Source organism: Kitasatospora sp. NPDC087315 (assembly GCF_044744345.1).
In the GTDB taxonomy this organism is placed as follows: domain Bacteria; phylum Actinomycetota; class Actinomycetes; order Streptomycetales; family Streptomycetaceae; genus Kitasatospora.
The window spans coordinates 1-55,080 of sequence record NZ_JBIUYD010000043.1 but is presented as its reverse complement, the minus strand read 5'-3'; the positions used below and the strand labels follow the sequence as shown (position 1 = coordinate 55,080).

Here is a 55,080-nt window from a genome sequence, read left to right as displayed (position 1 = left end):
CGAGGTTCTCCTCGCTCGATCCGGGTGCGGCCTGGAGCGCTGCTGTGGTGCTCTGTACGTGACGGTCAGGTGCGACGAGGAGCACGTCGTCTGGGCAGGCTGGCGCGACCCGGCCAATCAGGACCTCGGCCTGCCGGAACTCCGGTTCACCGCGGGCCAGTACGAGGCCGCGGTCCTGCGAGCCGAAGAGGACCGCAGCTGGGAGTGGCCGGCAGGAACGGTTGCGACGCTGCTTGAGGCGGGGCTGAGGGACCGCGAGGACTGGCTCGTCAGGTGGGACTGCGAGTTGGAAGCCGTCTGGACCTCCCGCGAGGAACCCGATCGAATCCACCTCGTTCTGAGGCACCCCCGTAACCGGGCCGATACGGATCTGCCCTGGATCCAGTTCGGGACGACCCTCCCGATCTCCGCGGACGACCCATCGGACCAGGCCGAGCACCTTGAAGCGTGGCTGACCGCAGGCGATCCCCGTGCCACCGCCGAGGTCTGGGGAGCTTCGCAGCCCGAGGAACTGGGCTACCCATGGCCGGCCGAGCCGCTGTTCATGGGAACGGCAGGGCGAGGCGAGGTCAGGCCCCTCCCGCCCTTGGGCACCCACTCGCAACCGCCATCCCCGTGAGGACCGTGACCGTGCGGGTGGGGAATCACGTAATGCTGATCATGTAGATCGTGGGGAAAGGCGTGACCACCGACACCGCAACCGCAAGAAGCTCGGTCCCGTGGCGGGCGCCCCCGCCCAGGCCGGGGGCCGTACAGTCCTGGCCATGACGACCGACACCACCGCCGCGTCGTGGCGCGAGATCGAACGCACCACCGTCTTCAGCAAGTTCGGCCGGTCCGTCGACCGCGTCGTCTTCGAACTGCCCGACGGCAGGACGGAGGAGTTCTACCTGAAGAGCGAGCGCCCGGCCGGCGCGGTGCTCGCCCTCACCACCGATCAACGCGTCATCCTCGCCCGCCAGTACCGGCCCGGCCCCAGCCGCGTCCTGTCCGAGCTGCCCGGCGGCTTCCTCGAACCCGGGGAGCAGGCGGCCGACGCCGTCGCCCGGGAACTGCTGGAGGAGACCGGCTACCAGGGCGAGATCCAGGTGGTCGGGCCGTACTGGCACGACGCGTACTCCGACACCCGCCGGTTCGCCTTCGTCGCCATCGGCTGCACCAAGGTCGCCGAGCCGACCCCCGAACGCACCGAGTTCATCGACGTCGTCACCGTCGGCCTGCAGGAGTTCCGCACCCGCGTGCTCCGCATGGGCGAGATGACCGACACCGCCGCGGCCTACCTCGCCCTGGACCACCTCCGGCTCCTGTAGCCCCTGGTGTCCGCGCGGCCGGGTGTCCGGCTGTCGAGTGGCACGGCCGCACAGGGTGGGTGCGTGCCGGATGGTGCCATCTCAACGGCTGTTCGCGGTGCGGAAGTTCTCGCTTCGAGGCGCGTCCTGGTGCGTCGGCGACAGACGATCTTCTGGTTGCTCTAGAGTCGGTGCGAGCTTCCCGGTGGCGCCCCCCGCTGCCGGGAGTTCGTGTTCTCTGGGCGGAGTTGGATCTTGCGAAACGTGCGTCTGCCGGACCGGGAAGCGCTGGGATCTGTCCCACGGATCGGCTGGGGGGCCCGCGTCCGGGGGGCAGGGGCGCCGCTGGCGATCAGGCTTTACCGGCTGCACTTCACCGCCCGTTTGCTGTCGTGGACCGGGTCGGCGGTCTCGCCGATCGGCCTGGCGTTCGCGGTGCTGCACATCGACGGGGGCGCCAGCGCGCTCGGGCTGGTGCTGGCGGCCGGCGTTGCGCCGCAGATCCTGCTGCTGCTGGTGGGTGGCGTCGTGGCGGACCGGCTCTCCCGGGCCCGGGTCATGGTGTGGTCCAACATCGTCTGCGCAGTGGCGGAAGCGCTGGCCGTCGTGCTGCTGTGGGCCGGGGCCGCCCGGGTGTGGCACCTGGTCGCGATGTCGGCGGCTTGCGGGGCCGCGTCGGCGTTTTTCAATCCGGCGGCCGGCGGCATCGTGGTGGAGGTCGTGCCCGCCGAGATGCGGCACGCGGCGAACGCGCTGCTCAAGATCGGGCAGAACACGGTGAAGGTGGCGGGACCCGCGCTGGGTGGTGTGATGGTCGCGGCCTTCGGGCCGAGCTGGGTGATCGGGTGGGACGCGCTCACCTTCGCAGCCTCGGCGGTGCTCTTCGCGCGGATCGACCTCAGCGCGGGTCCGGTGAAGCTGAAGGCCCGCTTCACCGCCGACCTGCGCGAGGGCTGGGACGACTTCCGTTCCCGGCGCTGGCTGTGGATGATGGTCAGCCAGTCCGCTCTGGTCGTGCCGGTGTGGTTGGCCGGCTATCAGCTGCTCGGCCCGGTCTACGGGGCCCGGTTCCTGGGCGGTGCGGCGCCCTGGGGCACAGTCGTGTCCGGGTTCACCGCCGGGCTGGTGGCCGGCGCCGCCGTCGCGCTGATGTGGAAGCCCCGTCTGGTCGGGCGGATGGTGTGCCTGGGCACCGGGACGATGGCGCTTCCGCTGGCCGCGATGGCGCTCGCCGCCCCGTTGCCGGTTCTTGTCCTGGCGACCGCGGTGGCCGGTACGGGGCTGGCGATCAGCATGACCGTGTGGGCCTCCCTGGTGCAGGAGCGCATCCCGGCGGACCGGCTGAGCCGGACCACGTCGTACTCGACGCTCGGCCAGATCCTGCCGGTTCCCCTCGGGTACCTCCTCGCGGGGCCGGCCTCCCACGCCTTCGGAGTCCGCTCCACCCTCGCCGCCGGCGCCCTGGTGATCGCGGCGGCCGCCGTCGTGCCGCTGGCGCTCCGTCAGGTGCGCCGGCTCTCGCTGGCCGCCGCCGACGAGGTGACGGCAGCGGGCGGTGAGCTCGTCCCCGCGGCCCGGGCGCCGAGGTAGAAGGCACGGGCGACCTCGATGGCGCCCGCGAAGTCGCGAAACGCCCGGTCGCGGGCCGCCGCGTCCAGCACCTCCCGCTCGGCGTCCGCCTCCAGGTTCCAGCGGGCCGCCAGGTGCCGGCCGATCCGGTCCGGGTCCAGGTGGGCGGTGCTGCGGCGGGCATCGCCGGCTTCGACGGCCGCGTTCAGCGCGAACGCGGCGGAGACCACCTCGGTGGTCGCCAGGCCCGCGTCGAGCAGTTCCCCGGCCTCGGCGCGGGTGGACGGCCACGCCGACCAGGCGCCGTCCAGGCGGGCCGAGCGGACCATGATCCTCAGCAGCGACTCGGCGGGGGCCAGGTCCCGGATCTCCTCGGGGGTGAGCCAGAACGCCAGCTGCTGCCGCGACATCCCCGCGGTGTCCACTCCCTCGGCGGCGGCGACCCGCAGCGCGGCGCTCTCCAGATCCGCCGCCCCGGTCGCGTTCCGCCGGGCGACGGCGGCCAGGACCCGCGCCCGCCACCGGCCCGCGAAGTGCGGGTCGTGCAGCTGCTGGTGCTGGAGCACCGCGAGGAACGGCGCCGTGCCGGTGTCCTTGCCGGGGCGGAAGGTCGCGGCCCAGTACCGCACGAAGCTGGTCCGCCACGGCTCCTCGGCCCACGCCCCGGCGCCGGTCACCGGCGGGAGGCCAGCCGCGACCAGGGCGAGCGCGCGCTCGGCGTCCTCCCGTTTGAGGTCGTACGGGTGGGTGCGGCGCCAGACCTCTACCCTCTCGAACGCCTTGGTGGCGCCAGCCGCGCGGGCACCGTGGCCCAGGGCCGGCCACGAGCGGCGGGTGTAGGGCAGGGCCCGGGCGAGGCCTTCGAGAGTGCGCGCGTCGTCCGTACTGATCAGACCGGCCTGCGAGCAGCGGGTGAACGCGGTCCGCAGGTTCACCAGCGCCTCGGCGAGCGGTCGGCCGTCGGGGGTGTGCAGGACGGCCACCTCGTCGTCGGCGTCCAGGACCCCGGCTCGCAGCTGGTCGAAAACGGTGCCGACGCCGGTCATGCCGTAGGGGGCAAGCTCGGCGGCGCGAAGAGCGCCCATGCTCGCGGCGCCGACCACGCGCACGCCCTCGGCCAGCAGCAGCAGGATCTCCTTGTGCCGCACGGGCGCGCTCTGGTGCCACAGCCCGTCGATGATCAGGACAATGTCGCCGTGGCCGGCGTCGAGCCGCAGCAGGTCGCCGTGCCGAACCGGCGGATGGCACGCCGCGCCCGGGACGAGTTCGCGGACGCGGGCGGCCGGCAGGGTGGGGCCGGCGAAGACGTGGACTCTCACGTGGCGACCTCCGAAGCCGGGCGGGGGATGATGTGCCGGGCGTCGTAGCGCAGGTGAGGCGCCAGGACCTTGACCACCGCGAACTCCTCGCGCTCGTGCGGGCCCCAGGTCAGGTCGATGACCAGGGGGTGAACGCCGGTGGTGTGGGCGACGAGCGTGGCCAGGTGTCCCGCCTCGCCGTCGTCGGTGGCGAAGCCGACGACGTAGCGGCAGGCGACCGTCGCCCAGTTGGTGACTGGTCCCGGGGTGGGGGTGGGGCCGCGGTGCCCGGTGGCGCGGTAGGCAGCCGGGTGGATGTCCTCGCGGCTGCCGGTGATCTGTGTGAGCCTCGACTGTGCGGCCTCCGTGATCGCCCGCGACAGGGCGACATGCGGGTCCAGATTGGCGCCGGATCCGGAGACCAGCAGCGCGGGCTGGTCCTCGCGCCACAGGTAGCAGGCCATGACCGGGACGCCGAACCGGTTGGGCAGATGCCACAGCTCCAGCCAGACCCGGGCCGCCCGCACCCGGGCGATCAGGTCCGCGCAGTGCGGGTCCTCGACGGTCGCCGGGTCGATCAGCTGAGCGGGCCACGGCCGGCCGGGGCTGGTGAGGTCGCTGATCGTGTCGCGCTCGATCACCTCGCACAGGCCGTGCACGACGGCCTCGGCGCGGGTGTTGCCGGAGGCCAGGCCGTTGGTCGAGGCGCTGGGCAGGTGCAGGCGCCACTGGTCGTGGACCTCGCGGCCCAGGCCCACGCACGCGGCCGGCACCGGCACGGGGGTGTCGTCGACGGCCGAGCGGGCGGTGATCCAGTCCAGGACGGTGCGGGATGTCAGCAGCGAGCCGGGGTGCGACTCCAGAGCGGTGACCGGGTAGGGCAGGCCCATCTCCCGGGCCGGCGCGCGCACCGACGGGGCGGGAACGGTGCGTTCGCCGTGCCATGCCTCGATCGCCTCCATCGCCCCGGACACCCGGGCCGCGTCCAGCGTGGCGCCCTTGCCCTGGGCGACCGAGAGGGTCCGGGCCAGGGGCCGCACCGCCATGGTCACCGGGATGGCGAGGTCGTCCAGGCCGGTCACGTCGGCGACGCGGGTGATCCCGTACGTCGTCAGCAGCGGGCGGATTCGGGTCCAGGTCTGTGCGGGGTGGCGGGTGCGGTGGGTGCCGTCGAAGAACGCCTTGCGCATGCTGCTGCCCTTCCTCCTCAGGATGGCGAAGCCCGGCCGCCGGACACCCAGGTCATGGGCGGTGCCCGGCGGCCGGGCGATCAGCTACTCAACTACCGGCTGCCGGCCGCCTCAGACGGTGGGCAGCTCGTAGGTGTGGGTGTCGGGGAAGGCGGAGTCGGGCACGGCCGGGTCGCCGCCGGAGTTCTGCGGCATGTTGCCCTCGGCGTGGAGCTCGGCCACGAAGTCCGCCGGGTCGACGACGACCCCGGGGGTGGTGATGTCGGGCATGTGCGTTCCTCCTTGAGCTGGACGGGCTGCTACACCGAGAGGTTGGTGAAGCAGATGGTGATCAGTACCTCGCGCGACGCGGTATCGAGCGGGGTACGCCAGTGGGGGATCCGACTGCCGTCGAATCCGGTCAGCACCCGTTGGCGGATCGGGAACAGCCCGCCGCCGTCTGGGTAGGGGGTGTCGGCGAGGCGGCCGGCGACCTGCTCGGTGGTCAGATACCGCAGGTTGGGTAGCCAACCCATCGCGCCAAGGCCCGGGGTGAGGCCGCAGCTGAAGGTGATCTCGCACTTCCCGTCGTCCCGGTGGACGTGCATGTAGTCGCCGGGCGCGTAGTACTTCAGGCCGAAGCGGATCGGAGTCATCCGCCGGTGACCGGTCGCCTCGCCGGCCACGTCCGCCAGCGCCTTCGACATCGCCAGCGAGCTGAGCGCGGCACCGCCGGTGTGGACCCTGCAGCGCTGCGGGGAGGTGATCGAGCCATCCCGCATCGCCAGCAGCCCGGGGCGTTGGTTGTGACGCACCACCGCGTACGGCTCGCACCGCTCGGCCTCGGCCGCGATCTCCTCCCACAGGCCCGCGTCCAGGATGTCGCTCGGCACCGGGGCCCGGCCTTCCGCCAGCCAGGTCTGACGCAGCGTCACCGACATCACAGGTCCATGAACGACATGGTGACCAGCAGGCCCATCGGCAGCGTGAGCCGCGGACGCCAGTGCGGGACGTGGTAGCCGGCGAACGCCCGCACGCTGCCGTTGCCGTGCGGGTGCGCGAGCGCCTGGAAGCCCTCCCCCTCGGGGAAGATGCCGTGCTCGGCGACGACCTCCCCCAGGAAGTCCGGGTGCGCGTTGCGCAGGTGCGGCGCCCAGCCCATTGCCGGCAGGTCCTCGGTGAGCGCGATCCCCACCGTCACCGTGGACTTCACCGAGTCGGTGTGGATGCCCTGGAAGTCGCCCTCCCGGTAGAGGACCACCGCGCCGCCGCGCGGCACCAGGCGCGCGATGCCGGTCGCCTCGCGCAGCCGGGCCAGCAGCACCTTGTCGTAGGCCAGGGCCTCCAGTACCGGCCCGGGCGGGACGAAGCCGCAGTGGACCGGCGAGGCGAACGAGCCGTCCCGGTGCGAGCTGGTGTGGTCGTGCACGTGCGGGGTGACCAGTTCTAGGCGCCCGCGCGACTCCTCGAACAGGGCCTGGAAGCGGTCCGGCGCCAGCACGCCGGGCAGCAGGGCCGTCCCGTTCTCCTCCCAGGCCGCGCGAGCCGGGAGCCGTTCCGCGAGCGCTTCGGTGTCCATCGTCCCCTCCGGATCTCTCGTCTCGGACAGCCGCCCGGTGCCTCGGCCAGGCAGGGGCCCGGCGATTCCCGATCGCCCCGTGCAGCTGACGATGAGTCAACAGCCGGTCACGACCCGCATCTACGGCTCGCGCGGGGGCTACGGTTGAAATCCTTGAATTCCGGGGGAAGGCGACTCATGTCCGACCGCGCCCGCAACACAGCCCTCCAGAACCTCATCCGTGAGACCGGCTGGAACAACGGCCAGTTCGCCCGCGCGGTCAACGCGGTGGGCACCGAGATGCACCTGGGGCTCAAGTACGACGACACCGCGGTCTGCCACTGGCTGACCGGCACCACCCCGCGGGCCAGAGTCCGGCCGGCGATCCTCGAAGCCCTCAGCCGCAAGCTCGACCGGACCATCACGAGCGCCGCCGCCGGCTTCGGCGCCACCGCCCCGGTGCCAGACCGGCCAGACACCGCGACCGCCCTCATCGAGCTCTGGAGAGCAGACATGGACCCCTCCCGCAGGACGGTGCTCGGCGCCGTCGGCCTCTACTCCGTCGCCCTGGCCGTCCCCGGCTGGCCAGACGTCATAGGCCGCGCCCAGCACGTCCGCCAGGCCGGGACCCGTATCGGGGCGAACGAGGTCGCCACCGTCACCGCCATGGCCGAGCGCCTCTCGCAGATGGACGACGAGTTCGGGGGCCGCTTGGCCCGCCCGCTCGCAGCCGCGTTCCTGGGCAGCACCGTCGCCCGCTATCTGCAGTGCGACGCCTCCGAGGCCACGAAGAAGGCGATGTGCTCGGCCGCCGCCGACCTCGCCTACCTCACCGGCTGGATGGCCGTCGACGAAGGCCAACACGGGCTCGCCCAGCAGTACTACACCCAGGCGCTGAACCTCGCCGGAGCCGCCGAGGACCACCTCACGTACTGCACGGCACTGCGCGGCATGAGCGTCCAGGCGGTCGGACTGGGACACGGCCGCAAAGCCCAGCAGTACGCCGACGCCGCAGCGGAGGCCGCCCCGGCGGCCGGCCCGAGAATGCGGGCCTTCCTCGTAGGCCAGCAGGCCCACGCCTCAGCCGCCGTCGGCGAGCGCCACACCGCCCTTCGCCAACTCGCAGAAGCCGAAGCCGCGCTCGACAAGGCGACGTCCGGATCGGCGCACGTCGCCGGCTACCACCCCGCAGCCCTGCACTACCACGCCAGCCACGTCCTGTTCGAGCTGCGCGACCTGGGCGGGTCCATCACCGCCATGCAGGAATCCAACCGCCACCGCCCGCCCACCGAACGCCGCGCACGAGCCCGCTCCACCGCCCTCCTCGCGGAACGCCAGTTTGCCTTCGGCCACCTCGAAGCCGCCTGCGCCACCTGGAACACCTTCCTCGACGACTACCAGCACGTCAGCTCCGCGCGCTGCGACGACGACTTCGCCTCCCTGCGGCGCTGTGCTGCCCAGCACCGCGGCAACAGGATCGCCCGCGCGCTGGGCGAGAGGGCACGAACGCTGGCACCCACCGCCGACCGCCGTCCCATCTGAGCGACCATGTCGATACCTTGGACCCGCCTGGTAGCCGCGGCAGGTGAAAGCCCACCTCACTGGGCGCCCCGGACGGGCATCCTGGGGTGATGAACCGACGATGACCCCGACACCGCTTCTGCGGTCTGCCACCGTTCGTTGCCGTTGCCGTTGCTGCGGATCGGAGACCTCTGCCTTCGGGCGTACACGGTCGTTGTATAGGATCCTGTGATGTTCAACCTTCGCGCGCGCACCGTGGTTTTCGATATCGACGGCACACTCTGCTTCGACGGACGGACGATCGATGACCGGATTCTCGCGGCGATCGACGGGTGCCGGCAGGCCGGCTATCACGCGGTTTTCGCGTCCGCCCGGCCGGTCCGGGATCTTCTGCCCGTGCTCGACGGGGCCTTCCCGTCCGCGACGCTGATCGGCGGGAACGGAAGCCTCGTCTCGGTCGACGGTCAGGTCCGGGCTCGGGCCGCGTTCGACCCCGCCACGCTCGGCGCGCTGATGGACGCGGTCGAGCGGTACGGAGCGACCTACCTCGCGGACGGGCCCTGGGACTACGCGTACACCGGACCGGCGGACCACCCGATCCGGGGCCGTGTCGATCAGGGAAACCTCGCGAACAGGGTGGACATCGCCGAGCTTCCCGAGGTCGTGAAGTTCCTCGTTGTCGGCACGGCGGACACGGCGGACACGGCGGACATGGCGGAACTCGCCGAGGCCGGCCGAGGGCTGGGGCTGACGGTCAACCATCACCTCGATGAGGGGATCATCGACTTCGCGCCGGGTTCGACGACGAAGTGGGAAGCCCTGAAGTGGATGGGGCTCAGCGAGTACGTCGCGTTCGGCAACGACATCAACGACTTCGATCTCCTGCGGAACGCGGAGCGGGCAGTGCGCGTCGGCTCGCACCCGGGTCTGGACGAGGTCGCGCAGGTCACCGTCGCGGCCGACCCGGAGGCGGTCGCGGCCGAGATCTCACTGCTGGCCGAGGCGGCCCGGACCAGCCTCCCGGCGACGGCACTCTGAAACCCCGCCCCGCCCCCGGTCACTAGGAGACCAAGGCCGCCCGCCAGGTCCACGAGGCCTTGCGCGGGCGGCCGTTCAGCTCTCCCCGCCCGGTGCACCAGAGCAGGACGTCGGCCGGTTCGCCCGGCGGCGCGTCGGGGAACAGCCGGGCCAGCACCGCGGCGCAGAGCCCGGCCGGCGGCTGCCAGGGCAGGCCGAGGCCGCGGGTGATGTCGTGGGTGTGCAGCAGGGTCTCGGCCACGCCCATCGCGGCGAAGCCGGGCGGGTCGCAGGGGCCGTGGTGCCAGGCCCGCAGCCCGGGCGGGGCCGCGTCCAGGGCGGTGGCCAGCAGGTGGGCGCAGGCCGTGACGACCGCCAGCACCTCGCCGGGGTCGGCCTGTTCGCGGACGGTGAGGTCGAACGGCAGATACCGGTCGGTGGGCCGCGCGGCGAGCTGGCCGGCGTAGGCGAGCAGGTCGTGCGCGACATGGGCGGCCGTCTCCCGGCAGCTCCACTCCAGCAGTCCGGCCGGGGCCTCCCAGCCCGGCCCGGCGGTGTGCGGGCCGAGGGCCCGCAGCAGTTCGGCCAGGGCCGCGCGTACATCGTCACCGTTCATCACATCGCTCCTCTGCCCAGGGCGGCCCGCATCATGCGGGCGATCCCGGTTCGGCGCTACCCCACGATCTCCCCGTCGCAGTCGGACCCGCAGCGCCCGAGGTGGTCGATGCACCTGTACCGCAGACAGCCGGTGCAGATCCTGAGGTTCTCCATCGACCAGCTCTCGCGGTGGCAGGAGCAGAGCGTCCTTTCGCGGAGCCAGGCGTCCCAACCGGAATCTCCGCCGATGGCCGCGTAGCACCAGGCCACGTACTCGGCGACGACCGCGTCCTGCAGATCGCTTCGCCGCTTGGCTCCCCGGTGCCGGTCCAGCGGGGTCAGGAACCAGCAGTAGAGCGCGAAGAAGACCTTCCCGTTGACCAGCCAGTCCGCACCCCGGCCGCTCTTCTCCCAGGCCCGGGCCAGCTGTCCGACGCGCTCCCCGAACGGGCGCGAGGTGTCCATGACGACCGGATTCCCGCTCTGTGGCGGGGGCTTCCTGATTCCGGAGAGCAGGCCGACCAGGGTCGACACCCCGTTGTCCCAGTCGGCGGAGAGGTCCAGCCACTGGAGGTCGCGGAGGGTTTCCCCGCCCCCGATCGTCCGGTCGGGGATGTCATGGGCGGAGAGCTTCAGCGGAATGAACCAGGCCCGGTCGGCCGGATACTTCCGCAACTCGTCGATCGCGAGCACCAGCTCTTCGTTCATGTACGACTTCGACCGCTCGGCACAGTGGGAGGAGAAACACGCCAGGAAGAACGCCCCCTGCTCGATGGCCGACCTGATCGAGCTGCGCCACCGAGCGCCGGGCCGGATGGAGTCACGGTCCAGCCACACCTCGACGCCGCTCTGCCGTACGGCGGCGACAAGCCTGTTCACCGTTGGTGAATCCTCGCTGACATACGAGACAAAAGCATGTCCAGCCATTTCCGAACTCTCTTCTTCCGCCCGGACGACGTGGGGACTCCGTCCGGGCGCACCGCGCGATGAGCCGGTCGCCTGCGGCGGTTGCCCCTACTGCTTATCGTCAGTCTGACACAAGGTGGCTGATTCCACATCAGTTCCGAAGGGGTGGAGGGGAGTCCGTGCACGACCGCCGCCCGCGTGTCCACTCCGTCCGGCCGCGCGCCGGGTGCTACTGCTGGTGGGTATCCCCGGAACCACCCGAGAAGGCAGGTATCCCATGGCCAGAATCGCCGTGATCGGCGCCAACGGCACCATCGGCAGCGCCATCGTCGCGGAGGCGGTCGCGCGCGGACACCAGGTGACGGCCGTCGTCCGCGACCCGGCCCGCTACCAGGGCACGGCGAGGGCGGTCGTCCAGGGCGACGTCCTGAAGCCCGAGGACGTGGCCCGGGTCGCGGCCGGCCAGGACGTCCTGGTGAGCGCCGTCGGCGGCGGCGACGGTCCGGGCCACGTGGCGCTGGTCGAGCCGGCCGCCCGGGCGCTGGTCGAGGGCCTGCGGGCGCTCGGCGGCGAGGCGCCCAGGCTGATCGCGGTCGGCGGCGCGGGCAGCCTGGAGACCGCGCCGGGCGTCAAGGTCTGGGACGCCCCCGGCCTGCCGGACTGGCTGCTGCAGATCATGCACGCCCACGGCGCGGCCCAGGAGTACTTCTCGGGCGTCTCGGACGTCCGCTGGACCACGCTCAGCCCGGCCGCCGAGATCGGGCCGGGCGAGCGGAGCGGCCGCTACCACACCGGCCTGGACCAGCTGCTCACCGACTCCGACGGCAAGAGCTGGATCTCGGTGCCGGACTACGCGGCCGCCCTGGTCGACGAGATCGAGCAGCCCGAGCACATCGGCGAGCGCTTCACCTGCTGTGCCGCGTGAGCGCCGCCGGCCACGGCTGAGCGCACGAAGCTGAACGCCCGCAGCTGAACGCCCGCTGCGTTGTCCGAACGCCGCCGCCCGCCCCCGGCCGGCCTCAGCCCAGCTGGACCGAGCGCTTCGCGAGCCCCATCCAGAACCCGTCGATCACGCTGCGCTGGCTGCCGAGGTCGGCCTCGCCGGCGCCTAGGGTGACGAACAGCGGCGCGAAGTGCTCGGTGCGGGGGTGGGCGAGCCGGCCGGCCGGGGCCTTCTGCTCGAAGTCGAGCAGCGCGTCCAGGTCCTGGGCCTCCAGGGCGCGCCGGCCCCAGTCGTCGAACTCGGCCATCACCGAGGTCACCCGGCCGTCGGAGCTGAGCGCCCGCAGGTTGTGGGTGAAGAAGCCGCTGCCGACGATCAGCACGCCCTCGTCGCGCAGCGGGGCGAGCAGGCGGCCGATCTCCATCAGCCGCTGCGGGTCCAGGGTGGGCAGGGAGACCTGGAGGGCGGGGACGTCCGCCTCCGGGAACATCTCCACCAGCGGGACGTACGCGCCGTGGTCCAGGCCGCGGTCCGGGATGTCCTGGACGGGCGTGCCGGGGGCGCGCAGCAGCTTGCGCACGCGTTCGGCGAGCTCCGGTGCGCCGGGGGCGGCGTACTGGACCCGGTAGTAGTGCTCGGGGAAGCCCCAGAAGTCGTAGACCAGCGGCACGGTGGTGACGGCGCCGAGCGAGAGCGGCGCCTCCTCCCAGTGCGCGGAGACCATCAGGATCGCCTTCGGGCGCGGCAGTTCGGCGGACCAGGCGGCCAGCTCGCCGGGCCAGATCGGGTCGTCGGCGAGCGGCGGCGCGCCGTGCGAGAGGTAGAGGGCGGGCATGCGCTCGGGGGCCGCGGTGCTCATGGGCGTCTTCCTCTGGTTCCTCAGGTTGGTCCTGGTGTCGACGGGTGGATCCCGTGAAGCGGGCAATCCCAAAGTAGTTCAATTTTGAACCTCGACACGTCGACCGTACACCTTCGTTCGAATTTGAACAACAGGAGTACGCTTCCTCCATGTCCTCCTTGAACGAACCCCGCTGGCTGGACCAGGACGAGATGGCCGCCTGGCGGGGCTTCGTCGCCGCGAGCAACCTCCTCAACCGCCGGCTGGAACGCCAGCTCAAGGAGGACTCCGGCCTCTCCCACACCCAGTACGAGATCCTGGTGCACCTGTCCGGCGCCCCGGCCGGCTCGCTGCGGATGACCGAGCTGGCGGAGAAGCTGATCACCTCCAAGAGCGGCCTGACCTACCAGGTCACCCAGCTGGAGCGGATGGGCCTGGTCGGCCGCCGGTCCTGTCCGAGCGACGTGCGCGGTGTCTTCGCCGAGCTGACCGACCAGGGCCGGGAGGCGCTGCGGCAGGCCGCGCCCGGGCATGTCGCCCTGGTCCGCGAACTGCTGATCGACGTGCTCAGCCGTGAGCAACTCGCCGTCCTGGCCGAGGGGCTGGGCGAGGTCAGCGCCCGTCTGCGGCTCGACGACCGGGCGTGACCGGGCCCGCGGCCGGGTGACGGCCGCCCCGAATTCCTCTCGGGAAGCTTCCGGCCCCTCTGTCGCCCGGCCACCCCGACCGTGATCGAATATCGCCGAACAGCGTGACGGCCTGGGGCCGGAGGGGTGGGGGAGTGTTCGGCGAGATTCTGCTTGACCTGGTGACGGCTCTGTTCGTTCCGGATCTGGGCGGCGGACGACGTAAGCGCGAGCGGGACAGGGTGGCCTTCCACAAGGGGGAGGCGGTGACCTTCGAGGGCCTTGTCATCGGTGAGCCGCCGTACTGCCGTCCGTCCTACGGCTTTCTGCACGCCTCCCGCACCTCGCTCTGCACCTCGCCCACCAAGGAGGTCGAGACGCTGCGCCGGCCCCTGCCGCTGGACCGGCTGGAGCTGGTCAGGGTGCGCAGTCGGCAGAAGTCGGATCCGCGCGGCATCCGGCCGTACTTCGAGGTCGCCGAGTGCCGGGACGGCGGGGCGGAGGTCCTGATCGTCTGCGCCCCGGAGCACATGGCGTACGTCCGAGAAGCCCTCGGAGGCGGGTTCGGCGGATTTCATTGATCTCGCACCTGCTGGCCGGACGGGCGATCTGCCATTGCGCATACTGCTGAAAGAGTGCCCTTGAGGCCGCATCTGCGAATGCTGCTGCTCGCCCTCGGGTAGTCACTCTCCCGGGTCGCACCGGCGCGGCCCGGGAGGAGCGCGCCGTATGAGCCGCCAGTCGAGCCCCCTGCCGAGGTCCCAGTCGAGCTCCCTGCCGAGCCCGCCGCCGGTCCCTGGTCGGGGCGGGCCGCCCGCCACCGTCCGGCTGCACGGTCACCTCGACCGGCCCGCCGATCTGACCGTCGACCAGCTGCGCGTCCTGCCCGCGTACCGGGTCGAGGTCGTTTTCGACTGCCTGACCGGGGGCGAGCAGCGCCACGGCTACGAAGGTCCCGCCCTCTGGGACGTCCTGCGCGCCGCCGGCCCCCGGATCGACTTCACCGGCCGCAAACAGCGGCTCCGCTACCTGCTGGCGGTCAGCGGCGCGGACGGCCACCGTGCCGTCGTCTCCTGGGCCGAGATCGACCCGGACTTCGGTGGCCAGCGCATCCTGCTGGCCACCAGCATGGACGGCACCCCACTGGACACCTCCGGCCCGCAGCTGGTCGTCCCGGCCGACCGCTGCGGCGCCCGCTACGTCAGCGGGGTCACCGCCGTCTGGCTCGGCCCGCTCGACCCGCTCGGCGAACCGGGCGTGATCGCCGGGCCCGCGTCCGGCTGACACGCGCCCCCGGGGCCCGCGCCGTGCGGGTCCTGTACGGCACCCCCCAACTGGGCTCTGCCGCCCGCCGCTTGTGCGCGACCCCGGCGTGGCGCCTGACGGCGACTCGGGGAAGATGGGCCCCATGAGCATCGATCTCGCCTTCGCGCAGCGCTTCGCCCGGGAGTGGGCCGCCGACTGGAACTCCCGCGACCTGGAGCGCATCCTCGCCCACTACACCGACGACGTGGTCTTCGCCTCGCCCAGGATCGTCCAGTTCATCGGCGATGCCTCGGGTGAGGTGCGCGGCAAGGACGCCCTTCGCGCGTACTGGGCCAAGGGCCTGGAACTCCTGCCCGACCTCCACTTCACCCTGGAGGACGTCCGGGCCTCGGTCGACACCGTCGTGATCAACTACCGCAACGAGCGCGGCCAGGCGGTTGCCGAGGTGCTGACCTTCCGGGACGGACTGGTCTGCCGGGGCCTCGGCGCCTACGGACCGGAGGCCTGACCGGGCTCGCTGCGGGGGTGTTCCGGTTCAGCCCGCAGTCGCCGTGCGGACCTCGGCCACCAGGGCGCGCCAGTCCACCCGTCGGGGCGTTCCGTCGGCCGTGGCGCGGTCCGCGCGGCTGTCCGTTCGGGCGGCGGTCCGTGCGGCCGCGCGGGTGGTGGCCGCCTCGGTGCGACAGGCCCGGCACCGCCGTTCGCCGCTCACGGGGCGGAAGGCCCGCTCGCAGCCGTGGCAGGTGGCCAGCCCCGTCGGCGGCTCGGCGGGAGCGGCCGGTTCCCCGGGCATCTTGCCCTCCAGCCGCCACCGCAGCAGCGCCGCAGGGGACTTGACCCGCGCCGGCAGCCCGGCCGTGAGCGCTTCGTGCAGCGCGGCCGAACTCACGCCCCTGGCCAGCCACTCGGCCGCCAGTGGCGCCAACGTCCGCGCCTCGCGCGCCCCGAGCAGCAGGCGGGGATCGCTGCGCCGCAGCTCCAGCAGCACCCGTTCGGCCGCCGCCAGCGTCGGCGCCGTGGCCGTAGGGGTCGCCGTGCGCTCCAACTCCGTCTCCGTGCCGGTGGTTTCGGACGGGACCGGGAGGGGGGAAGTGTTCTCCCCGGGTGTTACCTCAGGGAGGTCGGTGCCGGAGGCCCGACCGTCCGCCGCGCCGCACGTTCGTTTCCCGGCACCCGGGCGCCGGTCGCGGCGGTCGTGGAAGTGCTCGCCGAACAGCCGCTGCGCCTCCGCCGCGCTCAACGGCACGCTCGACACCAGCGATTCGGTCCGCATCTGCCCGGCCGGGTCGCGCCACTTGGTGGTGTGCAGCAGTCCGGCGCGGGCGAGTTGGCGGCGCGCCCGGTCCGAGGTGATGCGCCCGCCGGTGAGGCCGGCGGTCAGCGCCGTCACCGTCGTGGTCCGGGCTTTCGCCGAACCCAACGCCAGTGCTCGGACAAGCAGTCGAAACGCGGAGTCCGACAACTCCTCGTCCCACACCAGCGCGTTGGCAATCTGCGTGAAGTCGCGTGACGGCGCGATAGCATGCAACAGCATCGTCAGTGGCCTTTTTCCACTTGGCGGATGAAGAGCCCGGCCAGGTGCGCTAACACGTGGCCGGGCTCGCCCCATTCTTCGGGGGCGACCCGTTTCTGGCGGTCACGGTACACCCAAATGACGCCCCGTCAACACGCTGCGCATTGAAACGATTACCCGCTGTGGTGATGATTTGTGTCCTTGACCGGCCGCAGCTCCGGCGCCAGCGGCTCCGCCTTCGACAGCTTCACCGCCGTCCCGCGTGCCAGGTCGAACGCCGCCACCGGGTCGTTCTCCTCCGTCCACGGATGGCAGCCGCACCACGGGCCGATCGCCCGGAACTGCTCCAGCGCCACGTCGTACAGTTCGGCCTTGCCGCTGTAGTGCGCGAGCAGGTGCCGGAGCGCCGGCAGCCGCTCGTCGTCCGCCGGGACCAGCGCCAGCGCGCCCGCGACCGCCCTCAGCCGCCGCTGCGTCGACTCGGCGGTCAGCATCGAACCGACGGTCTTGCGCTCCTCCCGCTCGGCGAGCGCGTGCAGATAGATCCCGGCCAGCGGACTGCCCTCCGGCGCCCCGTCCATGGCGCGCTCGGCGAAGGCCATCATCTGCTTGTCGGAACCGAACCACTTGGCGCACCAGTACTGCATGGCCTGCCAGTGTCCCTGGTAGTGGTGCGGGGCCCGCTCGACCAGCCCGCTCCAGAGCGGCTCGAACTGCTCCGGCTGGTACCGCGCGCCGCGCGCCGCCGTCACCATGACCACCCACGGACCCGGGTTCTCCGGAGCCAGCAGCGTGGCCCGGCGCGCCGCCTCGATCGCGGCGGGCAGCAGCTCCCGGAACTTCGCCATGTCCGCCGCGGGCACCTCGTGGGCGTACGCGGAGCCCCGGATCGCCCACGCGGTGTGCACCAGGTGGCTGGCCTCCACGGTGGCGGCGTCGCAGTTGCCCGGGTCGGCCGAGCGCCAGGCCGTCAGCCAGGCGTCGTCCTCCTTGGCGATCGCCCCGAGCAGCTCCAGCCGCGACCACCGCTCGTCCCAGTCCCGCCCCGCGGCCTCGACGAACGCGGCGGCCGGCCGCCAGTCCCCGCCCCAGGCCGCGTCGGCTATCGCCTGCGACTCCTTGCGGCGGTGAACGGGCAGCGGCGGCCCGGCCCGGCGCGGGTCGAGCCGTTCGCGCGGGGCCAGCCCGTACGCGGCCGCGTCGAACTGGGTCTGCGCCCAGTCCGCCGCCTTGGACTGACGGGTTTTCTTGAGCGCGAAGAAGACGAGAACGGCCACGAGAAGGACCAGAAGATGTGTCACGAGGGAGCATCATCCCTGGTCGGAAGGGGTGAGGGCAACGTAAAAACGACTCGCCCGACGGCCTTTTCCGTGGAAACATGCCCTATATGGGGACGATTCTGCACGGCGCCCGCGTCACTCTCCGTCCGGCCACCACGGACGACATTCCGGCCCTCGCGGCCATCCGCGCCGCACCCGAGGTCTACGAGCGCTGGCGCGGGGGTGACGACCTCGCGGACGCCGTCGCCTCGGACCTCCAGGAGAGCGACACCGAGAGCCTCGCGATCGAGCTCGACGACCGCGTCGTCGGCGCCATCCAGTGGTACGCCAACAACGACGACGAGTACCGCCACGCGGGCATGGACATCTACCTCGACCCGGCCACCCACGGCCGCGGCCTCGGTGCCGACGCCGTCCGCACCCTCGCCCGCCACCTGGTGGACGACCTCCACTACCACCGCCTGATCATCGACCCGGCCGCCGACAACCAGGCCGCGATCCGCTGCTACGCGAAGGTCGGCTTCCGCCCGGTGGGCACGATGCGCCAGTACGAACGCGGCCCGGACGGGACGTGGCACGACAATCTGCTGATGGACCTGCTGGCCGACGAGCTCGTCGATGAACCCCGTCCGTGAGTGGACGGTGCCCGGGCAGGCGGCTCCGGTGAAGCCGAGCGTGTAACAGAGCACTGAGAGGTGGGAGTTGGCGGTTCTTATTCCTCGCCTCTACACCACTGCACCTCTACGCGCTTTCGACCGCTGTGCCGATCCCGAGCGCCAACAGCACGCCGCCCGTGGTCCGTTCGAGCGCCCGGTGCACGCGCGGACGCCGCAGCCAGGTGAGCGCCCGGGTGGCGACGACCGCCACCGTCAGCAGCCACGCCCCGGCGATCACGGCGTCCACCACGCCGAACAGCATCGTGGTGGCGAACCCGGCGTTCCCGTCCGACAGGAACTGCGGCACCACGGCGACGAAGAACACGCCGACCTTGGGGTTGAGGAGACAGCTCAGCAGCCCCTGCCGGAACGCCCGCGCGGCGGTGGGTGCCGGGGTGGGCGCTGACGTGGGCGCGGCGTCCGCCGGTGTCCCGTCCGTGCTCTTCCCCGGCCGGTACCGCCAGAGCGCCTGCGCCCCCAGGAACACCAGATACGCCGCCCCGGCCAACCGGACCACGGTGAACGCGGTGTCCCACCGCTGCAGCACCGCGGCCAGCCCCAGTGCGGCGAACATCGCCCAGACCAGCGACCCGGCCGCCGAGCCGAGGGCGGTCGCGGCACCGGAGGCCCGGCCACCGCGCATGCAGTTGCGCAGCACCAGCAGGGTGTCCGGGCCGGGGGCGATCGTGATCAGCAACGCGAAGAGCGCGAAACCGGCCAGAGCCGTCATGGGAGGGTGCTCCTTCTTCTTCCCGTTCCTCTTGTCCTGCTCGGCTCGTTCAGCTGCTCGGCTCGTTCAGCAGCCGCAGGACCGCCGGACCACCAGGCGCGCCGGGAACATCCGCGCACCCGCCTGACCCTCCTGCGGTTCCTTGCCCAGCACCAGATCGACGGCGGCCCGCGCCATCTCGTCCTGCGCGGTGGCGACGGTGGTCAGCGCCGGCCCCGCGATGACGGCCTCCGCGATGTCGTCGAACCCGGCCACCGCCAGATCCTCCGGCACCCGGATCCCCAGATCGTCGGCGGCCCGCAGCAACCCGATCGCCTGGTCGTCCGTCGCGCAGAACACGGCGGACGGCCGGTCGGGCCGCGCCAGCAGCACCAGCGCCTCGGCATGGGCCCGCACCCGGTCGAACGGCGCCGACGTCAGCCGCCCCTCCGTCGCCAGCCCGGCCTCCGCCAGCGCCGCCGCCCACCCGGCGGTCCGGCCGGTCACCGGATCGTTCGGGCTCAGCGCCAACGTCCCGCCGAAGCAGTGCACCTCCGCGTGCCCGTGCCCCAGCAGATGCCGCACGACCTCCCGGGCCCCGCCCTCGTCGTCCGCCACCACGGCAACGCCGCTCTCGGTCTCCGCCCGGTGATGCAGCAGCACCACCGGAGTTTCGTTCCCCGCCCCGAGCCCGGCCACCCCGGGCACCGCCGGATCCTGCGTGACCAGGATCAGCCCGTCCACCTGCATACCGAGGAACGCCCGGATGTAGTGCGCCTCCCGCTCGTCCACATAGTCCGAGTTCCCGATCAGCAACAACCGCCCCCGCGCCGCGGCCGCCTGCTCCACCATGTGCGCCAGCCCGGCGAAGAACGGCTGCCGCGCATCCGGCACCACCATCCCGATCAGGTTCGTCCGCCGCCGCGCCATCGCCTGCGCGACCCCGTTCGGCCGGTACCCCAACTCCTCGACCGCCGCCAGCACCCGCGCCCGCGTCGCGGCAGCGACGGGCCGCGGCCCATTGTTGATCACATAACTCACAACCGCGGTAGACGTCCCCGCCACCCTCGCCACATCGTCCCGCGTCACCCTCGCCATGCCCGCGAGCCTACACACCACCCCTGACAGGCCGATTCGCTGTCCATAACGGCCGGTGGAGCCCCGCCGGGGCGGGGAGCAGGCCGCGGACCAGCCGGGACCGCCGCCAGGCGAGGGACCAACCCCGCACGCGCGGGGAGCAGGATCTGCTGGAGACGGAGCCGGACCTGGAGGCGGGACCAACCCCGCACGCGCGGGGAGCAGACCGGGTCCGGAAAGTCCCAGTTGGCCGCGGAGGGACCAACCCCGCACGCGCGGGGAGCAGATTTCAGGCGGCGGAGACGGTCTCTCGATTCAGGGACCAACCCCGCACGCGCGGGGAGCAGCTGGCCGTTCTCCGCCTGGATCGCCGCCACCTCGGGACCAACCCCGCACGCGCGGGGAGCAGAGGTTGGGGACCAGGCGGGTGGTCTGGGTTTTGGGACCAACCCCGCACGCGCGGGGAGCAGCGGTCCGCTGCCGTGCCCCCAGGGCCGCCTCGGGACCAACCCCGCACGCGCGGGGAGCAGCCCGCGGACAGCGTCCGGACAGCACCGACCCAGGGACCAACCCCGCACGCGCGGGGAGCAGGGGTCGAGGGGCTTGCCGGGCGCCTGCGGGCTGGGACCAACCCCGCACGCGCGGGGAGCAGGCCGGCGCCTTCGCCCTGGGAGAGCGCAGCCCGGGACCAACCCCGCACGCGCGGGGAGCAGGACGCCAGCTTCTCCGCCCCCGCGATGTCCTTGGGACCAACCCCGCACGCGCGGGGAGCAGCGATCGCGGCGAGTTTCTGACGGAGCGGTGGCGGGACCAACCCCGCACGCGCGGGGAGCAGGACCCGGCCCGTGCGTTCGTCCGCCTGGTGCAGGGACCAACCCCGCACGCGCGGGGAGCAGGGTGGGCGGCTCCACGATCAGGCAGCCCTCGTGGGACCAACCCCGCACGCGCGGGGAGCAGAAGGTCTGCGCGCAGCTGCTCATCGCCTCGCAGGGACCAACCCCGCACGCGCGGGGAGCAGGAGCATCCAGATCAGCGGGTCTGGCCGACCGTGGGACCAACCCCGCACGCGCGGGGAGCAGGTCGCCTTCATCGGGTGGCGGGTCTACGAGCTGGGACCAACCCCGCACGCGCGGGGAGCAGGGGGTCCCGTACCGGGTCCCGTTTCGGGTTCCGGGACCAACCCCGCACGCGCGGGGAGCAGCCCAGACGAGCGAGCGCCAGGTACGCCGCGTGGGGACCAACCCCGCACGCGCGGGGAGCAGATGGGACTGTCGGCCTTCTTGCCCTTGCTGATGGGACCAACCCCGCACGCGCGGGGAGCAGTCTTGCTGACCTGCGACTTTAGCTGGCCGACTGCCCGATCTGTGCAACTTTCAGTGAAACGGACATATCGACCATTCCTTTCCGTGGGTCGGCAGCAACGCCAACTTTGCTGCCCGAGCCGGGTTGTGCCAGCAGGCACGGGCCGCGCGGCAGCCTATCCCGCGTGCCCCCGGTTCCGGCCGCTCGCAGCGTCGGACGGAAACCTGGCCGTCGCATCCCAGGCGGTGAGGCGTCAGGCCATCCGTTCGACCGCCTCGAAGATGTCGGCGTCGGTCTCCTTCTGCGACTCCGGCAGTGCGCCCCAGTCCGCCACGTAGCTCGGCTTCGGGTCCTCGATGTACTTGTGGACCTGCGCGAGCCGGCAGAGCGCGACGAAGCGTCCCTTCTGCTCGCGTATGAGCCCGGCCGTCGTGTCGCCACACACCTTCGCGAAGTCCCGCACCTTCCCGAACACCGCTGCCGCGGAACGACGTTTCCAGTCCGGCGTCTCCTCCCGCTGAACGATGTGTCCCGGCTTCGACTTCCCGGGGAAGTGCCGCTTCACCCCGGTGACCCACGCTCCTCGGAAGATGCCAGTCGTCGTCGGTCATTGCCGTTGCTCCTTCTCGTCAGCCGGCACGGGACAACGTCGAGATCTGGTGGTGCAGTTCAGCTCCGGGCCGACGACCTCGACCTGTAGCCCTCGCCCGGCAGGTGATTGACTACACCGCATGGACCTCGCGCGAGCGTTCCCCGCATGCACGGACGTGCTGACGAGCTGTTCCGACCGGGATGTCGGCCGGTATTCCCTCGCCCGACGGGATGGCCTGGCATGAGCATCGGTGGCATGTCGCCGGAGCCCGGCCCTGTCCCGAAGGCCTGGGAGGCGCCACCTTTCGACCCCGAACTGAGTGCGGCGCTGGCGGCTTTGGGGGACGAGGCAAGGGAGCCGCTCACCCCGGAGAACCTCGCGGCCCGGCAGGAGCGGGATGTTGCGGCCCGGCCCAGGCCGACGGTCCGGGATCTCCGGGCCGGCGGCCGCTTCGAGGTGGACGAACTGCGCGTGCCAGGAACGTCGGGCGGGCAGGACGTCACGCTTGTGAGTGCGCGGCCCGCCGGGATCGCCGGGCCGTTGCCGCTGCTGTACTACATGCACGGCGGCGGAATGGTCATGGGCAATGCGTGGTCCGTACTTCCGCAGCTGCTCCACGAATGGTCTCTCACACTGGAGTTGGCCGTCATTTCGGTCGAGTACCGGTTGGCACCGCAGGCGCAGTACCCCGGGCCGCTGGAGGACTGTTACGCCGGATTCGTCTGGGCGGCCGCGCACGCGGCCGAACTGGGCATCGACGCGGACCGCACCATTGTCGGAGGGAAGAGTGCCGGCGGCGGACTCGCCGCGGCACTCGCCCTGCTCACCCGTGACCGAGGCGGGCCCACGCCGATCGGGCAACTGCTCCTGTGCCCCATGCTCGACGACCGCAACAGCACCTTCTCCAGCCACCAGATGGCCGGCATCGACACCTGGGACCGAACCTCCAACGCAACCGCGTGGCAGGCGCTGCTGGGCGACCAGTACGGTGCGGCGGACCTGTCGCCCTACGCCGCCCCCGCCCGCGCTACGGATCTGTCCAGGCTGCCCCCGGCCTACATCGAGGTCGGATCGGCCGAGACCTTCAGAGACGAGGACGTGGCCTACGCCAACGCGATCTGGCAGGCCGGTGGCCAGGCCGAACTGCACGTATGGCCCGGAGCCTTCCACGGCTTCGACTCCTGCGCGCCACAGGCGGCCCTCACCCAGGACGCCCGTAACGCCCGTTACCGCTGGCTTCGGCGCATCCTCACCCAGTCCGATGCGAGTAACGGACCTGCCTGCTGAGCGCGTTACGGCGGCCGGGCGATTGAAGTCGGGAGTTCGTCGTCGGTGCTCAGCAGGTCGGGCAGGTGCACTTGCGCACCGCTTCCACGAACTTCGTCGACTTCTCGAACTGTTCGGGAGGAGCCGGCCGTGGAGGCCAAGCCCTTCGAGCTACTGGGACCAACCCCGCACGCGCGGGGAGCAGCTCGGCTGCGGCCCTCTGATCTGCTGGTTCCATGGGACTCTCGGCGGCGGGTGAATCGCGGTTTCGGTGACGCTCCGTGACTCCGGCACGGAGAGTGATCCAGCACCTCGTTTCACCCGCCGCCGACATGCAGCTCGATCCCACGGGCGGCCTGCCCAGCAGCGCGCGGGCGGGGCAGCGGTCAGGTGTTCACCGGTCGGGGTTCAACAGGTCCGCGGCCGCCGGGTGCTGCGCGGGGTTGGTGCGGGTACGGTTTAAGGGAAGGCGCGGCCGTATCGGGACTCTGGGGCCCGGCCATCGGGGCTGGGTGTCCGGGGGGTGCGCCTGGGCTGTCGTGCGCTGTTTCGCCTGGCCGCGCGCTCCTTGCGGGAGTGCTTCCGGTTTCACCACGGGAGGTCCGTATGGGCATTGTCCGTATCCGCCTGCACGACGGACCTGAGCAGCTTCCGGCGCGGGGTGGCCGGGTGCGGGTGCACCGGTACGAGTGGTTCTACTGCACCCGCATCACCGAGTAGGCCCCGCCGTGCTTACCGCTCTGTCGCCGGTGAGCCTGCGGGAGACATCCGTATCGTCCGGCCGGGCGATTGGAGTCGCAGGCCCCCGCGGAGGCGGTGAGGCGGATCTGTGAGGCGTCGTCGGCTCCGGAGTTCCCGCGGGCTGCCGTGTCCGGCCCGTTCTCCGAGCGTACGAGTCACCGCTGTCCTGGGTCTGTGCGCACCGGCCCGGAACCCAGGGTCTGCCAGAGGGTGAACGGCCAGCTGTTGATGGCCGGCGTCGCCCTGGATAGGAAGGATGAGCAACATGTTCACGGAGCGTAAGCCGATTGCGATCGTGGGAATGGCTTGCCGGTTTCCGGGCGGGGTCGAATCACCGGAGGATCTCTGGCGCCTTGTCACCGATGAGACTTGCGTGTCGGAACCGTTGCCTCGGGACAGAGGGTGGGATCCGGAGCAGTTGTTCGATTCGGACCGCGGAGCGGGCGGGAAAACCTATGTTCGTAGTGGTGCCTTCCTGACGGATGTGGCCGGGTTCGACGCTGATTTCTTCGGTATCAGTCCGAGGGAGGCCCTGGGGATGGATCCTCAGCAGCGTCTGCTGCTGGAGTGTGCGTGGGAGGCGTGCGAGCGGGCGCGTCTGGACCCGCGGGTACTGCGGGGGACAAGGACCGGGGTCTATGTCGGTGCCACCGAGAGCGGCTACGCGGCCTGGGCGGAGCGGGGTGGTACCGAGGCCGATGGGTACCTGGTGACGGGCAGCACTCTGAGTGTGGCTGCCGGCCGCATCGCCTACGTTCTGGGTCTTACCGGTCCGACTCTGACGGTCGATACGGCATGTTCGTCGTCGTTGGCGGCTCTGCATCTCGCGGTGCGTGCTCTTCGGGCGGGCGAGTGCTCCATGGCGCTCGCCGCCGGGGTGACGGTGGGTGCCGGGCCTCAGTACCTGCTGGAGTTCAGCCGTCAGCAGGCACTCGCTGCCGATGGGCGCTCGAAGGCCTTCGCCGCGGACGCCGACGGATTCGCTCTGGCCGAGGGGGTGGGGACCCTCTTGCTGGCCACACCGCTTGAGGCGGAGCGGCTGGGGCTGCCCGTACTGGCGATGGTCCGTGGATCCGCGCTCAACGAGGACGGTGCGAGTCAGGCACTGACCGTTCCGAGTGGGCCCTCACAGCGGGAGGTCATCGCACTGGCTCTGGCCGACTCCGGGCTCGTATCCGCAGATGTGGATGCGGTGGAGGCCCATGGCACCGGTACAGCGGTGGGCGATCCGATCGAGGCCTCATCGATCGCCGCGACCTACGGCGCCGGGCGCCCGGTGGACCACCCTGTGTGGGTGGGGTCGGTGAAGTCCAACATCGGCCATTCCCTGGCCGCTTCGGGTGTCGCCGGAGTGATCAAGATGGTGATGGCCATGCGGCATGGCATTCTGCCCAGGACATTGCACGCGGCCGATCCTCACTCCGGAGTCGACTGGACGGCCGGTGGGATGCGCCTGCTGAACGAGCAGCGGCCCTGGCCGCGGACGGGGCGGCCCCGCCGGGTGGGGGTTCTCGGGTACGGGATCAGCGGTACGAACGCGCATGTGATCCTCGAAGGTGTTCCGTCGGCTCCGGGCCGGCCGCAGCCCCGGTCCGGGGTGGAGGCGGATCCAGGGGTGTGGCTTCTGTCCGCTGACGGTCCCGAAGCGCTCCGGGAGCAGGCCCGGAGGCTGGCTTCCGCAGTACGCGGTTCCCCGTCCCCGAACGCCCGGAGTCTGGGGCGGTCGCTGATCACCACCCGGACGTCCTTCGACCACCGGGCGGCGGTGGTGGGGACGGATCCGGAGTCCTTCCTCGCCGCCCTGGACGTGCTGGGCAGGGGAGAGAGGGATCCCCGTGTGGTGACCGGGGTCCGCCGTGACGAGCCCGGTGCGGTCTTCGTGTTTCCGGGCCAGGGCGCGCAGTGGCCTGGTATGGCGCATGAACTGCTCGCTACTTCACCGGTGTTCGCCCGTTCGATGCAGGAGTGTGCCGAGGCGCTGGGCGAATTCGTGGAGTGCGACTTCATGAAGGTCGCCCGCGACATGGATGTTCCCGAGCGTGTGGATCTTCTCCAACCGCTGCTGTTCGCCGTCTCCGTCTCCCTGGCCAAACTGTGGCAGTCCTACGGTGTGAGCCCGGCCGCGGTCATCGGACACAGCCAGGGCGAGATCGCCGCCGCGCATGTGGCCGGTGCGCTGAGCCTGTCCGACGCCGCCCGTGTCGCCGCGTTGCGCAGCCGTGCGCTGGTGGCCATCGCCGGCGAGGGCGGCATGGTCTCCTGCACGGGTAGCGGCGTGGACGCACTGCGCCGGTACGCGGCACGGTGGGGAGGGCAACTGGAGGTTGCCGCCGTCAACGGGCCCGGCAGCGTGGTGCTGGCCGGTGGCAGGGACGCCATCGAAGAACTCCTCGCCCAGGCCGAGGCCGACGGTATCGAGGCGCGACGCGTCAATGTCGACTACGCCTCGCACTCTTCCGCTGTCGAGGCGGTCCGCGGACGGATCCTGGCGGATCTGGCCGCGCTTCGGCCCCACGCGCCCGAGACCCCCTTCCTGTCGGCCACGACCGGAAACGACATCGGCGATGCGCTGCTGGACGCGGACTACTGGTACCGCAATCTGCGGCAGACCGTGCGCTTCGACGAGACGATCGGAGCGGCCCTCGCGGCCGGGCACCGTCTCTTCCTGGAAATCAGCCCCCACCCCCTCCTGGCGCCGGGGATCCACGAGACCGTGGACGGCGCCGCTGGCGACGCGACGGTCCTCACCACGCTGCGGCGCGACGACGGGGGGATGCCCCGGTTCCTCACCGCGCTGGCCGAGGCCCACTGCCATGGTGTGCGCGCCGACTGGAGCTGGGCGACGTCCGGGGGCGAGGACACCGACCTGCCGACCTACGCGTTCCAGCACAAGCGCTTCTGGCTGACTCCGCCGAAGAAAGCGGCCACTGCCGCGACGGCGGGACTGCGTACAGTGGAGCACCCGTTCCTCGAACTCGAGATCGACACCGCCCAGGACGGCGGCCGGATCCTGACCGGCAGGCTCTCCCTGCATGCTCATCCCTGGCTGGCCGACCACGCGGTCAAGGGCAGCGTGATCCTGCCCGGCACCGCGGTCATGGAACTCGCCCTGCAGGCCGCACAGCAGATCGGCCACGCACAGGTCAGTGATCTCACCCTCCTCACACCGATCGTCCTCCACCCGACGCAGGACCTGCTGCTCCAGATCGTCGTAGGCCCGGCGGACACGGCGGAGCAGCGCACGGCCACTGTCTACACCCGCGGAGCGGACGCTCCCGCCGACCTCGCCTGGGACCGGCACGCGCAATGGATCCTGGCACCCGGCGGGGAAAGCGCTCCGGAGACGACGGCACCATGGCCTCCCCACGACGCGGAGCCCGTGGCGCTCGACGGCTTCTACGAGCGGCTGGAAGCCGTCGGGTACGAGTACGGACCGGTGTTCCGGGGGCTACGGGCCCTGTGGCGCCACGGCGACCACCTCTACGCCGAAGTACGGCTCCCGGAGGAACAGCACGACACGGCCCACAGGTTCGCCCTGCATCCCGCCCTGCTGGACGCGGCCATGCATCCGCTGCTGTTGAACCTGCGCGATCCCCAGCGAGTGGAACTGCCCTTCAGCGTCGGCCGGCTGCACCTGTACGCCTCGGGTGCCACCGAGCTGCGAGCCCGCATCTCCGCCTCCGCCGGCGGTCCGGCGTCGGTCACGGTCACGGATACCGCGGGCAAGACGGTCGCATCACTGAAGGATCTCACCCTGCGCCCCGTGGGAGAGCAGCGGCTCAGCCGCCGCGACAACGCGTTCACCCAGGTATGGCGGCCGCTGCCGCTGCCCGCGCAGGCAGCGGTACGGAGCCGGCCGGACGTGGACGTCCTTGAGGTCCCGGTCCTGCCCACGCTCACGGAGCGGTTGTTCGCCGTTCTCGTGGGAGTCAGGAAACACCTCGCGGACGGGAGTTCCCCGGTCGTCATCACCCGCCAGGCCGTGGCAGTACAGGAAGGGGAGGACATCGGCGACCTCGGTGCTGCCGCCGTGTGGGGACTGGTCCGTACCGCGCAGAGCGAGCACCCCGGCCACATCACCCTCGTCGATCTCGACGACACAGAGGCCTCCCAGGAGGCCCTCCACCTCGCGCTGGCCTCGGGCGAGCCCCAGATCGCGCTGCGTAAAGGGCTCGCCTTCGTGCCCCGCCTGGCCACGCTGGACCCGGCCGCCCTGCTCACCCCGCCACCGGGCGCGACGTCCTGGCAGCTCGCCCCGGGGGAAGGCAACACCCTTGAGAGCCTGCGTCTGCGGGAGGCACCGGAAGCAGCCGTACCGCTCTCACCCGAACAGGTCCGCGTCGATGTCAGGGCGGCGGGCCTCAACTTCCGCGATGTGCTGGTGGCGCTGGGCGTGGTCGACCCCGGAGCCAGCCTCGGGCGTGAAGCGGCGGGAGTGGTCACAGAAGTCGGATCCGCCGTGGATTCATGTGCGCCCGGCGACCGCGTCATGGTGCTATTGGTGGGCCGTGACCGCACAGCCAGTGCTTTCGGACCCGTGGTCGTGGCAGACCACCGGGCGGTGTCCCCGATCCCGGACGGCTGGACGTTCACCCAGGCGGCCGGGGCTTCGGTGGCCTTCGCCACCGCCTCATACGTGTTCGAATTCCTGGCCGCTCTGAAACCGGGCCAGCGTGTCCTCATCCACGCGGCCACCGGCGGGCTGGGGATGGCAGCGGTCCAGCTCGCCAAGCATCTGGGTGCCGAGGTCTTCGCCACGGCCAGCCCCGCCAAATGGGACACCCTGCAAAGTATGGGCATCCCTCTCGACCACATCGCCTCCTCCCGCACCCTGGAGTTCGAGCAGGCCTTCCTCACCGCCACCGACGGGCAGGGCATGGACACCGTGCTCAACAGCCTGTCCGGAGAGTTCATCGACGCCTCCCTGCGACTGCTCCCGCGCGGAGGCCACTTCATCGAAATGGGCGTCACAGATCTGCGCGACGCAACGGACGTCGCCTTCCGGCACCCAGGTGTCAATTACCTGGCCTCCGACCTTCTCGACATCAGGCTGGACGAACTGCGCACCGTACTCGGCCGTCTCACGGAGCACTTCCGCGCCGGCGACCTGACGCCCCTGCCCACGAGGGTCTGGGACCTGCCCCACGCCCGGTCGGCGTTCCAGACCCTCAGCCAGGCACGGCACACCGGCAAACTGGTCCTCACCATCCCCCGCACCATCGACCCGAACGGCACCGTGCTGATCACCGGCGGTACCGGCAGACTTGGATCCCTTCTCGCCCGGCACCTCGTAGCCACCCACCAGGCCAGGCACCTGCTCCTGACCAGCCGACAGGGCGGGAAAGCGCCCGGAGCCCCCGCACTGGCCCAGGAGCTCTCCGCCGAAGGCGCGACGGTCGACATCGTCTCCTGCGACGCCGCGGACCGCGACGCCCTGGCCGCCGTCCTCGCCACCGTCCCTGCCGAACACCCCCTCACCGCCGTCATCCACACGGCCGGCGCCCTGGACGACGCCGTTTTCCAGTCCCTGACCAGCCGACAACTGGACAGGGCACTGCGCCCCAAAGCCATCGCCGTCAACCACCTGCACGAACTCACCCAGGACGCCGACCTGGCAGCCTTCGTCCTCTACTCCTCCGCCTCGACCGCCATCGGCCAGGCCGGCCAGGCCGGCTACGCCGCCGCCAACGCCTACCTCGACGCCTTGGCCCACCACCGCCGCGCACGCGGCCTGCCCGCCATCTCCATCGCCTGGGGACTGTGGGCCGACAGCAGCGCCATGACCAGCCACATGTTCACCAAGGACAGCTCAACGGACCGCGCCTCACGGACCGTCTACCGCCCCCTGTCGGCCGACGACGGACTCGCCCTCTTCGACACGGCACTGGCCGTCCAGAGCCCCTACCTGCTCGCGGCTTCCTTCAAACAGCAAACCCTCCAGGCCCAGGCCGAAGAAGGATCGCTCGCCCCGTTGCTGCGTGACCTCACCCGCGCTCCTGCTGTCCGCCGGACCACGGAGGAGAAGGACCTGTCGTGGCCACAGCGGGTCCGCGACCTCCCGCACGAGGAGCGTCTTGAGGAACTGACGACCCTGGTACGCGCCCTCGCGGCCGACGTCCTGGGCCACCCCGACCTCCAGGACATCCCCAGCGGGCGCTCGTTCCGCGACAGTGGATTCGACTCACTGTCCTCCGTGGAACTGCGCACACTCCTGGCCAACACCACCGGGCTGCGACTCGCCCCGTCCGCGGTCTTCGAATACCCCGACCCACTCGCCCTCGCCCGTCACCTCGAAGAACAACTCGCCTCCGAGCAGGGCACCGCTACCACTCCCCCCACGCAAGACCAGGAGGACACAGTCCTCATCACGGAGTTCACCACCGCCGTCGAGAGCGGAGACACCGAGACCGGAATGCGCCTGCTCCGCGCCGCCGCCCGTCTGCGCCCCACCTTCACCACCCCCGAACCCTCCGACCTGACACCCCCGGACCAGCTGTCCCACGGTACGCAGGCCCCCGCGCTGGTCTGCCTCCCCTCACTTCCCTCGACCCCGCAGCGGCCGGAGTACGCGCAGCTGGCAGCGCACCTGGGCAACCACGAGATGTGGTCCCTCCACTATCCGGGCTACCACCCGGGGCAGGGCCTCCCGGAATCACTCACCACCCTTCTCGACATCCTCGTTGATGCCACCGCGCAGATCACCGCGAAAAACAAGCCCTTCGTTCTCCTCGGACACTCCTCCGGCGGCTGGATAGCACACACACTCGCGCAGCGCCTCGAAGAACACCGTCACCCGGCGAGCGGCCTGATCCTCCTCGACACCATCCCCGCAGCCGACACCCGGCACGAAATCTACGAGGCATCGGCCGGCCGTCTCGCCCAAGCCGTCGCCGGCGGCTTCTACGGCACCGCCGCACTCACCGCAACAGCGGCCTACGTCCAACTCATGGCCCACTGGACACCGACCCCCATCGACACCCCGACGCTCTACCTCCGGGCGACCCCCAGCCTGTCCTGGCCGGTACCCCACACACTGCGCCAAGCCACCGGCGACCACTTCACCATGATCACCCAGTACGCCTCCCACCAGGCGGACACCATCCAGCAATGGCTCCCCACAACCGTCCTCTGAGCGGGGCAGTCAGCCCTCCGGCACCGAAGGCGTCCTCAATCCCCTTCGCCCGACAGCCCTGGAGCACCGCGATGACCCACACCTACGACCCCGACCTGGTCAAACTGATCGGCACCGCAACCCAGGCGTCCGGCGGCGTCCCCTACGAGGCACTGCTCCGGATCACCGCCGCGCTGCCCTCGAACACGCCGCTGCTCGCCGACCATGACCGTCTGCGCTCCTTGCTCGAACTGACTGCCATGGCCGACCCCGGACTGTTCCACGTGATGTTCCTGCACCACTGCATGACCATCGGGCCGGCCCTCGTCTGCGGAGCCACACCCGAGGACATCACCACATTGACGACGGCCCGCGCGGTCGGCGCGGCCCTGATAACGGAAATCGGCCGGGGGAGCAGCATCGCGCATACCCGGACCCGCGCCCGCTGGGAGCCGTCAACGCGGACATTCGTTCTGCACACCCCGGACGCGGCCGCCGCCAAGTTCCCTGTGAACGTCGCCCAGGACGGCGTGGAGCGACTCGCGGTGGTCAGTGCCCGCTTGGACATGGCAGGGACGGACCGCGGCACGTTCTTCTTCCTCGTCCCCCTCCGCGACGAAACCGGACGCTGCGGCGGCATCGCCATCCGCCCGCTGTCCCCGACAGCGCTTCTCCCGCTGGACTACGCAACTGTCCGATTCGACAACGTCCGGGTCCCCGACGAACGCTGGCTCGCCGACGGCGCGACCATCACAGCGGACGGCTCCTTCCACGATCCACTGGGCAGTGCCGACGAACGGACCCGCCGCAGCCTGACCGTGGGCAGATTCGCCTGGGGAGCGGTTACCGCAGGACTCGCGGCGGCCGCCCGTGCAGCAGTGGCGATCGCCCTGCCGCACGCGGCTCGGCGACAGACCGTCGACCGATGGCACATCAGGCGGCCCGCGCTCGACCATCTGCACCAGCAGCGGCTTCTGTTCGGTGCCGCGGCCAGAGCGAAGGCAGCCACTGCCCTGGCCCGGCAGGCCACCCACCCGAGCTGGCACATCCCGCCGGACAGCGGCAGCAGCGCTCCCGGAGCCACGCCCTCGGTCATACGCGGCCTCGGACTGGCGAAGGTCACCGTCGATCGGCTCTCGGACAGCGCCGTCGACCGCTGCCGCGAAACGGCAGGCGCACTCGGATTCTTCTCGGAGAACCGGCTGATCGACTATCAGGCCCTGACGATGGCCTTTCGGTCCGCCGGTGGCGACAACCGCCTCATCCTGCTCGACGCGGCCTGGTCGATGGTTCAGGGAGTGGAGTACGAGCCGCCCGCGGAAGAACCCGGCCCCGAGCTCTCCGACCTGGAGAACCCCCTCACCCTCACCCGTCTCTTCCGCAGACGCGAGGGTCGGCTGCACACTGAACTCGCCCAGCGGTTCGCGGTCGCGACTGCGGCAGGCCTCACACCGGACGAGGCATGGAACAACCTGTCCTCCCATGCCGAACAACTCGCCCTGGCCCACAGCACCCGAATGCTGTCCGAAGCACTGCGCACCTGCCCCGATGCCGGGGAACCTCTTGTGCAGGACCTGTACCAGCTTCTGCGACTCGAACACATCGCCGCCGACCTCGCCTGGTACCTCGTCGAAGGCTATCTGACACCGTCGCACGCCCGCGCCCTGCCCGAACTCATCGACCGCCTCTGCCGCAGGCTCCACGATCAAGCACCCCAGGTGGTCGACGTGATGTCCGTGCCGACCGAACTGATTCGCGCTCCGCTGGGAGACCCCGACTATGTGACCTCGATGGTCGGTGCCTGGACCTCCTAGCGGCCAACGAGTTCACGATGACCCTTCAGAGCGACTCGGGCGTGCGTCTGAAGGACGAGGAGAACCACTGCCGGGGGACCTTGTCGCCCCGTTGCTCGCAGACGAAGGCATCACCGAGGACACCGACCCGACCGACCTACCCACCCTCCAGGCCACCCTGGACCGCGCCGTCGCGGCCGCCCTGCTGCGCCAGGTCGTCGCCTCCATCGCCGCCGCCGAGACCGAGCGCGCCGCGACCGACGACCACCGACCCTCGCCCGTAAGGGCCGTGCCCACCGCTCGGTCCAGAAGCCGGGCCGGCCGAGCTCCACGCGCTCACCGCGATCGTCCGCGACCAGATCCGCATACGTGTCCACAGAAGGTCCTTTCGAAAACCGGGTGCACCACGGCCACCCGCGAACGATCTCCCGAGGACTATGGCTACGCCCCCGCTCCCCGCACATCGGTCATCTCACCGATACGCGTTCTCGCAGCCTCGGCGCCCGGGATCGTGTCGGACTTCGGGCGGGCGTGGAGCGAATCGCGGTTCGCCGTGGGTGACTCGGGCACAGAAGCAGGCGGTGACGGCGAGGCGCGCGGTCGTCGTCGACCGCCGTGCTTTCAACGGCACCGTCTCCTGCCGCCCGGCTGGCGCCCGAGCCGAAGAGTCCGTCGAGGCCGGCTGATGTCCTGTGACTGAAGGTCTGTTCTCGACGTTGGGTGAATGGGGTGCCGCCTGATGTTCTCGGAGCTTTACCATCGTGCGTGTCATAACGACGGTCAGGGGGCGTGATGAGGCGGGACTTTGTGGAGCGCATACGCGCGTGGAGCACACGGCGAAAGATCCTGAGCTATCTGATCGCGCAGTTCGTTCTTCTCGGCCTGATCATCGCGGCCGTCCGTGTCTGGGACATTGATGTCCCCCTTCTGGCTTACCTCGTGCCATGGCTCGGCGCAGTCGCAGGAGGGCTGTTCGGCATGTCCCTCGGATTGAAGAGACCAGCCCGGTAAGGCTCGGCCACGCCAGGTGCAGCCGGGCCACGCGCCAGGCGCCGTCAGGTTTGGGGCCAACCCCGCACGCGCGGGGAGCGGTCTTGGTGACCTGCGGGTTTACCTTGCCAGGTGGCCAGTTCTTGCTATTTCATCGAAACGGACATACCGCCCCATCTAGGTCCGCATGTCGCGCCCGCACCACCTGGCGGCGGAACTGCCGGGCAGCGTCAGCCTACTGGCGATCCGCGAGGCCGGTCCGGCTGAACGATTGTCCAACAGGTCCGCCCCCGAGCGACAACTACCGCCCGTCAATACGCGTGATCCGCCGTCACGTCCGCCGAGAGGTTCAGCGCGTGCTCGGCCGTCGGGCCCCGGAGGGCGAGCAGGGTGAGGGTGAGGGCGTCGATGGCGGTGAGGTGGGCGATGCGGCTGGCGGTGGTTTCGAGGCCGAAGACGAGGTCCTGGCCGCCGGCGACGAGGGTGTGGGTGGCGGCGTCGCTCAGGGGGGAGCGGGCGTAGCTGGTGAGGGCGATGACGTTCGCGCCGGCGGTGCGGGCGCGGCGGGCGGTGTCGACGACCGTTTGTGTCGCGCCGGTGTGGCTGATGGCCAGGCAGACTGCGGTGGGCGGGAGTTGTGCGGCGGCGAGTTGTGCGGTGAGGGGGTCGGCGGGGGCGTCGACGAGGATGCCGAGGGCGCGGAGGCGGTAGGCGGCGTCGAGGGCGACCGCGCCGGAGAGTCCGGCGCCGACGACCACGACGTGGCTCGCGGCGTCCAGCACCTGTGCCGCCTCCCGCAGGTCGTCCGCCGTGAGGGTGGTGGTCATGCCGTCGAGCGTTTCCCGGGCGGCGTGGATGGTGCTGGCGAGTGCGCGGGCGGCCGGGTCCTGGTCGTCGGACGGGGTGGGGGCCGGGTTCGGCGCCTGGCGGACGGCGGCGATCTTCAGCTCCTGGTAGCCCCGGAACCCGAGCCGCTGGCAGGCCCGGACCACGGACGACGGCGCGGTGCCGGCCAGTGCGGCGACGTCGCTGACGCTCAGGTGCACCAGGTCGACGCCCCGGTCGAGGACGACCTGGGCGACGCGTGCCTCGGTGCCGCGCAGGTCGCCGAGGTGGGCGCGGATGTGCGCGGCCAGCTGGGATTCCAGAACAGAAAATTCGGAACGTTCTTCCATGGATCTAGGGTAGCGTGGAATTCAGTTCCAAGCCCATTGGAGGTGAGTTTCGCCATGCCCGCACTCGCATCCGTGCTGCCGAGCGGTACGGCGGCCGTGCCCGTGGCCGTCCTGGCCGCGGCGGTCCTGCACGCCGTCTGGAACGGGCTGGCGCATCGGATCCCGGACAAGCTCGTCGGCTTCGCCCTGATCAACCTCACCTATGCCGCCTGCGCCGTCGTGCTGGTCGCGTTCAACCCGCTGCCGGCCGCCGCGGCCTGGCCCTACCTTCTCGCCTCCGTGGTGATGCAGGTGACGTCCCAGATACTTCTGCTCCGGGCCTACCAGCTGGGGGACTTCGGGCAGATGTACCCGATCGCCCGCGGGTCGGCGCCGCTGCTGGTGGCCCTGCTGTCCGCGACGGTGCTGGGCCAGGCTCTCGGTGGCGGGGAACTGCTCGGCGTGCTGGTGATCTCCTGCGGCCTGATCGGGCTTGCCCTCGCCAAGGGGATACCCGGGCGGGCGCAGCTGCCCGCTCTCGGGGCGGCCGCCGGTACCGGGGTGATGATCGCCGCTTACACCGTGCTGGACGGCAGCGGCGTACGGCACTCCGGTACCGTCGGCGGCTACATCGCCTGGCTCTTCCTGCTTCAGGGCCCGGCGTTGGCGCTGATCGCCTGGGCCCGGCGTGGTCGTTCCCTCGTCGAGGGGATCCGGCCGGTGGTGCCGGTGGGCATCGCCGGTGGCGTGCTCTCCCTGGCCGCCTACGGACTGGTGGTCTGGGCGCAGTCCCGAGGCAACCTGGCGACCATCGCCGCCCTGCGCGAGACGAGCATCGTCATAGCCGCGCTGCTGGCCACGGTGGTCTTCCGCGAACGCCTCGGGCGGCTGCGGATGGCGGCCAGCGCCACTGTCCTGGCCGGGATCGCCGTCCTGGAGTTCGCCCGTCCTTGAGAGACCATCAGAGTCCCTGAGAGTCACTGAGGTTCCTGAGGCGGGGGTTCCTGAGGCGTTCCGCCCACGAGGGAGGCCCGCCCGTCAGGAGGACCCGCCCGTGAAAGGCCACCAGTCCCAAGCCGGCGGTCGGCGGTCAGGGCACGATGACCGTGAGCGAGGTGTTGGTGAGCCGGAACCCCAGCTTCTCGTACAGCCGCTGCGCCTGGTTCCCCTCGCTCACGGCAAGGCCCACCTCGGTGAGTCCGCGGTCGGCCACGTCGGCCAGGACCAGGCGCAGCAGGTCGCCGCCGAGGCCGGGGTAGCCCAGGTCGGGGTGGCGGAAGACGCTGGCGATCCAGGGCAGGCCGTCGCGGTTGGTGAGGATGGCTCCGGCCACGACCTGGTCGGCGTCGTCGACCACCAGCCTGCTGCACGGCAGTACGGGGCCGATGTCCTTCCCGGCGAGCAGGGCCGCCAGCCGCTCGATCCTGGACTGGTCGTCGAGCTCGGGGGAGTGGTCGGGGTGGCCGGGGGCGAACGCGGCGCGTTTTGCCGGGAACAGCTCCTCGGCGTCGCGGTCGCACGGAACGGTGCGGAACCCGCTTCGCAGCGGGGTCTGTGCCCAGTCAGCGGAAGGAGGACAAGCGATCAGATCCAACTCCATGGTGTGAGCGTGCCGGAGGACGGTCGCGCCGCGGTGAAGCAGCTGCTCGCCGAGCCCGACGGGGCCGGAGACCACCCAGCCGGACATGTCCGACAGCACGAACTCGACGGGATCAACGGGGCCGACGGCCGCACCGGTGGCGTCGACGGCCGTACCAGTGGGGCCGGCGGCCGCAGCGGCGATGCCGTCGGCGTCCAGCACCTCCAATAGGTCGGCCCACGGCCGCCCCACCCGCTCGCCACGTAGATACCGCACGACCGGAAGGCCATCGATGCTTCGCCCGATCTCCCAGTCTTCTTCCGTTCCAGCCACGCAGCCCACCCGATCTCCGAGAACGTTTCTTGTCCGGCCATCGTCGGCCAGAGCCCGGCCCGGGGACAAGTGGGTTACTCGCCCGGTCCTCCGTCGAGCAGTTCAAGGAATCCGAAGTCGCGGACGAACGCCGCGGTGGCGCAGTTCGGCTTCCGGCGTGCCTCGGAGGCGAAGGCCTCGCGCAGGAACGCGGTGAGCCCCTGGCGGGGGTAGGCCTCCAGAACGGCGTCGACGGCGTCCGGCGGGATCTCCTCCAGGCGCAGGCCGAGGACGTCGGCGGCGGAGCCGAGGTGAATGCCGGCGACCTCGGGGCGCGGGTCGTCGCCGGTGGTCAGCTCCATGTGCAGGCGGACGGCGTCACCGACCAGTTCCGCCAACTCGGGGTCCGCGCCCTCCCGCAGCAGCGTCTCGCGGGCCACCAGGGCGCCGCGCTCCTCGAACGGCGTGACCTGGTCGTCCCAGTCCGGGGTGAGCCCGAGGTCGTGGAAGACGGCTCCGAGGTACAGGGCCTCGCGGTCCGGAGCGAGGCCGCGGCGGGCCAGGATCGCCTCGGCGAAGGCGTATGTGCGGTGGCAGTGCGCGACCAGTGCGTCCGGTGAGGCGGCGCGCAGCATGCGCTCGGCGGTTTCGACCAGGGCGGTGTCCGGCCGTGGGGCGAGAGACGGAAGGGAGGTCACGAAGTCTCCTCTGGAACGGAGGTGTCGAGCTCGTTGCGCGGGCTGCCGGTCGGTCTGTCGGCAGCCGGGGACGGGCGGCTGGACCGGTCGGGGGCGCAGAAGCGCTGTCGGTACGCATGAGGGGTGACGGAAGTGTGCTGTCGGAAGGTGCGGTGGAAGGTCTCGGTGGAGCCGAAGCCACAGCGGCCGGCGACGGCGGCGATGGTGAGGTCGCTCTCCTGGAGCAGCCTGCGCGCGGCCTCGACCCGCTGGGCCTCGACGTACGCGGCGGGGGTGCTGCCGGTCTCGCGGGTGAACACCCGGATGAACTGGCGGTCGCTCAGCCCGGCCCGCTCGGCCAGCACGGGCAGCGTCAGCCGTTGGTCGAGGTGGGCGTCGATCCAGGCGAGCAGCTCCGCGATGTCGGCCCGGGCGGTCCGTTGCCGCTCCAGTGGCGCGCTGAACTGGCTCTGCCCTCCGGGCCGTTGGAGGTACATCACCATCCACTGGGCGGTCGCCAGGGCGAGCCTGCGCCCGTGGTCGTCGGCAACGAGCGCGAGGGACATGTCGATTCCGGCGCTCACGCCGGCGCCGGTCCACACCGGGTCGGCGCGGACGTACACGGCGTCCGCGTCCACGGTGATGTCGGGGTACTGCGCGGCGAGCCGGTCGGCGGTGGCCCAGTGCGTGGTCGCCCGGCGCCCGGCGAGCAGACCGGCCTCCGCCAGGATGTGCGCGCCGGTGCAGACGGACGCCACGCGCCGTGTCCGAGGTGAGGTCTCCCGTACCCAGCGGACCACCTCGGGGTCCACCGCGGGCTCGAAGCCGTCCGGGCCCAGCTGCAGCGCCCCGGGGATGATCAGGGTGTCGATGCCGCTGCCGTCGATCTCGCCGAACGCCCGGTCCGCCGACAACCGCAGCCCGCCCGCGCACTCCACCTCGCCCCGGCGGGGGCCGACCAGCTCGACGGTGTAGCCACGCGCATGTCCGCGCCCGTACGTGCCCACGCTCGCGCCTGCGTCCGCGCCAGGGCCCGCCCCTGCCGCACCCCCCGCCGCCGCCCCCGTCCGCGCCGCCTCGCCGAGCAGCCGGGTGGCGGCGGAGAACACCTGGGCGGGTCCGGTGACGTCGAGCAGTTCCACCCCTTCGAACACGGTGATGGCGATGCGGCGGGTATGGCTGTGACTCATGAGCCTATGATCCGTACCCGCACCGACCGACGGCAACGACACAGTTGTGTCAGAAAACGACATCCGGGTTCCGGTGCCGCGAAATTCAGCGGCGCCGAGCGGCCGCGCCGACCATGCTGGAGATCATGAACGTGCACATCACTGCCGCCGACCGCCTCGGCGAGGAGCGCCTGCCCGACGGCCGCCTGCTGGCCTGGGCGGAGTGGGGTCCGGTGGACGGAACGCCCGTCCTCCATTCCCCCGGCGCGGCCACCACCCGGGCACTCGGCTTCGGCGCCGACGCAGTGGACGCGCTCGGCGTCCGCCTGATCAGCCTCGACCGGCCGGGACTCGGCTCCTCCACCCCCGCGCCCGGGCGGACCTTCGCCGATTTCGCGGCCGACATCCGCGCCTTCGCCGAGCGGCGCGGACTGGGCCGTCCAGCCATGCTCGGCAACTCCCAGGGCGCGCCGTTCGCCCTGGCCTGCGCCGCCGCGGGCACGGTCGGCGCGCTCGCCCTGGTCTCGGCGGCGGACGAGGTGGCGGCCCCGCACTTCGCCGCCCCGGGCCCGGCCGATGCCGCTGCGGTCACTAGCCGCGCCGCCGAACCGCCTCGCGCCGAACCGCCTCGCGCCGAGCCGCTTCCCGCGGACCCGTTCCCCGCCGACCCGTTCCCCGCCGAGCTGCGCCGACTGATCGACCTCGCCGTGGCCGACCCGCAGGCCGCCGAGGAACTGTTCGCCGGGTTCACCCCGCAGGCGATGTGGGACATGGTGATGGCGGGCAGCCCGGCCCCGGACCTGGCCGTCTACCGGTCACCCGCCTTCGCCGCCGCGTACCGCCGAGCCCTCGACACCGCCTTCGCCCAGGGCCCGGCCGGCTACGCCCGCGACACCGCCCTCGCCATGGGCCGCTGGGGCATCGACTTCTCCGCCGTCACCGTCCCGGTCGACGTCTGGTACGGCGAGCTGGACACCACCCACTCACCCGACCAGGGCGCCACCCTGTCGTCCCGCCTCCCGACGGCCACCCGCCACACCGTCCCCGGGGCCGGCGGCGCCCTGCTCTGGACGCACGCCGAGGAGATCCTCCGGACCCTGCTGGAGCGGATCTGAGGCTTGGGGTACATGGGGTGCCGTTCTGGCAATCTGAGCCGATGGACGGTCTCGCCGGTACCCAGTCACCAGTCCGCCGTCTGACCGACCCCGAGGAAGCCGTCGCGGAGCTGGAGCGCGTGGTGCCGGGTCTGACCGCCCTGCGCCTGCCGGGTCGCAAAGACGTCAACTGGTCCGCACTGGAGACGGAGCTCGGAACGGCCCTGCCGACCGACTACAAGCTCCTTTGCGAGCTCTATCCGCCCTTTGTGCTCAGCGATTTCCTCGGCTTCGGCGGGCCGGCGCCCGGCTTCGAGGGCACCTGGGTGCAGGGGGCGCGGGAAAGCCTGGAGATCATCACGGAGTGATGCGAGGAGGCCGACCTGGCCGTCCCGCTTCACCCGTATCCCGCTCCGGGCGGCTTGCTTCCCTGGGCCGGGTCGAACCAGGGGGACTTCTTCTCGTGGACCACCAGCCCGGCCGGCCCGCAGGAGTGGACGGTCACCGTCGCCTCAAGGAACTCCGCATGGTGGCACTACACCGGTGGGGCGGTTCAGTTTCTGGCTGATCTGATGAGCGGTGCCCTGGAGCCCTGGGCACTGCCCCGGATCCGTCCCGAGGTCGCCACCTGGTGAGGCGGGCCGGCCTCGCCCGGCACCCGGCACCCGGCACCCGGCACCCGGCGCCCGGCACCCGGGGAAGACCTGACCGGCCCGGGCCGGCCCGTATGGCGGTCACCGGCCGACCTACATGATCCCTACGGTGGCCGCATGCACATCACCCCCTTCCGGATCGACGTCCCGCAGGCCGAGCTCGACGAGCTGCGTCTGCGCCTCGCCCGTACCCGCTGGCCGGACGAACTGCCCGGCGTGGGCTGGGACTACGGCGTCGCGCTGCCGTATCTGAGGGAACTCGCCGGGTACTGGGCGGACGGTTACGACTGGCGGGTGCACGAGGCCAGGCTCAACGCGTTCCCACAGTTCACCACCGGCATCGACGGCCAGAACGTGCACTTCCTGCACGTCCGTTCGCCGGAGCCGGAGGCGACGCCGCTGATCATCACGCACGGCTGGCCGAGCACCGTGCACGACTTCGCCGGCATCATCGGCCCGCTCACGGACCCCCGGGCGCACGGCGGGGATCCGGCGGACGCCTTCCACGTCGTGGCGCCGTCGCTCCCCGGCTTCGCCTACTCCGGGCCGACCGGGGAGACCGGCTGGGGCACCCGGCGGATCGCCCGCGCCTGGGCGGAGCTGATGAGCCGCCTCGGCTACGACCGCTACGGTGCCCAGGGCGGCGACTTCGGCGCCATCGTCTCGCCCGAACTCGCCCGCCTCGCGCCGGAGAACGTCCTCGGCGTCCACCTCAACGGGCCGCCCAACGCCTCGTCTCCGGTGGACCCGGCCGAACTCGACCTGCTCACCGACGACGAGCGCGAGCAGGCGCGGCGTAACCAGCGGTGGTGGTACGCCCACTCCGGCTACGCCACCCAGATGGGCACCCGCCCGCAGACCGTGGCCTACGCGCTGAACGACTCACCTGTCGGCCAACTGGCCTGGAACCTCGAATGGTTCGTCGACCACGACCCGACCGCGACCCGACAGCCGCTGCCCGCCCGCGACGCCGTGCTGACCAATGTGACCGCCTTCTGGGTCACCGGCACCGCAGGCTCCGCCGCCCGTCTCTACCGGGAGATCGCCGCCGACGGCTGGGGCCGGTCGGCACCGTCCGGCGTGCCGACCGGGGTGGCGACGTTTCTCGGTGACCGGGCCGTCCGGGGCCTGGCGGAGCTGTCGAACACCATCACTCACTGGTCCGCGTACGACACCGGCGGCCACTTCGCTTCCCTCCAGGCTCCGGACCTGCTCGTCGCCGACATCCGGACGTTCTTCCGCACCCTGCGCTGACCAGGGCAGGGCACGGCCCGATTGTCAGAGGGGCTTCATAGCTTCGTGCCATGAGCGTCCCTTCCGTGATCCCGGTCAAGTGCGAGCCCGACTACCGGACCAGTACCATCGGCCACTGCCTGGGCGGGCAGTTCTTCGGTTCGGTCACGGCCGCCTTCCCCGAAGGGTGGTCCGGCAAGGACTGGCCGGAGAACAAGCGCTGGTTCGCCGTGCTGCACCGGTTCGACGAGGCCGGGCAGCACCTGGGCTCCCGGATACGGTGCACGGGCACGACGGCGGACGGCGAGCGGCAGGTGATCGACGTCGCTTGCGAGCTGCTGGACCAGTGGCTGGACGAACTGCCGGATCGCACGTACGGCGACATCGCGATCGCGCCCTTCGCCGTGCACGAGGAGGGGTGCCTCTTCGGCCTGGTCGTGGAACAGCACGGCGCGGGCGACAGCGAGGGCGAAGCCGAGGGCGACTGGGCGGAGCTCTACCCGGACGGCCTCGGCTTCCACGCCCCGTGGGACGGCGAGTACGACACCTGAGCCGCTTGCGGCGCCCGGCTGTTGAGCGTATTCGAGCCCACTGGAACGGTGCTCCCGCTCAGATCGCGTGATGTCGCCGCTTCTGCGGCGACATCAGCCCGGCGACCACGTGCCGGGCAGCCGTACGGCCGTCCGGGCGGGGCACCGGCACCCGCGGGCCTGCCAGGTCCCGGCCAGTGAGGGACTTGGCGCCGACAGCGGTCCAGTCGACGCGGCTCACCACGGCGACGTGGCCTTCCACGTGGGCTTCTTCGTCCTCCCAGTCGTCGGGAGGCGCCATCAGGACGCGAAGGTCCCGGTCGTTCAGCCATTCCAGCCCGAGGACCTGCCGGCCGAAGTCGTGCTCGATCAGCGACAGCACGGTGCCGGTCTCCAGGTGGACGAGAAGGAGCTCCCCCTCGAAGTGGTAGCCACCGTCGTACTCGCCGGACCCCACAGCGAGCAGGGAAAGGGACGGGTGGAAAGCCATCGCGTGCACAGGGAAGTCGGAGCGCAGGAGCCAGCGGCGGCGAGCGCGGTCGGTGACGCTGAAGACGCCGATCGTCTTCGCTTCGTCGTACTCGTGCGCGCCCGCCACCGCAAGCAGGCCACGCCGCTTGTCGGCGACGGCCAGGACGGGGTCGCCGATCTCGGAGAAAGGATGGTCACCGCTGTCGCGGTCTACGGAGAACTGGGCCACACCGAGGATCCTCGCAAGGACCCGCGAGAAGTGGGAAGCGCGTTCTGCCCACCCGGGCCTGACACCCCGGATCGACCTCCGTCACCACCGCGGCTCCGCCGTCCTCAGCCCGCGACCACCGCGGCCCGTACGCAGAGCACGTCCGGCAGGTGGGAGACGAGCAGCGACCAGTTCTCGCCCTCGTCGTGGCTGCCGTAGACATCGCCGGTGCGGTTGCCGAAGTAGATGCCGGCCGGTTCGGCGTCGTCGGTGCGCAGGGCGTCGCGCAGGACGATGCCGTAGTGGTCCTCGCCGGGCAGGCCGTTGGCGAGGGACTGCCAGCTGCCGCCGCCGTCCTCGGTGCGGAAGACGCGGCAGCGGCGGCCGGGCGGGATCCGGTCGTCGGCGCCGCCGAGCGGGAACAGGTACGCGGTGTCGGCGCGGCGCGGGTGGGCGGCGACGGCGAAGCCGAAGTTGGCGGGCAGGCCGTCGGCGATGAACCGCCAGTTCGCACCCGCGTCGTCGCTGCGGTAGACGCCGCCGTGGTTCTGCAGGTAGAGGCGGTCGGGGTTGACGGCGTCCCGGGCGATCTTGTGCACGCACTGGCCGAACTCGGGGTACTGGCTCTCCTCGGGGAAGAACTCGGCGCGCAGGCCGGTGTTCGACGGCTGCCAGCTGTCGCCGCCGTCCTTGCTGCGGTAGACGCCCCCGCTGGAGACGGCGACCAGCAGCCGTTCGGGGTCGCGCGGGTCGGTGAGGACGGTGTGCAGGCCCTGACCGCCGTAGCCGGCGCCCCACTGGGCCCGCTGCGGGTGGGACCAGAGCGATTCGACCAGTTCGAAGCTCTCACCGCCGTCCTCGGAGCGGAACAGCGCGGCGGGTTCGGTGCCCGCGTAGACCACGCCGGGTGCCTCGGCGCCGGCCGGCTGGAGCTGCCAGACCCGGGTGAGCGAGGCGCCGGTGTGCTCGGGGAAGCGGATCGCGGGCTTCGGCGGCTCGAACCAGCTCGTGCCGAGGTCGTCCGAGCGCCAGACCGACGGGCCCCAGTGGCTGCTGTCGGCACCGACCAGCAGTCTGACCCGGCCGTCGCGGCGGTCGACGGAAACGGAGTAGATCGCGTTCATTCGGAAGTGCGGCCCGCTGAACTCCCAGTTCAGCCGGTCGCGGCTGCGGCCGAGAAAGAGGCCTTTCTCGGTTCCGACGGCCAACAGGACCTCGGTCATTCCACACACCACCTGGTCGGCGAAACGGCCCCCACCGGGACACCCCCTTATCGGCCAGTGTCCCGCCGGAGATCCTCGGCCACATCTCGCCATGCCGTCGGGAGGACCGCGCCCTCCCGACCGCCCCACCGACGCGGCCCGGCCGCAGGCCCCGGCCCGACCGGAGTCGTGCCGGGGCGGCCCGCGCCTCAGCCCCGGCAGTCCTCCAGCAGCCGCAGCCACACCTCGCTGATCGTCGGGTACGCGGGCACCGCGTGCCAGAGCCGGTCGATCGGCACCTCGCCGACCACCGCGACCGTCGCCGAGTGCAGCAGCTCGGCGACCCCGGGGCCGACGAAGGAGGCACCGACCAGCACCTCCCGGTCGAGGTCGAAGAGGACCCTGGCCTTGCCCCGGTAGTCGTCGCCGTACAGCGAGGCGCCGGCGACCGCGCCGAGGTCGTGGTCGACCGTCTTGACCCGCAGGCCCGCCTGCTCGGCGGCGGCCAGCGTCAGGCCGACGGACGCGACCTCCGGATGGGTGAAGACGACCTGTGGCGCCCCGGCGCTGTCGGCCGAAGCGGCGTGCGCGCCCCAACGCGAGGTGTCCAGTGCACGCCCTTCGACGCGGGCCACGATCGCCGCGCCCGCGATGCGCGCCTGGTACTTGCCCTGATGGGTGAGCAGCGCACGGTGGTTGACGTCCCCGACCGCGTACAGCCAGTCGTCGGCGACGCCGAGCACGGTGCAGCTGTCGTCCACGTCCAGCCAGCTGCCGGGCTTCAGCCCGACCTGCTCCAGCCCGACATCGGCGGTGCGCGGTGCGCGGCCGGTGGCGTACAGGACCTCGTCGGCGGTCAGTCGCTCGCCGTCACCGAGGACCAGCGTGACGGGCCCGGGGCCCTCCGCGCGCTCCAGCGAGGCGACCTCCGTCCCGAACCGGACGTCCACTCCGGCCGCCCGCAGACCCTCCGCCACCAGCTCGCCGGCGAAGGGCTCCATCCGGGGCAGCAGGCCGCCGCCGCGCACCAGCAGCACGACCTCGGAGCCGAGCGCCCGCCAGGCGGTGGCCATCTCCACCCCGACCACCCCGCCGCCGACCACCGCCAGCCGGGCCGGCACGGTGGGCGAGGCGGTCGCCTCCCGGTTGGTCCACGGCCGGGCCTCGTGCAGCCCGGGAACGTTCTGCGGCAGCACCGGCCGGCTGCCGGTACAGATCGCGACGGCGTGCCGGGCGGTGAGCAGCCGCTCGCTGCCGTCGTCCGCCTCGACGGTGACGGCCCGCTCGCCGGCCAGCCGGCCGTGGCCGCGTGCCAGCTCGATGCCGTTGTCGCGGAGCCACCGCACCTGGCCGTCGTCCTGCCAGTGCGAGGTGAAGGAGTCGCGCCTGGCCAGCACGGCCGCCGCGTCCAGCGCGCGGGGACCGACGGCCTCCCGCGAACCGGCCACCGCACGGGCCTCGGCCAGCGCGGCCACCGGGCGCAGCAGCGCCTTGCTCGGCATACAGGCCCAGTACGAGCACTCGCCGCCGACCAGCTCGCTCTCCACGATCACCGTGCGGAGCCCGGCGGCGGCGGTCCGACCGGCCACGTTCTCACCGGGGGGGCCCGCGCCCACCACGATGACGTCGTACTCCTCGGGTGTGGTCGTCATGCGCGGTCCTCCGTGGTCTCGATGGCCACCCCGGCCCGCAGGGCGAGGGTGACGGGTGTGCGCTCGCAGATGTCGAGCAGTCGGGCGCGCTGGGCGTCGTCGAGTGCGCCGGTGAACGCGACCCGGCGCGAGACCCGGCCGGTGCGCCCGTCCGTCTCGTATCCGAGCCTGACCCGGACGGCCTCCAACGGCCACTCCTTGCGCTCCGCGTACATCCGCAGGGTGATCGCGGTGCAGGAGCCGAGTGAGGCGAGCAGCAGCGCGAACGGCTCCGGCCCGCTGTCCGAACCGCCTCGGCGCACCGGTTCGTCGGCGGTCAGCAGGTGCGTGCCCGCCTTCACCTCCACGTGGTACGGGGCATCGGCGCTGCCGCCGGTCACCACGGCGGTGGTGACCCGCCGGAACTCCGGCACGGCCTCGGGGACGGCCGTACTGGTCGGGATCTGGTTCATCGCGGGCTCACCCTCACTCCCGGCCGGCTCGACTCTCGATGGCCGGTGACCGGTGACCGGTCGGCGCCGTGCCGGGTGCCGACGCCGTGCCCATCCTGCGATGCCGGGGGCGGTCCGCGCAGGCGAACACGCGGACGAACGCAGGGCCCCGCACACCGACCGGCGCGTCGGCCCGCTCAGCTCACCGTGGGCCCCGTCGGCCCCGCCGGCCCCGCCACCTCCGCGAGCTCCGCCAGCACCGCGGCCGTGTCCGCCGGGCGGGAGAACATCGGCCAGTGCCCGGTCGGCAGTTCACGCAGCTCCCACTCGGGTCCGCCGAGCGCGGTGAAGTACGGGTGGCCGGAGGCGATCATGGAGCGGACCTGCTCCAGCGGGAAGGAGCAGGAGACCAGGGCCTTCGGCAGCCGATCCCCTCCGCCGGTCAGTCGCAGCGGCTCGGTGAACGCGCCGGCGGGTTCGTCGGTGGCCCGTTCGCGAATGCGGGCGAGGGTGGCCTCGTCCAGACCGGTGAGACTCGAACCGGAGGCCGCCAACTCCGCCCAGGACGGCATCGGGTGGCGCCAGCCGTCGACGAGGGACGCCTCGGCGCGGGCCCGGTGGTCGGGCTGCCAGACGTCGCCCAGGGAGGCGCCGTCGAGCAGCGGGCCGCTGTCGAGGTAGACGACGCGCCGGATGCGCTCGGGCAACCGGTCGGCCGCGCCGGTGACCGGGGCACCCCCGCCGCTGTGTCCGACCAGCACCACATCCCACAGATCCTCGCGGGTCAACAGGCCGGTCAGATCGGCGATATGGGTCTCCAGCCCGACCTCGGGCCCGCCCTCGCCGACGCGCTCGGCGACGCCGGTGAGGCTCACCGGGTGGACGGTGTGCCCGGCCGCGCGCAGCGGCTCGGCCACCGCGTCCCATGCCCAGGCGCCGAGCCAGAAGCCGGGGACCAGTACGAATGTGCTCATCGGGGATCGCTCCTTCTCAGGACGGCTCTTCGCGGTCCGCCCCGGGGCCGCTCGCCGCGAACCACTCGCCGCGAACCACTCGCCACGAACCCGCTCGCGCGCACCGTGCCGGGACTGCTCGCCGCGGACCGCTCACCGCAGGACTGCTGTCGTCCATGACTCTAGGATCGAATCCGGACAGGACCCGCCCGGATAAGCCTCGCTCACTTCTGATCACCTCTGATCGAATCCGGTCAACCGGGACGGCCCCGCCCGACCCCGCCCGACCCCGACGACCCGAACGGAGAACGGTGAGCCGATGGATCATCCGGTCAGCCGCGTCCTCGCCCTGCTGGAGCTGCTTCAGGCCCGACCCGGGCTGACCGGCGCCGAGCTGGCCGAGCGGCTGGCGGTGGACGAACGCACCGTCCGCCGCTACGCAGCCCGGCTGGTGGACCTCGGCATCCCGGTACGGGCCGACCGCGGCCGCTACGGCGGCTACCGGCTGCTGCCCGGCTACCGCCTGCCGCCGCTGATGCTGACCGGGGACGAAGCGGCCTCGGTGGTCCTCGGGCTGCTGGCCGGGCGAAGCTCCGGGCTCTCGGTGGGGGAGCAGGCCGCCGAGACGGCGCTCGCCAAGATCCGGCGGGTGCTGCCGGCGCAGCTGCGCGAGCGGGTCGCGGCGGTGGAGCAGACGCTGGGGCTGACCTCGGCGCCCGCCGCCGGTCCCAGCCCGGCCGCCGCGGCCCTGTTCACGCTGGCCGAGGCGGCCCGGCGGCGGCGCCGGGTCGCGCTGGCGTACCGGGACCGTACGGGCGAGCCGAGCGAGCGCGAGTTCGACCCGTACGGCCTGGTCTTTCACTCGGGGCGCTGGTACACCACCGGCCTCGACCACCGCAGCGGCGAACTGCGCACCTTCCGGCTGGACCGGATCGAGGCCGCCGAGCCGCGTGAGGCCGGCTTCGAGGCGCCGGAGGGCTTCGACCCGGTCCAGCGGGTGGTGGAGTCGCTGGCCTCGGTGCCGTGGACGCACGAGGTGGAGGTGGTCCTCACGACCACCCTCGCCGAGGCCCGGCACCGCATCCCGCCCGCCGCCGGGACGCTCACCCCGACCGGGGGCGGGCGGGTCCTGCTGCGCGCCCGGGCCCAGAACCTCGACGGCGTGGCGGTGATGCTGGCCGGCCTCGGCTGGCCGTTCACCGTCCGCCGTCCGGATGCGCTGCGCGCGGAGGTACGGGCCCTCGCCGCCCGGCTGACGGCCTGGAGCGAGGAGTGCGGACCGAGAAATGAGACCGAGGACCGATGAGTGAACCCTGAGGGTCCGCCCGTCCCGGCCCGGGACCTGCCGGGGCGACGCCCACGGTTGCCCCGTTCCGGCACCTCGCACCGCACCGCCTCACCGCACGAGCCGGTGGGCCCGGGGAACTGCCCGCCCCGGGGCCACCGTCGCGGGACCGTCAGACCGGGTGGCCGTCCTGCTCCGCCGCCACCTTGCGCTTCACCTCGGCCATGTCCAGCTTGCGGGCCTGGCCGATCAGGTCCTCGAAGACAGCCTCCGGCAGCGCGCCCGCCTGCGAGAAGACGAGGACGCCCTCGCGGATGATCGCCAGCGTCGGGATCGACTGGATGCCGAAGGCGGAGGCCAGCTCCTGCTGCGCCTCGGTGTCCACCTTCGCGAAGACCAAGTCGGGGTGGCGGTCCGCCGCCTTCTCGTACACCGGGGCGAACTGCCGGCACGGGCCGCACCAGCCGGCCCAGAAGTCGATGAAGACGAAGTCCTTGCCATCCTGGCCGGGGACGATCTCGTCGAAGTTCTCCTTGGTCAGCTCGACCGTGCTGCTCATGTCGTGATTCCTGCCCTTCCGAGGCGGCGGTTCAGGCCATGTGCCCGCGACAACCGCAGCGGCCCGCCCGCTATTCCAGGGCATCCCGCCGACTCGTCGAGTGTTCGGCGGCCCCGCCCGTCATGGAGGGCGTTCCACATCCGCGCGCATCCACCGCGAAGCACACCACGCCCGGAAACCGCCGCGCCGGGCGTCCGGCCGCGCCGGTGGTTGCGGGTCCCGCCGTCACGGCCGTGGCGGTCACCACCGGTTCCACCCCCGCGGTGTTCGCCGTCGCCCAGCAGTTCAGCGCCACCGATCCGACCACCGCCACCGATCCGACCACCGGTGCCGGGGCGGCCATCGGCGTGGACGGCCGGTCCTGGGGTGGCCAAGTCGGTCTCGAACTCTCTTCTGTCCAGGGCTCGTTGACCTTCGGCCCGATCGCCTTCCCGTGTACCGGCGAACGCCGGACCGTTACCACCCGGAGCGTCCCCGCCACCGGTGGTCGGATCGTCAGGGCCGGTTCGGGTCGGGGTGCACCACCATGAAGAGCGACCAGGCGGGCGCGGCCGGGTCGTCCGGGCGAGCGGCGAACTCCTCGAGCAGGGCGTGGAGCCGGGTCTGGAACTCCTCCATCTCCGCCGGCGGCAGGCGCAGCCCGAGCCGGGTGCTGTCGACCTCGGCCGCGGGGGCCAGGGCCAGCTCCTCCAGGAACGCGTCGAGCATCGACCGGTCCTGCGCGGCCGCATCGAGCTGCCAGGACTTCCGCGTCGCCAGATAGGGAATCTCCCGTGCGCCACGCGCGCCGCGTTGCTCCTCCTGGGCCTCCAGAAAACCGGTGCGCACCAGTGTCCTGGTGTGATGCAGCACGCTGGCGGGATCGCGGCCGAGGATCGCCGCGATCTCCTTGTTGGTGTGCGCCTCGCCGAGGCAAATCCGCAGGATGCGCAGGCGGAGTGCGGAGGCGAGCGCCTTCGCCTCCGCGTCGCTCGCCGGCCGGCGTTCGGTCATGGTCGGCAGTCTACTGAAGGGCCGGGAGGATGAGTGATTGACAAAACCCAATCGCTCTTCCATGGTGGCCCCCATGACTGCTCCCGAGCCCTCGCCCGACCGACCGGCCGACTGCGGCGGACTGTGGCGGCACGCCGACTTCCGCCGGCTGTGGGCCGGTGAGACGGTCAGTCAGTTCGGGACAACGGTGAGCCAGTTGGCCCTTCCTCTCGTCGCCATCCTGGTGCTGCATGCCAGCACCTGGCAGGTCGGGGTGCTGACGGCGTGCGAGACCGCGGCGTTCGTGGCAGTGGGCTTGCCGGCCGGCGCGTGGGTGGAGCGGATGCGCTTCCGTCGGGTGCTGATCGTCAACGACCTTGTTCGGGCCGCCCTGTTGGTCTGGGTCCCGATGGCTCAGCTCCTCGGTGTGCTGACGATCGAACAGTTGTACGTGGTCGCGCTCGTCACCGGGGTGAGCACGGTCTTCTTCGACGTGGCCTACCAGTCTTACCTGCCCCAGCTGATCGACCGGGAGCTGCTGGTCGAGGGCAACGCGAAGCTCCAGGCCAGCGAGTCGGTCAGCCAGATCGCGGGTCCGAGCCTCGGCGGCGCACTGATCCAGGCGCTCACCGCGCCCTACGCGGTGATCGTCGACGCGGTGAGCTTCCTGTGGTCGGCCGCGTGGGTGACGCGGATCGAGGTCCGGCCGCCGCGCCCCGAGCGCAGCCCCGACCCCAACCTGCTTCGGGAGATCCGCGACGGTCTGCGGTTCGTGCTCGGCAACCGGATACTCCGCGCCATCGCCATGTGCACCAGCTCGGCCAACCTCTTCGGTACGGTGATCTCCACCGTCTTCTACGTGCTGCTCGCCCGCCAACTGCGGCTCTCGCCGGGCGTCATCGGCCTGCTCACCTCGACCGCGGCGGTGGGTGGCCTGATTGGCGCACTGGTGGCCGGACGGTTCGCGGCGAAGGTCGGCCAGGGCCCGGCCATCTGGATCGCGAGCGCGGTCGCCGGACCCTGCGCGCTGGTCACCCCGTTCGTGCAGCGCGACTGGACGGTGGGGCTGCTTGCGGTCGCGCAGATCGCGATGTGGATGGGCATCGTGGTCTACAACATCAACCAGGTCAGCTTCCGGCAGGCGCTGTGCCCGCCCGGGCTGCTCGGCCGGATGAACGCGACGATGCGCTTCCTGGTCTGGGGCGCGATGCCCTTCGGGGCGCTGCTCGGCGGTCTGCTCGGCTCGACGATCGGCGTCCGCGGCACGCTGCTGGCCGGGGCGGTCGGCCGGTCGCTCACCTTCCTGCCCGTTTTCCTGTCGCCGCTGCGCCGGATGCGCGAACTGCCGTCCTACGCCGAGCCGGCGGCGGAGGGGAACCCCGCTGCCGGCCCGTTGGTACCGAGCGAGCCCTGAGAATGAGGCGAGTACATGCTCGGCACAATCAGCAGCCCAGAGCACACATGACCGGTGGTCGTCCTTGCAGGGGCCCCATGCCTGCTCGATCGCCGGGCGGTTTTTGGGTGGAGGGGGACCAGGCCGAATCCGGACGGCGAGCATTCGGCCCATCCTGCCCGGTCGCCGTGCCGGGTGGTGCGGCAGACTCCCGCCGGCAGGAGCCGCTTCTCTGATCGGCTTGTCTGCATGCCCGTTGCCGCCGCAGGCCCGATCGTCCCGACCGCATCCGAGCGCCACCGGCCGAAGAAGGCGGCCTGGGGTCATGGGACTCCCCACCAGGCCCGGATGAGCGCGCAGGTCGTGCTGCACGCCGCGCGCGGACGCTCCGACGCGCGCACCGCCCACGAGACCGGCCCGCACGTGGACACCGTGCGCGGGTGGCGGGGCCGCCCGCGTCCTGGACCTGTACGCCCGCACCTGGCAGGGCGAACCGCTCGGCCACGACGAGTACCTGATCAGCGCCGACGAGAAGACGTCCATCCAGGCCCGCTGCCGGTGCCACCCCACCCTCACCCCCGGAAAGGCCAGAGTGATGCCGGTCAACCCACACCTACGGCCGCGGCGGCGCCCTGACCTGTCTCGCCGCCCAGGACGTTCACCGGGCCAGGGTGTTCGGTCGCGCCGAGCCGCGCACCGGCATCGGCCAGTTCATGAACCTCGTCGCGCAGGTCATGAGCCAGGAACCCTACGCCAGCGCCAAGTACGGAGCTGACCACTTGGCCGCCGTCGTGGGACTTGAACATGCCGGCTCATTGCTCCGGTTCCGGGCGGTGCCCGGCCGCCGCCGAGGCGATCCGGGTCAGGACGCGGCCGCAGCGGCGGGCGAACAGGCGCTGGCCGAGCGGCAGCAGGGGGCCGGCGAGGCGGGCGAACCAGCGGTCGGGGCGGCTGAAGGCGGTGACGGTGAACCAGACGGCCTTGTCCGGGCCCATCTCGACCCGGAACGTCTCCTCGCCGCAGGCGAGATGGCCGTGGCGGGTGCCGTAGGTGAAGCCGTAGCGGTCGGGGCCGTCGTCACTGCGGACCACCCGGCAGGGGGCGCCGGCCCGTAGCGGGCCGAGGCCGATGGCGCACTCGACGGCGACTCCGGCGGCGGCCCGGTCGGCCTCGGCGGTGACCAGGACGCCGGCCGCGCGGTGCATCCGCCAGCCGAGCAGCGCGTCACCGGCGGCGTCCAGCGCGGCGCGGCCGTGGCCGATCAGGACGCGGTGGCGCAGGTGGTTGTAGCCGGCGGGCAGCGGCCGGTCGACGGCACTGCTGGCCCCGACCTGGGGGTAGTTGAGGTCGCTGGTGTTCATCACACGGTTTCCTTGGTGAGCGGGTCGAAGCGGCCGAGCCGACCGGGGTGACCGGGGTGACCGACGCGGCGCCAGGCGAGCAGGGAGCAGAGCGCGAAGCCGAGCGCGTTGCCGACCCCGTGGGTGGCGGCCATCCAGCCCAGGGTGGGGTGCGGGAGCCCGGACGCCTCGCCGAGTGCCCACCAGAGGGCGAGCAGCATGGTGGCGACGAGCACGGCGGAGGAGACGGCGAGCAGGGCGGCGGTGGTCCGGTCGGCGGCGCGGGTGCGCAGGTCGCGCCAGGTGAGCAGGCCGGTCAGCCACATCCCGGCGGTGAGCACCAGGGCGCCGGCGAACTCGGCCCAGTCGTCGACGAAGTAGCCGGCCAGCACCAGCAGGGTGCCGAGCGGGACGCTGAGCGCGGCGCAGCGGGCGGCGGCGCTCGCGGGTGCGGCCCGGCAGACCAGTCCGGCGACGAGGGCGGCGGTGAAGCCGGCGTAGTGGAAGTGCGGCACCGTCAGCGCCAGGATGTCGAGGTCGAAGCCGAGCAGTCGGTACCCCGACCGTTCGGCGACCAGTGCGAGCCCGGCCACCGAGGGGGTGGTGAGCGCGGTGAGCACGGCGGTCTCGCGTGGTGCGAGGGAGCGGGTGCGGGCCAGCCGCAGCGGCGCGTGGGCGGCGAGGGCGAGGGTGCCGAGCGCGTACAGGAGGGCGCTGCCGGTCGCGAGGCCGCCGCGCGGCAGCCAGAGCGAGAGTGCGCCGGGGACGGCGGCCAGCGGCCAGTACCGGCGGACGCGGGCGAGCCCGGGTTCGTCGATCAGGGTGAGGCCGAGCGGGATCACGGCGCCCATGCCGAGCAGGACGAGAAGGTCGACCAGTTCCGCCGTGCCCCGGCCCATCGCTGCCACCCCGCTATCTTGAACGCGTTCAAACTCTACTGGCGGTGACTCTACGCTCATCGATTGAACGCGTTCAAGTCGCCCCCGGATCGCGCTGCCCTGGTGTTCACGCTGGGTACGGCGCACTCTGGAGGAGTAACCGTTGGAGGTGATCCGCCATGCAGACTCTCGTCGGTTGGCACATCGAGATGGAGTTTCGCGAGGAGGGGGCGAGGACGTCCGCCGCCGCCCTGCTACGGCTCGGGGACGGCACGGAAGTGCGCGCCCACGGCTACACCAGCCGCCACCCGTCCGACCCGGAACAGCTGAGAGTCGGCGAGGAGATCGCGGCCGCCCGGGCGCTCAACGACCTCGCCTCGCAGCTCCTCACCAAGGCGCACGGCGAGATCCAGGAGGTCAGCCCGGTCCCGACCCACCCGCTGACGTGACGACACCGGGCCGCGACGGCGGGCCCGTCGCCCGGGAACCGCGCAAGCCGGGCATCCCGTTGATCTGCCCGCGGTGCGGCCACGAGCAGCAGGTCGTCCCCGGCGGGCCCGGCCGGGTGGTCAGGGTGGTGCACGTCGGCACCGGACGGGAGGCGTGCGAACCCGGCGACCTCGCCACGGCCCCGGAGGACGGGGACTGACGCGAAAGGCCGGGTCCGCGACGACCGGGTCCGCGACGGGGACACCCCCGCCGCACCCCGGTCCGCCGCACCCCGGACGGGCCTCCCGGTTCGGGCCGCCTCAGTTCGGACAGTACGTCGTCGGCAGCTGCCACTCCGGCCCGATCAGCCGCTGCTCCAGCTCGTTGAGCGTGATCCGGATGCCGACCGTCCCGGCCAGGCCGAGCCGGAAGCGGCTGCGGGCCAGGGCGATCAGCGCCGTCATGCCGTACTTGTTGATCAGCGAGGTGCGGTAGCGCGCGGTGGCGTCCTCGTCGCAGACCGCCGCGCGGGCGGGGAGCTGCCGGCCGGTCGGACGCCCATGGGCATCGCACGGGCCGACGAGCACCTTGGGGTGGCGGCGGATGCGCTCGGCCTCGCCGGAGTGGGCGGGGGTCCAGATGCCGAGCGCCGGGCCGTCGGCGACCACCCAGATCTGCGAGCGGAGCTTGCTGCCGTCCTCGCCGAAGGTGGTGAGCAGGAGGTATCTGCTGTCGGCGAGTTGGTCGGTACGGTCGTGCACGATGTCCTCCCTTGTCCAGGTCGGGCAGGCCGGTGTCCGTGGTGCGGTGTCCACCCGGTGCTCGTGGCGCGGTGCTTGTTGTGCGGTGCTCGTCGTGCGGCGCGGTGCCTACGGTGTGGTGCTTGCGGTACGGCGCGGTGCGGGCCCCGTCGCCCCGCGCCGCAGGGCCGGCGGCAGCGCCCGTCAGTGCCCGTGGCCCTGGCCGTCGGTGATCTCGCGGTACTCCTCGGCGGTGGGCTTGGCGATCCTGGCGCCCTCGCCGTACAGCCCACGGGACAGCCTCGCACGGGTGCGGGTGAGCGCCCCCGCCGGGTGGGCGACTCCATTCTCGTCCACGGCGGCCGGGAGTTCGAGGGGTCGGGGCTGCTCGTGCGAGGTGAGCCGGTGCAGTTCGGCCGCCGTGAGCGGGGCGTGCACCTCGGTGAACTCGCCGTGCGGCAGGCGCTTGATGACGCCGGTCTCGCGGCCGTGCAGCACCTTCTCCTTGTCCCGGCGCTGGAGGCCGAGGCACCAGCGCT

The 55,080-nt window shown here is 71.9% G+C and carries 51 protein-coding genes, 1 pseudogene and 1 CRISPR repeat array (1 of these 53 only partly in view); of the genes and pseudogenes, 23 read left to right on the top strand and 29 right to left on the bottom strand.

The window, feature by feature from the left end; all coding sequences use genetic code 11:
- From ACIO5D_RS37310 to ACIO5D_RS37300, 3 genes are all read left to right on the top strand, one after another.
- On the top strand, positions 1–619 hold the 3' portion of the coding sequence (locus ACIO5D_RS37310) for a hypothetical protein (protein WP_400800684.1). 209 nt of this gene lie to the left of the window's left edge; only the last 619 of its 828 coding nucleotides appear in the window; its start codon lies off the left edge, out of view; its stop codon occupies positions 617–619.
- Positions 620–764: 145 nt separating this feature from the next.
- Entirely contained in the window at positions 765–1,310 is a 546-nt protein-coding gene (locus ACIO5D_RS37305; RefSeq protein ID WP_400800681.1) for an NUDIX hydrolase, read from the top strand.
- A 363-nt stretch (positions 1,311–1,673) separates the two neighbouring features.
- Positions 1,674–2,879, top strand: a complete 1,206-nt coding sequence (locus ACIO5D_RS37300; RefSeq protein WP_400800679.1) for an MFS transporter — start codon at positions 1,674–1,676, stop codon at positions 2,877–2,879.
- Here the strand turns inward: ACIO5D_RS37300 and ACIO5D_RS37295 are convergent.
- From ACIO5D_RS37295 to ACIO5D_RS37275, 5 genes are all read right to left on the bottom strand, one after another.
- Entirely contained in the window at positions 2,792–4,177 is a 1,386-nt protein-coding gene (locus tag ACIO5D_RS37295) for a TfuA-like protein (protein ID WP_400800677.1), read from the bottom strand. The genes ACIO5D_RS37300 and ACIO5D_RS37295 overlap by 88 nt on opposite strands.
- Positions 4,174–5,346: a YcaO-like family protein gene (locus tag ACIO5D_RS37290; protein WP_400800675.1), complete on the bottom strand. Its 1,173-nt coding sequence runs from the start codon at positions 5,344–5,346 to the stop codon at positions 4,174–4,176. The genes ACIO5D_RS37295 and ACIO5D_RS37290 overlap by 4 nt, the downstream gene beginning before the upstream one ends.
- Positions 5,347–5,457: 111 nt before the next feature.
- Positions 5,458–5,616: a hypothetical protein gene (locus ACIO5D_RS37285; protein WP_266328455.1), complete on the bottom strand. Its 159-nt coding sequence runs from the start codon at positions 5,614–5,616 to the stop codon at positions 5,458–5,460.
- 29 nt (positions 5,617–5,645) lie between these two features.
- Positions 5,646–6,266: a hypothetical protein gene (locus ACIO5D_RS37280; protein ID WP_363614745.1), complete on the bottom strand. Its 621-nt coding sequence runs from the start codon at positions 6,264–6,266 to the stop codon at positions 5,646–5,648.
- Positions 6,266–6,904 (bottom strand): hypothetical protein, encoded by a 639-nt coding sequence (locus tag ACIO5D_RS37275; RefSeq protein ID WP_363614743.1) that lies wholly within the window; start codon positions 6,902–6,904, stop codon positions 6,266–6,268. The genes ACIO5D_RS37280 and ACIO5D_RS37275 overlap by 1 nt, the downstream gene beginning before the upstream one ends.
- A gap of 177 nt (positions 6,905–7,081) precedes the next feature.
- On the opposite strand from ACIO5D_RS37275, the gene ACIO5D_RS37270 reads away from it, so the two are divergent.
- Both ACIO5D_RS37270 and ACIO5D_RS37265 read left to right on the top strand, forming a co-directional pair.
- On the top strand, positions 7,082–8,425 hold the full coding sequence (locus ACIO5D_RS37270) for a tetratricopeptide repeat protein (protein WP_363614741.1): 1,344 nt from the start codon (positions 7,082–7,084) through the stop codon (positions 8,423–8,425).
- A gap of 210 nt (positions 8,426–8,635) precedes the next feature.
- A complete protein-coding gene (locus tag ACIO5D_RS37265; protein ID WP_400800670.1) occupies positions 8,636–9,442 on the top strand; it encodes an HAD hydrolase family protein in 807 nt (268 codons plus the stop codon).
- Positions 9,443–9,464: 22 nt separating this feature from the next.
- Here the strand turns inward: ACIO5D_RS37265 and ACIO5D_RS37260 are convergent, their stop codons facing one another.
- Both ACIO5D_RS37260 and ACIO5D_RS37255 read right to left on the bottom strand, forming a co-directional pair.
- On the bottom strand, positions 9,465–10,037 hold the full coding sequence (locus ACIO5D_RS37260) for a maleylpyruvate isomerase N-terminal domain-containing protein (RefSeq protein ID WP_400800667.1): 573 nt from the start codon (positions 10,035–10,037) through the stop codon (positions 9,465–9,467).
- A 56-nt stretch (positions 10,038–10,093) separates the two neighbouring features.
- Entirely contained in the window at positions 10,094–10,945 is an 852-nt protein-coding gene (locus tag ACIO5D_RS37255; RefSeq protein WP_400800664.1) for a toll/interleukin-1 receptor domain-containing protein, read from the bottom strand.
- Between the two features lie 256 nt (positions 10,946–11,201).
- On the opposite strand from ACIO5D_RS37255, the gene ACIO5D_RS37250 reads away from it, so the two are divergent.
- Entirely contained in the window at positions 11,202–11,849 is a 648-nt protein-coding gene (locus ACIO5D_RS37250) for an NAD(P)H-binding protein (RefSeq protein WP_363614733.1), read from the top strand.
- A gap of 94 nt (positions 11,850–11,943) precedes the next feature.
- Here the strand turns inward: ACIO5D_RS37250 and ACIO5D_RS37245 are convergent, their stop codons facing one another.
- A complete protein-coding gene (locus ACIO5D_RS37245; protein ID WP_400800661.1) occupies positions 11,944–12,726 on the bottom strand; it encodes a dioxygenase in 783 nt (260 codons plus the stop codon).
- 158 nt (positions 12,727–12,884) lie between these two features.
- Between ACIO5D_RS37245 and ACIO5D_RS37240 the strand changes: the two genes are divergently transcribed.
- From ACIO5D_RS37240 to ACIO5D_RS37225, 4 genes are all read left to right on the top strand, one after another.
- The gene (locus ACIO5D_RS37240; RefSeq protein ID WP_363614758.1) at positions 12,885–13,352 is read left to right on the top strand and encodes a MarR family transcriptional regulator; all 468 of its coding nucleotides are present in this window, start codon (positions 12,885–12,887) and stop codon (positions 13,350–13,352) included.
- Positions 13,353–13,513: 161 nt separating this feature from the next.
- Positions 13,514–13,912 carry a hypothetical protein gene (locus tag ACIO5D_RS37235; protein WP_363614729.1) on the top strand — a complete coding sequence of 133 codons (399 nt, stop codon included), beginning with the start codon at positions 13,514–13,516 and terminating at the stop codon, positions 13,910–13,912.
- A gap of 148 nt (positions 13,913–14,060) precedes the next feature.
- A complete protein-coding gene (locus tag ACIO5D_RS37230) occupies positions 14,061–14,615 on the top strand; it encodes a molybdopterin-dependent oxidoreductase (RefSeq protein ID WP_363614727.1) in 555 nt (184 codons plus the stop codon).
- A 124-nt stretch (positions 14,616–14,739) separates the two neighbouring features.
- Positions 14,740–15,105: a nuclear transport factor 2 family protein gene (locus ACIO5D_RS37225; protein WP_363614725.1), complete on the top strand. Its 366-nt coding sequence runs from the start codon at positions 14,740–14,742 to the stop codon at positions 15,103–15,105.
- A gap of 27 nt (positions 15,106–15,132) precedes the next feature.
- Here ACIO5D_RS37225 and ACIO5D_RS37220 read toward each other — a convergent pair whose 3' ends face one another.
- Both ACIO5D_RS37220 and ACIO5D_RS37215 read right to left on the bottom strand, forming a co-directional pair.
- Complete coding sequence (locus tag ACIO5D_RS37220) at positions 15,133–16,131, bottom strand: hypothetical protein (protein WP_363614723.1); 999 nt, start codon at positions 16,129–16,131, stop codon at positions 15,133–15,135.
- Positions 16,132–16,283: 152 nt separating this feature from the next.
- A complete protein-coding gene (locus tag ACIO5D_RS37215; RefSeq protein ID WP_363614721.1) occupies positions 16,284–17,411 on the bottom strand; it encodes a hypothetical protein in 1,128 nt (375 codons plus the stop codon).
- A gap of 86 nt (positions 17,412–17,497) precedes the next feature.
- On the opposite strand from ACIO5D_RS37215, the gene ACIO5D_RS37210 reads away from it, so the two are divergent.
- Positions 17,498–18,025, top strand: coding sequence for a GNAT family N-acetyltransferase (locus tag ACIO5D_RS37210; RefSeq protein ID WP_400800657.1), 528 nt, complete (start codon positions 17,498–17,500; stop codon positions 18,023–18,025).
- Between the two features lie 106 nt (positions 18,026–18,131).
- Here the strand turns inward: ACIO5D_RS37210 and ACIO5D_RS37205 are convergent, their stop codons facing one another.
- The 3 genes from ACIO5D_RS37205 to ACIO5D_RS37195 form a co-directional block, all read right to left on the bottom strand.
- Entirely contained in the window at positions 18,132–18,776 is a 645-nt protein-coding gene (locus ACIO5D_RS37205) for a LysE family translocator (RefSeq protein WP_400659789.1), read from the bottom strand.
- Positions 18,777–18,842: 66 nt separating this feature from the next.
- Complete coding sequence (locus ACIO5D_RS37200; protein WP_363614715.1) at positions 18,843–19,853, bottom strand: LacI family DNA-binding transcriptional regulator; 1,011 nt, start codon at positions 19,851–19,853, stop codon at positions 18,843–18,845.
- Positions 19,854–19,906: 53 nt separating this feature from the next.
- A CRISPR array of direct repeats spans positions 19,907–21,155; the repeat unit is 29 nt; unit sequence GGGACCAACCCCGCACGCGCGGGGAGCAG.
- A gap of 232 nt (positions 21,156–21,387) precedes the next feature.
- A complete protein-coding gene (locus ACIO5D_RS37195; protein WP_400800654.1) occupies positions 21,388–21,699 on the bottom strand; it encodes a hypothetical protein in 312 nt (103 codons plus the stop codon).
- Between the two features lie 267 nt (positions 21,700–21,966).
- On the opposite strand from ACIO5D_RS37195, the gene ACIO5D_RS37190 reads away from it, so the two are divergent.
- The 3 genes from ACIO5D_RS37190 to ACIO5D_RS37180 all read left to right on the top strand — a co-directional run bounded on the left by ACIO5D_RS37190 (position 21,967) and on the right by ACIO5D_RS37180 (position 32,658).
- The gene (locus ACIO5D_RS37190; RefSeq protein WP_400800652.1) at positions 21,967–23,013 is read left to right on the top strand and encodes an alpha/beta hydrolase fold domain-containing protein; all 1,047 of its coding nucleotides are present in this window, start codon (positions 21,967–21,969) and stop codon (positions 23,011–23,013) included.
- 976 nt (positions 23,014–23,989) lie between these two features.
- The gene (locus ACIO5D_RS37185; protein WP_363614329.1) at positions 23,990–30,865 is read left to right on the top strand and encodes an SDR family NAD(P)-dependent oxidoreductase; all 6,876 of its coding nucleotides are present in this window, start codon (positions 23,990–23,992) and stop codon (positions 30,863–30,865) included.
- A gap of 71 nt (positions 30,866–30,936) precedes the next feature.
- The gene (locus tag ACIO5D_RS37180) at positions 30,937–32,658 is read left to right on the top strand and encodes an acyl-CoA dehydrogenase (RefSeq protein WP_400800650.1); all 1,722 of its coding nucleotides are present in this window, start codon (positions 30,937–30,939) and stop codon (positions 32,656–32,658) included.
- A 1,280-nt stretch (positions 32,659–33,938) separates the two neighbouring features.
- Here ACIO5D_RS37180 and ACIO5D_RS37175 read toward each other — a convergent pair.
- Positions 33,939–34,802, bottom strand: coding sequence for a MurR/RpiR family transcriptional regulator (locus ACIO5D_RS37175; protein ID WP_400762793.1), 864 nt, complete (start codon positions 34,800–34,802; stop codon positions 33,939–33,941).
- 54 nt (positions 34,803–34,856) lie between these two features.
- On the opposite strand from ACIO5D_RS37175, the gene ACIO5D_RS37170 reads away from it, so the two are divergent.
- Positions 34,857–35,735, top strand: coding sequence for an EamA family transporter (locus ACIO5D_RS37170; protein ID WP_400800647.1), 879 nt, complete (start codon positions 34,857–34,859; stop codon positions 35,733–35,735).
- Between the two features lie 136 nt (positions 35,736–35,871).
- Here the strand turns inward: ACIO5D_RS37170 and ACIO5D_RS37165 are convergent, their stop codons facing one another.
- The 3 genes from ACIO5D_RS37165 to ACIO5D_RS37155 all read right to left on the bottom strand — a co-directional run bounded on the left by ACIO5D_RS37165 (position 35,872) and on the right by ACIO5D_RS37155 (position 38,539).
- Positions 35,872–36,636: a GNAT family N-acetyltransferase gene (locus tag ACIO5D_RS37165; protein WP_400800644.1), complete on the bottom strand. Its 765-nt coding sequence runs from the start codon at positions 36,634–36,636 to the stop codon at positions 35,872–35,874.
- Between the two features lie 131 nt (positions 36,637–36,767).
- Positions 36,768–37,370, bottom strand: a complete 603-nt coding sequence (locus tag ACIO5D_RS37160; RefSeq protein ID WP_363614341.1) for an HD domain-containing protein — start codon at positions 37,368–37,370, stop codon at positions 36,768–36,770.
- Positions 37,367–38,539 carry a GlxA family transcriptional regulator gene (locus ACIO5D_RS37155; protein WP_400800641.1) on the bottom strand — a complete coding sequence of 391 codons (1,173 nt, stop codon included), beginning with the start codon at positions 38,537–38,539 and terminating at the stop codon, positions 37,367–37,369. Before ACIO5D_RS37155 ends, ACIO5D_RS37160 begins: the two co-directional genes overlap by 4 nt.
- Positions 38,540–38,664: 125 nt before the next feature.
- Here ACIO5D_RS37155 and ACIO5D_RS37150 point away from each other — a divergent pair, with 125 nt between their 5' ends.
- The 4 genes from ACIO5D_RS37150 (at position 38,665) to ACIO5D_RS37135 (ending at position 42,049) form a co-directional block, all read left to right on the top strand.
- Entirely contained in the window at positions 38,665–39,633 is a 969-nt protein-coding gene (locus tag ACIO5D_RS37150) for an alpha/beta fold hydrolase (RefSeq protein ID WP_400800638.1), read from the top strand.
- 41 nt (positions 39,634–39,674) lie between these two features.
- Complete coding sequence (locus tag ACIO5D_RS37145) at positions 39,675–39,980, top strand: hypothetical protein (protein ID WP_400660065.1); 306 nt, start codon at positions 39,675–39,677, stop codon at positions 39,978–39,980.
- Positions 39,981–40,382: 402 nt separating this feature from the next.
- Positions 40,383–41,519 (top strand): epoxide hydrolase family protein, encoded by a 1,137-nt coding sequence (locus tag ACIO5D_RS37140; protein ID WP_400800636.1) that lies wholly within the window; start codon positions 40,383–40,385, stop codon positions 41,517–41,519.
- Between the two features lie 50 nt (positions 41,520–41,569).
- The gene (locus ACIO5D_RS37135) at positions 41,570–42,049 is read left to right on the top strand and encodes a hypothetical protein (protein WP_400660070.1); all 480 of its coding nucleotides are present in this window, start codon (positions 41,570–41,572) and stop codon (positions 42,047–42,049) included.
- A 58-nt stretch (positions 42,050–42,107) separates the two neighbouring features.
- Here the strand turns inward: ACIO5D_RS37135 and ACIO5D_RS37130 are convergent, their stop codons facing one another.
- The 5 genes from ACIO5D_RS37130 to ACIO5D_RS37110 form a co-directional block, all read right to left on the bottom strand.
- On the bottom strand, positions 42,108–42,728 hold the full coding sequence (locus tag ACIO5D_RS37130; RefSeq protein ID WP_400660073.1) for a hypothetical protein: 621 nt from the start codon (positions 42,726–42,728) through the stop codon (positions 42,108–42,110).
- Between the two features lie 104 nt (positions 42,729–42,832).
- Complete coding sequence (locus tag ACIO5D_RS37125) at positions 42,833–43,930, bottom strand: WD40/YVTN/BNR-like repeat-containing protein (RefSeq protein WP_400800634.1); 1,098 nt, start codon at positions 43,928–43,930, stop codon at positions 42,833–42,835.
- Between the two features lie 188 nt (positions 43,931–44,118).
- Entirely contained in the window at positions 44,119–45,561 is a 1,443-nt protein-coding gene (locus ACIO5D_RS37120) for a dihydrolipoyl dehydrogenase family protein (RefSeq protein WP_400660078.1), read from the bottom strand.
- Positions 45,558–46,013: an OsmC family protein gene (locus ACIO5D_RS37115; protein ID WP_400800631.1), complete on the bottom strand. Its 456-nt coding sequence runs from the start codon at positions 46,011–46,013 to the stop codon at positions 45,558–45,560. Before ACIO5D_RS37115 ends, ACIO5D_RS37120 begins: the two co-directional genes overlap by 4 nt.
- A 176-nt stretch (positions 46,014–46,189) precedes the next feature.
- On the bottom strand, positions 46,190–46,966 hold the full coding sequence (locus tag ACIO5D_RS37110) for an alpha/beta fold hydrolase (protein ID WP_400800629.1): 777 nt from the start codon (positions 46,964–46,966) through the stop codon (positions 46,190–46,192).
- A 298-nt stretch (positions 46,967–47,264) separates the two neighbouring features.
- Between ACIO5D_RS37110 and ACIO5D_RS37105 the strand changes: the two genes are divergently transcribed.
- Positions 47,265–48,251, top strand: a complete 987-nt coding sequence (locus tag ACIO5D_RS37105; protein WP_363614361.1) for a YafY family protein — start codon at positions 47,265–47,267, stop codon at positions 48,249–48,251.
- Between the two features lie 151 nt (positions 48,252–48,402).
- On the opposite strand, the gene ACIO5D_RS37100 is transcribed toward ACIO5D_RS37105, so the two are convergent.
- Both ACIO5D_RS37100 and ACIO5D_RS37095 read right to left on the bottom strand, forming a co-directional pair.
- Positions 48,403–48,789 carry a thioredoxin domain-containing protein gene (locus ACIO5D_RS37100; RefSeq protein ID WP_363614363.1) on the bottom strand — a complete coding sequence of 129 codons (387 nt, stop codon included), beginning with the start codon at positions 48,787–48,789 and terminating at the stop codon, positions 48,403–48,405.
- Positions 48,790–49,284: 495 nt separating this feature from the next.
- Entirely contained in the window at positions 49,285–49,782 is a 498-nt protein-coding gene (locus ACIO5D_RS37095) for an ArsR/SmtB family transcription factor (RefSeq protein ID WP_400660090.1), read from the bottom strand.
- A 73-nt stretch (positions 49,783–49,855) separates the two neighbouring features.
- Between ACIO5D_RS37095 and ACIO5D_RS37090 the strand changes: the two genes are divergently transcribed.
- Positions 49,856–51,175 (top strand): MFS transporter, encoded by a 1,320-nt coding sequence (locus ACIO5D_RS37090; protein WP_400660093.1) that lies wholly within the window; start codon positions 49,856–49,858, stop codon positions 51,173–51,175.
- A 581-nt stretch (positions 51,176–51,756) separates the two neighbouring features.
- On the opposite strand, the gene ACIO5D_RS37085 is transcribed toward ACIO5D_RS37090, so the two are convergent.
- Genes ACIO5D_RS37085 through ACIO5D_RS37075 form a run of 3 tightly spaced genes read right to left on the bottom strand, consistent with a single transcriptional unit; the run spans position 51,757 to position 53,393 of the window.
- The gene (locus ACIO5D_RS37085; protein ID WP_400660096.1) at positions 51,757–51,960 is read right to left on the bottom strand and encodes a hypothetical protein; all 204 of its coding nucleotides are present in this window, start codon (positions 51,958–51,960) and stop codon (positions 51,757–51,759) included.
- Between the two features lie 6 nt (positions 51,961–51,966).
- Positions 51,967–52,515: a DUF1990 family protein gene (locus ACIO5D_RS37080; RefSeq protein WP_400800626.1), complete on the bottom strand. Its 549-nt coding sequence runs from the start codon at positions 52,513–52,515 to the stop codon at positions 51,967–51,969.
- Positions 52,515–53,393, bottom strand: a complete 879-nt coding sequence (locus tag ACIO5D_RS37075) for a YndJ family protein (RefSeq protein ID WP_400660101.1) — start codon at positions 53,391–53,393, stop codon at positions 52,515–52,517. Before ACIO5D_RS37075 ends, ACIO5D_RS37080 begins: the two co-directional genes overlap by 1 nt.
- A gap of 158 nt (positions 53,394–53,551) precedes the next feature.
- On the opposite strand from ACIO5D_RS37075, the gene ACIO5D_RS37070 reads away from it, so the two are divergent.
- Positions 53,552–53,821 (top strand): DUF1876 domain-containing protein, encoded by a 270-nt coding sequence (locus ACIO5D_RS37070; protein ID WP_363614369.1) that lies wholly within the window; start codon positions 53,552–53,554, stop codon positions 53,819–53,821.
- Positions 53,818–54,021 (top strand): hypothetical protein, encoded by a 204-nt coding sequence (locus ACIO5D_RS37065; RefSeq protein WP_363614371.1) that lies wholly within the window; start codon positions 53,818–53,820, stop codon positions 54,019–54,021. Before ACIO5D_RS37070 ends, ACIO5D_RS37065 begins: the two co-directional genes overlap by 4 nt.
- A gap of 100 nt (positions 54,022–54,121) precedes the next feature.
- On the opposite strand, the gene ACIO5D_RS37060 is transcribed toward ACIO5D_RS37065, so the two are convergent.
- Both ACIO5D_RS37060 and ACIO5D_RS37055 read right to left on the bottom strand, forming a co-directional pair.
- The gene (locus ACIO5D_RS37060; protein WP_363614373.1) at positions 54,122–54,562 is read right to left on the bottom strand and encodes a PPOX class F420-dependent oxidoreductase; all 441 of its coding nucleotides are present in this window, start codon (positions 54,560–54,562) and stop codon (positions 54,122–54,124) included.
- Positions 54,563–54,745: 183 nt separating this feature from the next.
- Positions 54,746–55,080 (bottom strand): annotated as a pseudogene (locus ACIO5D_RS37055) (ubiquinol-cytochrome c reductase cytochrome b subunit); the annotation flags it as partial.

What these genes read in the sequence shown, in the direction of transcription:
- ACIO5D_RS37095 (WP_400660090.1), bottom strand. Translation starts at nt 49,782, where the DNA reads ATGACCGAACGCCGGCCGGCGAGCGACGCGGAGGCGAAGGCGCTCGCC.
- ACIO5D_RS37075 (WP_400660101.1), bottom strand. Translation starts at nt 53,393, where the DNA reads ATGGGCCGGGGCACGGCGGAACTGGTCGACCTTCTCGTCCTGCTCGGC.
- ACIO5D_RS37120 (WP_400660078.1), bottom strand. Translation starts at nt 45,561, where the DNA reads ATGACGACCACACCCGAGGAGTACGACGTCATCGTGGTGGGCGCGGGC.
- ACIO5D_RS37230 (WP_363614727.1), top strand. Translation starts at nt 14,061, where the DNA reads ATGAGCCGCCAGTCGAGCCCCCTGCCGAGGTCCCAGTCGAGCTCCCTG.
- ACIO5D_RS37155 (WP_400800641.1), bottom strand. Translation starts at nt 38,539, where the DNA reads ATGAGTCACAGCCATACCCGCCGCATCGCCATCACCGTGTTCGAAGGG.
- ACIO5D_RS37250 (WP_363614733.1), top strand. Translation starts at nt 11,202, where the DNA reads ATGGCCAGAATCGCCGTGATCGGCGCCAACGGCACCATCGGCAGCGCC.
- ACIO5D_RS37145 (WP_400660065.1), top strand. Translation starts at nt 39,675, where the DNA reads ATGGACGGTCTCGCCGGTACCCAGTCACCAGTCCGCCGTCTGACCGAC.
- ACIO5D_RS37190 (WP_400800652.1), top strand. Translation starts at nt 21,967, where the DNA reads ATGAGCATCGGTGGCATGTCGCCGGAGCCCGGCCCTGTCCCGAAGGCC.
- ACIO5D_RS37180 (WP_400800650.1), top strand. Translation starts at nt 30,937, where the DNA reads ATGACCCACACCTACGACCCCGACCTGGTCAAACTGATCGGCACCGCA.
- ACIO5D_RS37070 (WP_363614369.1), top strand. Translation starts at nt 53,552, where the DNA reads ATGCAGACTCTCGTCGGTTGGCACATCGAGATGGAGTTTCGCGAGGAG.
- ACIO5D_RS37210 (WP_400800657.1), top strand. Translation starts at nt 17,498, where the DNA reads ATGGGGACGATTCTGCACGGCGCCCGCGTCACTCTCCGTCCGGCCACC.
- ACIO5D_RS37280 (WP_363614745.1), bottom strand. Translation starts at nt 6,266, where the DNA reads ATGTCGGTGACGCTGCGTCAGACCTGGCTGGCGGAAGGCCGGGCCCCG.
- ACIO5D_RS37105 (WP_363614361.1), top strand. Translation starts at nt 47,265, where the DNA reads ATGGATCATCCGGTCAGCCGCGTCCTCGCCCTGCTGGAGCTGCTTCAG.
- ACIO5D_RS37085 (WP_400660096.1), bottom strand. Translation starts at nt 51,960, where the DNA reads ATGTTCAAGTCCCACGACGGCGGCCAAGTGGTCAGCTCCGTACTTGGC.
- ACIO5D_RS37260 (WP_400800667.1), bottom strand. Translation starts at nt 10,037, where the DNA reads ATGAACGGTGACGATGTACGCGCGGCCCTGGCCGAACTGCTGCGGGCC.
- ACIO5D_RS37150 (WP_400800638.1), top strand. Translation starts at nt 38,665, where the DNA reads ATGAACGTGCACATCACTGCCGCCGACCGCCTCGGCGAGGAGCGCCTG.
- ACIO5D_RS37265 (WP_400800670.1), top strand. Translation starts at nt 8,636, where the DNA reads ATGTTCAACCTTCGCGCGCGCACCGTGGTTTTCGATATCGACGGCACA.
- ACIO5D_RS37175 (WP_400762793.1), bottom strand. Translation starts at nt 34,802, where the DNA reads ATGGAAGAACGTTCCGAATTTTCTGTTCTGGAATCCCAGCTGGCCGCG.
- ACIO5D_RS37270 (WP_363614741.1), top strand. Translation starts at nt 7,082, where the DNA reads ATGTCCGACCGCGCCCGCAACACAGCCCTCCAGAACCTCATCCGTGAG.
- ACIO5D_RS37125 (WP_400800634.1), bottom strand. Translation starts at nt 43,930, where the DNA reads ATGACCGAGGTCCTGTTGGCCGTCGGAACCGAGAAAGGCCTCTTTCTC.
- ACIO5D_RS37220 (WP_363614723.1), bottom strand. Translation starts at nt 16,131, where the DNA reads ATGCTGTTGCATGCTATCGCGCCGTCACGCGACTTCACGCAGATTGCC.
- ACIO5D_RS37140 (WP_400800636.1), top strand. Translation starts at nt 40,383, where the DNA reads ATGCACATCACCCCCTTCCGGATCGACGTCCCGCAGGCCGAGCTCGAC.
- ACIO5D_RS37135 (WP_400660070.1), top strand. Translation starts at nt 41,570, where the DNA reads ATGAGCGTCCCTTCCGTGATCCCGGTCAAGTGCGAGCCCGACTACCGG.
- ACIO5D_RS37115 (WP_400800631.1), bottom strand. Translation starts at nt 46,013, where the DNA reads ATGAACCAGATCCCGACCAGTACGGCCGTCCCCGAGGCCGTGCCGGAG.
- ACIO5D_RS37255 (WP_400800664.1), bottom strand. Translation starts at nt 10,945, where the DNA reads ATGGCTGGACATGCTTTTGTCTCGTATGTCAGCGAGGATTCACCAACG.
- ACIO5D_RS37290 (WP_400800675.1), bottom strand. Translation starts at nt 5,346, where the DNA reads ATGCGCAAGGCGTTCTTCGACGGCACCCACCGCACCCGCCACCCCGCA.
- ACIO5D_RS37245 (WP_400800661.1), bottom strand. Translation starts at nt 12,726, where the DNA reads ATGAGCACCGCGGCCCCCGAGCGCATGCCCGCCCTCTACCTCTCGCAC.
- ACIO5D_RS37185 (WP_363614329.1), top strand. Translation starts at nt 23,990, where the DNA reads ATGAGCAACATGTTCACGGAGCGTAAGCCGATTGCGATCGTGGGAATG.
- ACIO5D_RS37100 (WP_363614363.1), bottom strand. Translation starts at nt 48,789, where the DNA reads ATGAGCAGCACGGTCGAGCTGACCAAGGAGAACTTCGACGAGATCGTC.
- ACIO5D_RS37170 (WP_400800647.1), top strand. Translation starts at nt 34,857, where the DNA reads ATGCCCGCACTCGCATCCGTGCTGCCGAGCGGTACGGCGGCCGTGCCC.
- ACIO5D_RS37225 (WP_363614725.1), top strand. Translation starts at nt 14,740, where the DNA reads ATGAGCATCGATCTCGCCTTCGCGCAGCGCTTCGCCCGGGAGTGGGCC.
- ACIO5D_RS37090 (WP_400660093.1), top strand. Translation starts at nt 49,856, where the DNA reads ATGACTGCTCCCGAGCCCTCGCCCGACCGACCGGCCGACTGCGGCGGA.
- ACIO5D_RS37305 (WP_400800681.1), top strand. Translation starts at nt 765, where the DNA reads ATGACGACCGACACCACCGCCGCGTCGTGGCGCGAGATCGAACGCACC.
- ACIO5D_RS37080 (WP_400800626.1), bottom strand. Translation starts at nt 52,515, where the DNA reads ATGAACACCAGCGACCTCAACTACCCCCAGGTCGGGGCCAGCAGTGCC.
- ACIO5D_RS37200 (WP_363614715.1), bottom strand. Translation starts at nt 19,853, where the DNA reads ATGGCGAGGGTGACGCGGGACGATGTGGCGAGGGTGGCGGGGACGTCT.
- ACIO5D_RS37110 (WP_400800629.1), bottom strand. Translation starts at nt 46,966, where the DNA reads ATGAGCACATTCGTACTGGTCCCCGGCTTCTGGCTCGGCGCCTGGGCA.
- ACIO5D_RS37205 (WP_400659789.1), bottom strand. Translation starts at nt 18,776, where the DNA reads ATGACGGCTCTGGCCGGTTTCGCGCTCTTCGCGTTGCTGATCACGATC.
- ACIO5D_RS37275 (WP_363614743.1), bottom strand. Translation starts at nt 6,904, where the DNA reads ATGGACACCGAAGCGCTCGCGGAACGGCTCCCGGCTCGCGCGGCCTGG.
- ACIO5D_RS37285 (WP_266328455.1), bottom strand. Translation starts at nt 5,616, where the DNA reads ATGCCCGACATCACCACCCCCGGGGTCGTCGTCGACCCGGCGGACTTC.